This is a genomic window from Ferdinandcohnia sp. GQ5, assembly GCF_059759275.1.
Map to the genome: position 1 here is coordinate 57,672 of NZ_JCAXEW010000019.1, position 54,392 is coordinate 112,063.

57 protein-coding genes, 1 tRNA gene and 1 riboswitch (1 of these 59 only partly in view) are annotated in these 54,392 nt (G+C 34.9%); of the genes, 38 read left to right on the forward strand and 20 right to left on the reverse strand.

The window, feature by feature from the left end; all coding sequences use genetic code 11:
- Both prpE and AC6CHV_RS20615 read right to left on the reverse strand, forming a co-directional pair.
- Nucleotides 1-521 carry the 5' portion of a bis(5'-nucleosyl)-tetraphosphatase PrpE gene (gene prpE / locus AC6CHV_RS20610; protein WP_498079593.1) on the reverse strand. The gene continues 217 nt to the left of window position 1, outside the view, so 521 of the gene's 738 nt are visible here — the first part of the coding sequence; the start codon lies at nt 519-521; the stop codon falls past the left edge of the window.
- Between the two features lie 137 nt (nt 522-658).
- Entirely contained in the window at nt 659-1,834 is a 1,176-nt protein-coding gene (locus tag AC6CHV_RS20615; protein ID WP_121445377.1) for an FtsW/RodA/SpoVE family cell cycle protein, read from the reverse strand.
- Between the two features lie 251 nt (nt 1,835-2,085).
- Here AC6CHV_RS20615 and mgtE point away from each other — a divergent pair, with 251 nt between their 5' ends.
- Both mgtE and AC6CHV_RS20625 read left to right on the forward strand, forming a co-directional pair.
- A complete protein-coding gene (mgtE, locus tag AC6CHV_RS20620) occupies nt 2,086-3,465 on the forward strand; it encodes a magnesium transporter (RefSeq protein ID WP_121445376.1) in 1,380 nt (459 codons plus the stop codon).
- Nucleotides 3,466-3,492: 27 nt separating this feature from the next.
- On the forward strand, nt 3,493-5,340 hold the full coding sequence (locus AC6CHV_RS20625) for a cation:proton antiporter domain-containing protein (protein WP_498079594.1): 1,848 nt from the start codon (nt 3,493-3,495) through the stop codon (nt 5,338-5,340).
- Between the two features lie 108 nt (nt 5,341-5,448).
- Here the strand turns inward: AC6CHV_RS20625 and fabI are convergent, their stop codons facing one another.
- A complete protein-coding gene (gene fabI, locus AC6CHV_RS20630; protein ID WP_498079595.1) occupies nt 5,449-6,228 on the reverse strand; it encodes an enoyl-ACP reductase FabI in 780 nt (259 codons plus the stop codon).
- A 230-nt stretch (nt 6,229-6,458) separates the two neighbouring features.
- Here fabI and AC6CHV_RS20635 point away from each other — a divergent pair, with 230 nt between their 5' ends.
- The 4 genes from AC6CHV_RS20635 to AC6CHV_RS20650 all read left to right on the forward strand — a co-directional run bounded on the left by AC6CHV_RS20635 (nt 6,459) and on the right by AC6CHV_RS20650 (nt 10,540).
- Complete coding sequence (locus tag AC6CHV_RS20635) at nt 6,459-6,971, forward strand: DUF3231 family protein (protein ID WP_341333560.1); 513 nt, start codon at nt 6,459-6,461, stop codon at nt 6,969-6,971.
- Nucleotides 6,972-7,149: 178 nt separating this feature from the next.
- Nucleotides 7,150-7,779: a LysE family transporter gene (locus AC6CHV_RS20640; RefSeq protein WP_341332317.1), complete on the forward strand. Its 630-nt coding sequence runs from the start codon at nt 7,150-7,152 to the stop codon at nt 7,777-7,779.
- A gap of 174 nt (nt 7,780-7,953) precedes the next feature.
- Nucleotides 7,954-9,186 carry a bacillibactin exporter BcbE gene (gene bcbE, locus AC6CHV_RS20645; RefSeq protein ID WP_498079596.1) on the forward strand — a complete coding sequence of 411 codons (1,233 nt, stop codon included), beginning with the start codon at nt 7,954-7,956 and terminating at the stop codon, nt 9,184-9,186.
- 7 nt (nt 9,187-9,193) lie between these two features.
- Nucleotides 9,194-10,540: an amino acid permease gene (locus AC6CHV_RS20650; RefSeq protein WP_498079597.1), complete on the forward strand. Its 1,347-nt coding sequence runs from the start codon at nt 9,194-9,196 to the stop codon at nt 10,538-10,540.
- On the opposite strand, the gene AC6CHV_RS20655 is transcribed toward AC6CHV_RS20650, so the two are convergent.
- Complete coding sequence (locus AC6CHV_RS20655; RefSeq protein ID WP_498079598.1) at nt 10,537-11,166, reverse strand: LysE family transporter; 630 nt, start codon at nt 11,164-11,166, stop codon at nt 10,537-10,539. The two genes, AC6CHV_RS20650 and AC6CHV_RS20655, sit on opposite strands and share 4 nt — an antisense overlap.
- A gap of 89 nt (nt 11,167-11,255) precedes the next feature.
- Here AC6CHV_RS20655 and AC6CHV_RS20660 point away from each other — a divergent pair, with 89 nt between their 5' ends.
- The gene (locus tag AC6CHV_RS20660; RefSeq protein WP_341332313.1) at nt 11,256-11,504 is read left to right on the forward strand and encodes a hypothetical protein; all 249 of its coding nucleotides are present in this window, start codon (nt 11,256-11,258) and stop codon (nt 11,502-11,504) included.
- Nucleotides 11,505-12,044: 540 nt separating this feature from the next.
- Here the strand turns inward: AC6CHV_RS20660 and AC6CHV_RS20665 are convergent.
- Both AC6CHV_RS20665 and AC6CHV_RS20670 read right to left on the reverse strand, forming a co-directional pair.
- Nucleotides 12,045-12,509, reverse strand: a complete 465-nt coding sequence (locus tag AC6CHV_RS20665; RefSeq protein WP_121445367.1) for a spore coat protein — start codon at nt 12,507-12,509, stop codon at nt 12,045-12,047.
- 44 nt (nt 12,510-12,553) lie between these two features.
- Nucleotides 12,554-12,823, reverse strand: coding sequence for a DUF1216 domain-containing protein (locus AC6CHV_RS20670; protein ID WP_121445366.1), 270 nt, complete (start codon nt 12,821-12,823; stop codon nt 12,554-12,556).
- A gap of 294 nt (nt 12,824-13,117) precedes the next feature.
- Between AC6CHV_RS20670 and AC6CHV_RS20675 the strand changes: the two genes are divergently transcribed.
- From AC6CHV_RS20675 to AC6CHV_RS20710, 8 genes are all read left to right on the forward strand, one after another.
- The gene (locus AC6CHV_RS20675) at nt 13,118-13,411 is read left to right on the forward strand and encodes a hypothetical protein (RefSeq protein ID WP_498079599.1); all 294 of its coding nucleotides are present in this window, start codon (nt 13,118-13,120) and stop codon (nt 13,409-13,411) included.
- Nucleotides 13,412-13,492: 81 nt separating this feature from the next.
- Nucleotides 13,493-13,807, forward strand: coding sequence for a hypothetical protein (locus tag AC6CHV_RS20680; RefSeq protein ID WP_121445364.1), 315 nt, complete (start codon nt 13,493-13,495; stop codon nt 13,805-13,807).
- 166 nt (nt 13,808-13,973) lie between these two features.
- A complete protein-coding gene (locus AC6CHV_RS20685; protein WP_498079600.1) occupies nt 13,974-14,348 on the forward strand; it encodes a hypothetical protein in 375 nt (124 codons plus the stop codon).
- 428 nt (nt 14,349-14,776) lie between these two features.
- Nucleotides 14,777-16,135, forward strand: coding sequence for an ArsB/NhaD family transporter (locus tag AC6CHV_RS20690; RefSeq protein ID WP_498079601.1), 1,359 nt, complete (start codon nt 14,777-14,779; stop codon nt 16,133-16,135).
- Nucleotides 16,136-16,313: 178 nt separating this feature from the next.
- Entirely contained in the window at nt 16,314-16,667 is a 354-nt protein-coding gene (locus AC6CHV_RS20695) for a DUF1360 domain-containing protein (RefSeq protein ID WP_498079602.1), read from the forward strand.
- A gap of 319 nt (nt 16,668-16,986) precedes the next feature.
- A complete protein-coding gene (locus AC6CHV_RS20700) occupies nt 16,987-17,907 on the forward strand; it encodes a hypothetical protein (protein ID WP_121445360.1) in 921 nt (306 codons plus the stop codon).
- A 182-nt stretch (nt 17,908-18,089) separates the two neighbouring features.
- Nucleotides 18,090-18,770 carry a YwrJ family protein gene (locus AC6CHV_RS20705; protein WP_498079603.1) on the forward strand — a complete coding sequence of 227 codons (681 nt, stop codon included), beginning with the start codon at nt 18,090-18,092 and terminating at the stop codon, nt 18,768-18,770.
- Nucleotides 18,771-18,952: 182 nt separating this feature from the next.
- Nucleotides 18,953-19,837, forward strand: a complete 885-nt coding sequence (locus AC6CHV_RS20710; protein WP_121445358.1) for a BMQ_0737 family morphogenetic spore coat protein — start codon at nt 18,953-18,955, stop codon at nt 19,835-19,837.
- 72 nt (nt 19,838-19,909) lie between these two features.
- On the opposite strand, the gene AC6CHV_RS20715 is transcribed toward AC6CHV_RS20710, so the two are convergent.
- Together AC6CHV_RS20715 and AC6CHV_RS20720 are read right to left on the reverse strand one after the other, a co-directional pair.
- The gene (locus AC6CHV_RS20715; RefSeq protein ID WP_121445357.1) at nt 19,910-20,755 is read right to left on the reverse strand and encodes a coiled-coil domain-containing protein; all 846 of its coding nucleotides are present in this window, start codon (nt 20,753-20,755) and stop codon (nt 19,910-19,912) included.
- A 297-nt stretch (nt 20,756-21,052) separates the two neighbouring features.
- Nucleotides 21,053-21,835 carry a BMQ_0737 family morphogenetic spore coat protein gene (locus tag AC6CHV_RS20720; protein ID WP_498079604.1) on the reverse strand — a complete coding sequence of 261 codons (783 nt, stop codon included), beginning with the start codon at nt 21,833-21,835 and terminating at the stop codon, nt 21,053-21,055.
- 219 nt (nt 21,836-22,054) lie between these two features.
- Between AC6CHV_RS20720 and AC6CHV_RS20725 the strand changes: the two genes are divergently transcribed.
- Complete coding sequence (locus AC6CHV_RS20725) at nt 22,055-22,453, forward strand: hypothetical protein (protein WP_121445355.1); 399 nt, start codon at nt 22,055-22,057, stop codon at nt 22,451-22,453.
- Between the two features lie 298 nt (nt 22,454-22,751).
- On the opposite strand, the gene AC6CHV_RS20730 is transcribed toward AC6CHV_RS20725, so the two are convergent.
- Together AC6CHV_RS20730 and speD are read right to left on the reverse strand one after the other, a co-directional pair.
- Nucleotides 22,752-23,132: a hypothetical protein gene (locus tag AC6CHV_RS20730; protein WP_121445354.1), complete on the reverse strand. Its 381-nt coding sequence runs from the start codon at nt 23,130-23,132 to the stop codon at nt 22,752-22,754.
- Nucleotides 23,133-23,419: 287 nt separating this feature from the next.
- Nucleotides 23,420-23,833, reverse strand: coding sequence for an adenosylmethionine decarboxylase (gene speD, locus AC6CHV_RS20735; protein ID WP_246006339.1), 414 nt, complete (start codon nt 23,831-23,833; stop codon nt 23,420-23,422).
- Between the two features lie 219 nt (nt 23,834-24,052).
- Between speD and metK the strand changes: the two genes are divergently transcribed.
- A complete protein-coding gene (gene metK / locus AC6CHV_RS20740) occupies nt 24,053-25,261 on the forward strand; it encodes a methionine adenosyltransferase (protein ID WP_498079605.1) in 1,209 nt (402 codons plus the stop codon).
- 165 nt (nt 25,262-25,426) lie between these two features.
- Nucleotides 25,427-26,332 (forward strand): spermine/spermidine synthase domain-containing protein, encoded by a 906-nt coding sequence (locus AC6CHV_RS20745; RefSeq protein ID WP_498079606.1) that lies wholly within the window; start codon nt 25,427-25,429, stop codon nt 26,330-26,332.
- A 116-nt stretch (nt 26,333-26,448) separates the two neighbouring features.
- On the opposite strand, the gene AC6CHV_RS20750 is transcribed toward AC6CHV_RS20745, so the two are convergent.
- Nucleotides 26,449-27,447 carry a spermine/spermidine synthase domain-containing protein gene (locus tag AC6CHV_RS20750; RefSeq protein WP_341332295.1) on the reverse strand — a complete coding sequence of 333 codons (999 nt, stop codon included), beginning with the start codon at nt 27,445-27,447 and terminating at the stop codon, nt 26,449-26,451.
- A gap of 298 nt (nt 27,448-27,745) precedes the next feature.
- Complete coding sequence (locus AC6CHV_RS20755; protein WP_121445349.1) at nt 27,746-28,057, reverse strand: hypothetical protein; 312 nt, start codon at nt 28,055-28,057, stop codon at nt 27,746-27,748.
- Between the two features lie 363 nt (nt 28,058-28,420).
- Here AC6CHV_RS20755 and AC6CHV_RS20760 point away from each other — a divergent pair, with 363 nt between their 5' ends.
- The 17 genes from AC6CHV_RS20760 (at nt 28,421) to AC6CHV_RS20840 (ending at nt 44,418) form a co-directional block, all read left to right on the forward strand.
- The gene (locus AC6CHV_RS20760; protein ID WP_341332294.1) at nt 28,421-29,701 is read left to right on the forward strand and encodes a surface carbohydrate biosynthesis protein; all 1,281 of its coding nucleotides are present in this window, start codon (nt 28,421-28,423) and stop codon (nt 29,699-29,701) included.
- A 55-nt stretch (nt 29,702-29,756) separates the two neighbouring features.
- Complete coding sequence (locus AC6CHV_RS20765) at nt 29,757-30,761, forward strand: SDR family NAD(P)-dependent oxidoreductase (protein WP_341332293.1); 1,005 nt, start codon at nt 29,757-29,759, stop codon at nt 30,759-30,761.
- Nucleotides 30,762-31,173: 412 nt separating this feature from the next.
- The gene (locus AC6CHV_RS20770; RefSeq protein ID WP_341332292.1) at nt 31,174-32,118 is read left to right on the forward strand and encodes an NAD-dependent epimerase/dehydratase family protein; all 945 of its coding nucleotides are present in this window, start codon (nt 31,174-31,176) and stop codon (nt 32,116-32,118) included.
- Between the two features lie 13 nt (nt 32,119-32,131).
- On the forward strand, nt 32,132-33,325 hold the full coding sequence (pseC, locus tag AC6CHV_RS20775) for a UDP-4-amino-4,6-dideoxy-N-acetyl-beta-L-altrosamine transaminase (protein WP_341332291.1): 1,194 nt from the start codon (nt 32,132-32,134) through the stop codon (nt 33,323-33,325).
- A 46-nt stretch (nt 33,326-33,371) separates the two neighbouring features.
- Nucleotides 33,372-35,009: a CDP-glycerol glycerophosphotransferase family protein gene (locus AC6CHV_RS20780; RefSeq protein WP_341332290.1), complete on the forward strand. Its 1,638-nt coding sequence runs from the start codon at nt 33,372-33,374 to the stop codon at nt 35,007-35,009.
- A 98-nt stretch (nt 35,010-35,107) separates the two neighbouring features.
- Entirely contained in the window at nt 35,108-36,226 is a 1,119-nt protein-coding gene (locus AC6CHV_RS20785) for a polysaccharide pyruvyl transferase family protein (RefSeq protein ID WP_341332289.1), read from the forward strand.
- An 82-nt stretch (nt 36,227-36,308) separates the two neighbouring features.
- The gene (locus AC6CHV_RS20790) at nt 36,309-37,736 is read left to right on the forward strand and encodes a glycosyltransferase family protein (RefSeq protein ID WP_121445342.1); all 1,428 of its coding nucleotides are present in this window, start codon (nt 36,309-36,311) and stop codon (nt 37,734-37,736) included.
- A 28-nt stretch (nt 37,737-37,764) separates the two neighbouring features.
- Nucleotides 37,765-38,514 carry a cytidylyltransferase domain-containing protein gene (locus AC6CHV_RS20795; RefSeq protein ID WP_121445341.1) on the forward strand — a complete coding sequence of 250 codons (750 nt, stop codon included), beginning with the start codon at nt 37,765-37,767 and terminating at the stop codon, nt 38,512-38,514.
- On the forward strand, nt 38,511-39,599 hold the full coding sequence (gene pseG, locus AC6CHV_RS20800; RefSeq protein ID WP_498079607.1) for a UDP-2,4-diacetamido-2,4,6-trideoxy-beta-L-altropyranose hydrolase: 1,089 nt from the start codon (nt 38,511-38,513) through the stop codon (nt 39,597-39,599). The genes AC6CHV_RS20795 and pseG overlap by 4 nt, the downstream gene beginning before the upstream one ends.
- Nucleotides 39,600-39,603: 4 nt before the next feature.
- On the forward strand, nt 39,604-40,179 hold the full coding sequence (pseH, locus tag AC6CHV_RS20805; RefSeq protein WP_341332287.1) for a UDP-4-amino-4,6-dideoxy-N-acetyl-beta-L-altrosamine N-acetyltransferase: 576 nt from the start codon (nt 39,604-39,606) through the stop codon (nt 40,177-40,179).
- On the forward strand, nt 40,157-40,840 hold the full coding sequence (locus AC6CHV_RS20810; RefSeq protein ID WP_121445338.1) for a formyl transferase: 684 nt from the start codon (nt 40,157-40,159) through the stop codon (nt 40,838-40,840). Before pseH ends, AC6CHV_RS20810 begins: the two co-directional genes overlap by 23 nt.
- Nucleotides 40,837-41,532, forward strand: a complete 696-nt coding sequence (locus AC6CHV_RS20815) for a PIG-L deacetylase family protein (RefSeq protein WP_341332286.1) — start codon at nt 40,837-40,839, stop codon at nt 41,530-41,532. Before AC6CHV_RS20810 ends, AC6CHV_RS20815 begins: the two co-directional genes overlap by 4 nt.
- A gap of 18 nt (nt 41,533-41,550) precedes the next feature.
- Nucleotides 41,551-42,600: a pseudaminic acid synthase gene (pseI, locus tag AC6CHV_RS20820; RefSeq protein WP_341332285.1), complete on the forward strand. Its 1,050-nt coding sequence runs from the start codon at nt 41,551-41,553 to the stop codon at nt 42,598-42,600.
- A gap of 564 nt (nt 42,601-43,164) precedes the next feature.
- Nucleotides 43,165-43,392 (forward strand): protein YjzK, encoded by a 228-nt coding sequence (gene yjzK, locus AC6CHV_RS20825; RefSeq protein ID WP_121445335.1) that lies wholly within the window; start codon nt 43,165-43,167, stop codon nt 43,390-43,392.
- A gap of 101 nt (nt 43,393-43,493) precedes the next feature.
- Complete coding sequence (locus AC6CHV_RS20830; RefSeq protein ID WP_121445334.1) at nt 43,494-43,631, forward strand: YjcZ family sporulation protein; 138 nt, start codon at nt 43,494-43,496, stop codon at nt 43,629-43,631.
- 151 nt (nt 43,632-43,782) lie between these two features.
- On the forward strand, nt 43,783-44,037 hold the full coding sequence (gene spoVIF, locus AC6CHV_RS20835) for a sporulation-specific transcription regulator SpoVIF (protein ID WP_121445333.1): 255 nt from the start codon (nt 43,783-43,785) through the stop codon (nt 44,035-44,037).
- Between the two features lie 138 nt (nt 44,038-44,175).
- On the forward strand, nt 44,176-44,418 hold the full coding sequence (locus AC6CHV_RS20840) for a hypothetical protein (protein ID WP_121445332.1): 243 nt from the start codon (nt 44,176-44,178) through the stop codon (nt 44,416-44,418).
- A gap of 12 nt (nt 44,419-44,430) precedes the next feature.
- Here the strand turns inward: AC6CHV_RS20840 and AC6CHV_RS20845 are convergent, their stop codons facing one another.
- The 5 genes from AC6CHV_RS20845 to AC6CHV_RS20865 form a co-directional block, all read right to left on the reverse strand.
- The gene (locus tag AC6CHV_RS20845) at nt 44,431-45,105 is read right to left on the reverse strand and encodes a YetF domain-containing protein (RefSeq protein ID WP_498079608.1); all 675 of its coding nucleotides are present in this window, start codon (nt 45,103-45,105) and stop codon (nt 44,431-44,433) included.
- 77 nt (nt 45,106-45,182) lie between these two features.
- Nucleotides 45,183-45,605, reverse strand: a complete 423-nt coding sequence (locus tag AC6CHV_RS20850; RefSeq protein WP_341332283.1) for a GNAT family N-acetyltransferase — start codon at nt 45,603-45,605, stop codon at nt 45,183-45,185.
- A gap of 7 nt (nt 45,606-45,612) precedes the next feature.
- On the reverse strand, nt 45,613-46,128 hold the full coding sequence (locus AC6CHV_RS20855; RefSeq protein WP_121445329.1) for a 2'-5' RNA ligase family protein: 516 nt from the start codon (nt 46,126-46,128) through the stop codon (nt 45,613-45,615).
- Between the two features lie 113 nt (nt 46,129-46,241).
- A complete protein-coding gene (locus AC6CHV_RS20860; RefSeq protein WP_121445328.1) occupies nt 46,242-46,967 on the reverse strand; it encodes an alpha/beta hydrolase-fold protein in 726 nt (241 codons plus the stop codon).
- 111 nt (nt 46,968-47,078) lie between these two features.
- Nucleotides 47,079-48,308, reverse strand: a complete 1,230-nt coding sequence (locus AC6CHV_RS20865; protein WP_341332282.1) for a dicarboxylate/amino acid:cation symporter — start codon at nt 48,306-48,308, stop codon at nt 47,079-47,081.
- A 146-nt stretch (nt 48,309-48,454) separates the two neighbouring features.
- Nucleotides 48,455-48,605: riboswitch (cyclic di-AMP (ydaO/yuaA leader) on the reverse strand.
- Nucleotides 48,606-48,817: 212 nt separating this feature from the next.
- Between AC6CHV_RS20865 and AC6CHV_RS20870 the strand changes: the two genes are divergently transcribed.
- Together AC6CHV_RS20870 and AC6CHV_RS20875 are read left to right on the forward strand one after the other, a co-directional pair.
- A tRNA-Val gene (locus AC6CHV_RS20870) sits at nt 48,818-48,890 on the forward strand.
- Between the two features lie 135 nt (nt 48,891-49,025).
- On the forward strand, nt 49,026-50,036 hold the full coding sequence (locus AC6CHV_RS20875) for a DUF3231 family protein (RefSeq protein ID WP_341332281.1): 1,011 nt from the start codon (nt 49,026-49,028) through the stop codon (nt 50,034-50,036).
- Between the two features lie 70 nt (nt 50,037-50,106).
- Here AC6CHV_RS20875 and sstT read toward each other — a convergent pair whose 3' ends face one another.
- From sstT to AC6CHV_RS20890, 3 genes are all read right to left on the reverse strand, one after another.
- Nucleotides 50,107-51,342 (reverse strand): serine/threonine transporter SstT, encoded by a 1,236-nt coding sequence (gene sstT / locus AC6CHV_RS20880; RefSeq protein WP_341332280.1) that lies wholly within the window; start codon nt 51,340-51,342, stop codon nt 50,107-50,109.
- Nucleotides 51,343-51,712: 370 nt separating this feature from the next.
- On the reverse strand, nt 51,713-52,390 hold the full coding sequence (locus AC6CHV_RS20885; RefSeq protein ID WP_341332279.1) for an SOS response-associated peptidase: 678 nt from the start codon (nt 52,388-52,390) through the stop codon (nt 51,713-51,715).
- 18 nt (nt 52,391-52,408) lie between these two features.
- A complete protein-coding gene (locus AC6CHV_RS20890; RefSeq protein ID WP_341332278.1) occupies nt 52,409-53,683 on the reverse strand; it encodes an ATP-binding protein in 1,275 nt (424 codons plus the stop codon).
- 198 nt (nt 53,684-53,881) lie between these two features.
- On the opposite strand from AC6CHV_RS20890, the gene AC6CHV_RS20895 reads away from it, so the two are divergent.
- Nucleotides 53,882-54,379 carry a PTS sugar transporter subunit IIA gene (locus AC6CHV_RS20895; protein ID WP_341332277.1) on the forward strand — a complete coding sequence of 166 codons (498 nt, stop codon included), beginning with the start codon at nt 53,882-53,884 and terminating at the stop codon, nt 54,377-54,379.
- Nucleotides 54,380-54,392: the final 13 nt, after the last annotated feature.

Consider the following 54,392-nt stretch of genomic DNA (forward strand, 5'->3'; position numbering starts at 1 on the left):
TCCGGGGTTCCGTCAGGGTTGTTCTTTCCCGTAATATCTCCATATAATACAAAGGTTTTTACTTTTTTATCATTGCGGCCGATGTAATCCTCACGAATTCCGGCGTGAGCTATCACTAGCTTTCCTCCATCTAACCTCTCATACCATGGGGCTGCGTCGTATAATTCAATAAACTGATTACGGATTGACTCTTGTTCCTTTTTGGATAATGCGTCATATTCTGCAACCGTTGTTTCCAAGCCATGTGTGGTTTGAACCTTATTCCCAATAAAAAAGCGATACAGTTTATTGCAGTGGTTACCAGGCACGTAATATGCCTTCTTCTCTTGAACAACAAGCTGATACACTGTTTTTATCACTTTTAATGACTGAGGTCCACGATCTGTTAGATCACCGACAAAAGCTAATTTGCGTCTATTATGTAGTGGAATCCCGCTTTCCCAGGAATAACCTAGCTTTGTTGTTAATTCTTTAAATTCCTGAAAGCATCCATGTATGTCACCAATAACATCAATTTTCATCCTAAAACACCTTCCTATAAACGCTTCTCTGCACTTTTGGCCAGTATATATTAGATTCTAGTTATTAACATAAAAAAAATCACGCCACTCTCACTATTATAAGAAAAATGGCGTGATTTTATTTCATTAAGTTAAAGTTAATCAAACATGAATTTCTTTGTTCTAGAACGAACATTTAGAACAATCCCAATTGCAATCATATAGGTTGCAAGGGAACTCCCCCCGTAACTAATGAACGGCAACGGAAGCCCTGTGATTGGTAGAATTCCAACCGTCATTCCAATGTTTTGGAATACTTGGAAGGTGATCATTCCAATTACACCTGCACATAGATAACTGCCGAATGGGTCATGGCTTTCTAATGCTATATGAATCATTCGATAGATTAATAAGAAGAATAAAGAAATAATAATACTTGTTCCAACAAATCCGAATTGCTCTGCTACTACAGCGAAAATAAAATCGGTGTGACCTTCTGGAATCGTAACCTCAGATTCCTGGAACCCTTTGCCGTGTAATTGGCCAGAACCGATTGCAAGTAAGGAACGAACTAATTGATGTCCCTCATTACCCGCAGTATCAAAAGGAGCAAGCCAGCCATAAAATCGACTCATCTGATAGTCTTCTATAATATACTTAAAGAAAAAATCAGGAAAGTTAAAGTATAGAAAAACCCCTACAGATACTGTAAAAACAGCTGTAAATACGGCTGCGAAAATAATTCTCCATTTAATTCCAGCAACGAGTAGCATTGTAGCAATGATTGACATAAAAACCATGGTCATTCCCATGTCAGGTTGTAACACTAAAAAACCAATCGGAGGAGCAGAGGCTAATAAAATCTTTCCAATAAGTAGAAGATCGTCCTTTACTGTGTTAATCGGATAATTTTCACGATGATCTGAAATAATTTTACTTAGCACAATGATCATAAATATTTTCATTAATTCAGAGGGCTGGAAGCTTGCAAAACCAAAGTTGTACCAACTTGTTGCTCCCTTTACTTTCGAAGCAAAAGGGATATCTACAACATATTTTTCAACAAATAGACCAAATAATAGCACCATCCCGAATCCATATAAATACCAGGAAATCATTTTAAATCGATCAAAATCTATAACCATTGTTCCAATAATCGCAACAATTCCTATTACATACCATTGAAGTTGTTGTGCAGCGAAATTGATATTTTTTAGTTTTTCCGGTAAAAAGGGCTGTGCACTTTGGATGGCAATGGCACTAACGATAGCCATTAGAAATAAAATAAACAACAATGTATAATCAATTTTTTGTGGAGTATTTTCTTTATTCATGGAGAAAAAAATCCTTTCTAATCTGGCACGAGTTTTATATTATAGAAAACAGGGTATAATTCAATATCCACTTTATCATATATAGCCAATTTTATCTTAGCTTATTTTTGGTTGATTGCAAATCTTTACATAGCACATCACTAAATAAAAAATGATATACATATAGCCACAAAAAGTAAATGGTCGTATGTTACATTTCTGATAATGTATGTAAATTTTTTTTATTATTTCAGTTGTAAGGGGGGAACTACATGTTACAACAAGAGGTAAATGAAAAAGAGCAACAGCAATTAGAAAATGATCAATTGCTTACAGCTCTTGAAAATGAGAATATTGACGAGTTCCGGACCGTATTTTTAGATATACATCCATATGAAAGAGCAAAATTCTATGCGAAATTACCAAAAGATGCTAGAATGCGCGTATATCTTTTTTTGTCTCCTAAGGAAATGGCAGAGGTTTTCGAAAACCTTGAAATAGATGAGAATGAATATGAAGAACTTCTATCAGAGATGGAACCAACCTTTGTTGCAGATATGCTTTCTCAAATGTATGCGGACGATGCTGTTGACGTATTAAATGAATTAGATAAAGAACAGGTCGCAAGCTACTTAACAATAATGGATGATGAAGCAGCAGGAGAGATTAAACAGCTCCTTCATTATGAGGAATACACAGCGGGTAGTATTATGACTACCGAATTTATCGCGATACATGCCAATCAAACTGTTAAATCAGCGATGTATATTTTGAAAAAGGAAGCCCCTCGTGCTGAAACGATATATTACATTTATGTGATAGACGAGGAAAAACACCTTGTAGGTGTTATTTCAATTCGAGATTTACTTGTTACTGATGATGACACAATGATTAGTGAAATTATGAATGACCGAGTTGTCTCCGTGTCTGTTAGTGAAGATCAGGAAGAAGTTGCACGGAGGATGAAAGACTATAATTTCTTAGCTGTTCCGGTTGTTGACTTTCAAAACCATTTATTGGGGATAATTACAGTAGATGATATTATCGATGTTATGGATGAAGAAGCTTCTGATGATTACTCAAAACTTGCAGGTATTTCAGACGTTGATTCAGCAGATAAAAACATCTTAACATCAGCGAAAAAGAGATTACCGTGGCTCATTATCTTATCTTTCCTTGGAATGTTAACGGCAAGCCTAATTGGTCGATTTGAAGCCACGCTTGATCAGGTTGCTATATTAGCTGTCTTTATTCCTTTAATTGCCGGTATGGCGGGGAATACCGGAACACAAGCCCTGGCTGTTGCTGTCCGGAGAATAGCGATTGGTGAAGATGAGGAAGAAAATAAATGGCTATTGATCATGAGAGAAGCCGGTACAGGAGTAATAACTGGTGCGGTTTGTGGAACGGTAATAATGTTGGTTGTTTATTTGTGGAAAGGTGATTTCTTTCTTGGATTATTAGTTGGTTTTTCAATTTTAATTACATTAATAGTCGCGACTCTTGCAGGTGCACTTGTACCACTGCTTATGCATCGATTAAAGGTTGACCCGGCTGTTGCGTCAGGGCCTTTTATCACCACAATCAATGATATTATCAGTATTTTAATTTATTTTGGATTAGCAACTTTCTTTATGGGTTATTTAGTTTAAAACATACTATTCACAAGGGGGTAAAGTATGGAACATGGTGCTTCATTAACATCATTAGTAATCGTGATGGTGGTGGCCTTTTTGACACCACTGTTATTACATAGGTTTAAATTACGGGCAATACCTGTCGTTGTAGCTGAAATTATCATGGGGATTATCATTGGAAAAAGTGGTTTCGATGTCGTCGAACCAGATATGTGGCTTGAAACATTATCTACACTAGGATTTATTTTTTTAATGTTTTTAAGTGGAGTTGAAATTGACTTTACTGCTTTTGCAGGTGGGAAAAAGAGACAAAAGCTTCCTAATGGTAAAAAGGCTCCAAATACTTTCTTAGTTTCCGTAATAGTTTTTGCAGGAATTTTTATTTTATCACTTCTATTATCATACATATTTGTGTGGACAGGGTTTACAGATAATGCATTTTTAATGACATTAATCATTTCCACTATATCATTAGGAGTTGTAGTACCAACTCTCAAAGATGCCCAAATCATGAAAACGAATATCGGTCAGGTTATTTTATTAGTTGCAGTTGTGGCTGACCTCGTGACAATGATTCTACTTGCTGTTTTTGCTTCGATTTATGGTGGCGGAGAAAGCAATATGTGGCTATTATTAATCTTGTTCGGTGCAGGTATACTCCTATATTTTGTTGGAAAAAGGTTCCAAAATCGTTCCTTCCTAGAAACGATGTCAAAGGGAACAATCCAAATTGGAACAAGAGCCATTTTTGCGTTAATTATGATTTTAGTTGCCCTTTCAGAGACAATTGGTGCAGAAAATATTTTGGGAGCATTTTTAGCGGGTGTATTAGTATCATTGTTATCACCCAACCATGAAATGGTCCAAAAGCTTGATTCATTTGGTTATGGATTTTTAATTCCAATCTTTTTCGTAATGATTGGGGTAGAACTTGATTTATGGGCACTATTCCAAGATCCGAAGATTCTATTGCTCATTCCCTTGTTATTTCTAGCATTAGTCATTTCAAAAATGCTTCCGATTCTTTATATTAAGCGATGGTATGATTGGAGAACAACGATAGGAGCAGGTGCGTTATTAACTTCAACGTTATCCCTCGTTATTGCTGCTGCAACTGTTGGGGAGAAGATGGGAATCATTGATGACCGAATGTCAGGTGCATTAATCTTGGTTGCAGTAATTGCGAGTATAGTTTCACCTATTGGATTTAAAAAGCTTTTTCCAAAACAAGTGGACGAAGAACCAGTTATCCGTGTTGCGTTTATTGGTGCAAACCAAATGACCTTACCAGTAACGCGAGAATTGAATTCGAAACTATATGATACAACTTTATATCATACTGTGCAGGATAAAATAGATAAAAGACATTCTGATTCAGTGTTTGATATTGTTGAACTCTCCGATTATTCGATAGACACATTAAAAGATTCCGATGTATTTGATGTAGATATTCTAGTGGTAACGTCGGGTTCTGATGAAATGAATGCTGAAATTGCAAAATTCGCGAAGGAAAATGGAGTAGACCGTGTAATTGCAAGAATTGAATCAGGAGAGCTGGGTGATGAGCTAAAAGACCTTAATATAGATGTCTTCTCATTACTAATGTCTACCAATACATTACTCCGTGCGTTAATTGAGGCGCCAAGTATCATGACAATCTTGACAAACCAGGAGCAGTCCTTGTATCAGATCGAAATGAACAATAGTCTTTATGATGGTACAATGTTACGGAATTTCCCGTTTACTGGAGATGTAATCTTTGTGCGTATTTTTAGAGGTAAAGACTCAATCGTTCCACATGGTGACACAGAACTTCTGCTAGGAGATCGTTTAATCGTAACTGGTTCGAGAGAGTATGTTGATGAGTTAAGAGTAGATTTAGAATTCTAAAGGAAAGAGGGCGAACCATAATTATGGTTCGCCCTCGTTTTATTGTCTGGCTTCAGGCACTGCCGGCAAAGTCATAATCCGAAGTGCGAGCGCCTTGCGCATTTCATGTTAACCTACGATATTATATCCTGAATCCACATAAATAACCTCACCAGTTACTCCACGTGAAAGGTTACTTAGCATAGCAATGGACATATTTCCAACATCCTCTTTTGTAACGTTCCTCTTTAATGGAGCTTTTTCTTCAATCATTTTCATAATATCATTAAAGCCTGGTACTCCTTTGGCAGCCAATGTTCTAATGGGACCAGCTGAAATTGCGTTGACTCTTATCCCATCTTTTCCAAGGTCAAATGTAAGGTATCTTACACACGCTTCAAGTGCAGCTTTTGCAACTCCCATTACATTATATCCAGGCAATGCACGTACAGCACCTAAGTAGGACATCGTGATGATTGAAGCATCTTCTGATAAATATGGTCGTGCTGCTTTGGCTGCAGCGACTAAGGAATATGCACTTGTATCTTGTGCAAATGCATATCCATCACGGGATGTATCAATAAAATCACCTTTTAGGTCATCTGCGTTTGCAAACGCAACGGAGTGAACTAATCCGTGAATTGTTCCAACTTTTTCACCGATTTCATTAAACGCTTGAGTGATGCTTTCGTCACTGTTCACATCGCATCTAACAATCATTTCTGCGGGATAATTGTATTTTTCTAATAATCTTTCAAGCTTTTCGCGAGAACGATCTAGACGGTATGTATAAATTACTTTTGCTCCAGCTTTATATAGGGATTCTGCAACACCCCAAGCAATACTTCTTTCGTTGGCCACACCCATAACTACAATATTTTTACCTTCTAATTGAATTAAATCTTCCATAGTTACCTCCATAAGAACATCAAGAATGTTATTCCTTTATTTATTATACCTAGTTTTAGTATCTGATACTAATCATATCATTTTTTAGTAATTAACCCAAGAGTAGTGTTAATGCAAATTTTAAAATAGGTCATAAATAAATTATAAAGTGATGGATAACCTAAACATGTGCTTAACAAAGGAGTGCACAGTACATGGATAAAATCTCAACTATTTTAAGGAGGGCAACAATGGGAATCTTAAGTGGAAATCCAAAGGAAGAGCCTTTACATTACGGCGAGGTTTTTGATCTCTGGTCTTCAGTACTTGTTGGAAATGCGATGATTTCAGGTTATCAAACCCTGATTAATCATGCTGGGGACGATGATTTGAAAAAATTATTAGCTGAAGCGATCAATCTAGGCAAGCAGGAAACAAAACAGGTGGAGGAACTACTAAAAGAAAATGGTATTGGATTACCACCAGCTTCACCAGAGCCGCCCGAAGCTTGTTTAGAGGACATTCCAGTAGGTGCAAGAGTACCAGATCCAGCAATTGCTGCTACACTTTCAGCGGATATTGCTGCAGGTATCGTATTATGTAGTCAGGTGATTGGTAAATCAATTAGAGAAGATGTTGCGATGATGTATGGACAATTCCATAATCAAAAAGCAGCATTAGGTGCGAAAGTACTTCGATTAAATAAAGAAAAAGGCTGGTTAATTCCGCCACCTCTACACCTTCATAAACAAGGTGATTGTTAACTTTTTCAAGTCTAAAGAAAAAAATTAGCAGAGTGATTCTTATGAATAGCTCTGCTTATTTATATTTAACTAAGAAACCTCTTTTTCTAAGGTCTATTTAAATAAAATTTTTGGACATGTATTTCTACTGCTTGTCATAAAATTTACAAGTTGACCTAAGCGGATAGAGGTGATGTATTTGAGTGTTGGTATTTTAATAAGTTACATAATCTTAGGCTTTACATTAGCAGCTCCTATCGGGCCGGTAAATTCTGCACGTTTGGATAAAGGAATCAAGAATGGGTTCTGGCATGCATGGATTGTAGGTGTAGGTTCGATGATGGCAGATGGAGTTTTTATGTTAATGGTTTATTTGGGAATGGTTCAATTTTTAGATATACCTATTGTACAAATTTTTCTGTGGTTATTTGGAGGATTTATTCTTATTTATTCTGGATTTGAGAGCATTAAAAATGCAAATACGATTTCATTAACATACCAAAGGGCAAAGGATTCATTGTTTAAATGTTTTTTGACCGGGTTTATCTTATCTATTTCTAGTCCGTTATCTATCCTCTTCTGGTTGGGGATATATGGATCTGTATTGGCAAAAACGGCCCAGACAAATGGAACAGAGTTACTTTTGATATATAGCAGTATGATCTTCCTCGGGCTAACTTTCTGGGATATCCTTGTTGCGGCCCTTACCACCGGTTTTAGAAAGTTATTAAATGTAAAAACCCTAATTGCAATCTCTGTAATTTCGGGAGCATCTTTAATCCTATTTGGTGTTTATTTTAGCTATCAGGGAATTAAAGCACTGATTTAAGGTAATTTATTCTTTATAACCAGCTGTAAATGGACAAGACATAATTTAGTTAAGAAACCCACTTTTAGTGGGTTTTTTTATCCTAGCGTTTAGTATCCACCATGCATAGTAAGAGAGGTTTAAGGATAGGTTAATCTTGATATAAATATTAGAATTCCGAAGGAGATAGGAGAAATGAATAAAACGGAGAAATGGGGAGTGCTCTCACTAGCATCCATCCCATTAGTCATGACCTTAGGTAATTCTATGCTAATTCCCATTTTGCCGATTATGGAAAAAGAAATTGGTATTACATCATTTCAATCCAGTTTAATCATAACGATCTATTCGATTGTAGCTATTATCTTAATCCCAATTGCTGGTTTTCTCTCCGATCGAATCGGAAGAAAAAAAGTCATAATACCAAGTTTAATTATTGCAGGAATAGGGGGATTAATTTCTGGACTAGCATCCTGGCTATTTGAAAGTCCATATTTGTTCATCTTAATTGGCAGATTTTTACAAGGTGTTGGAGCCGCTGGTGCTTCCCCAATTGTTCTGCCTCTAGTAGGTGATATGTGCAAAAGTGAAAAAGATGTGAATACTGGACTCGGTTTAATTGAAACATCTAATACATTTGGAAAGGTACTTAGTCCCATTTTAGGTGCAATACTTGCAGCTTTGATTTGGTATATGCCTTTTTTTGCTTTTCCCATTTTTTGCTTAATTTCTATTCTGTTGATTCAATTTCTTATAAAAACTCCAAAAAATAATGAAGTGGATACATCAAGTTTTTCTTTTTTTCTTAAGAAAATCAAACGCACCCTCAAGGAAGAGGGGCGATGGTTGATTTCAATATTTATCGTGGGGGCCATTTGTTTCTATATTCTTTTTGGGATGCTCTTTTTCTTATCGTCCATTTTGGAGGATAAGTACGGGATTGGTGGAATTATTAAAGGTCTTATCCTTGCAATTCCCCTCGGTGCACTTTGCTTATCTTCATATATCACTGGAAAAAAGCTTGGTGATGATAAAAATACAATCAAATGGATTATTTTTTCGGGGATTTTGGCAGCTACTATAGCTGTTTTTGGAATTTGTTACACGGAAAACTTGTACATTTTCATAGCTGCCCTTGTCATTTGCGGAATAGGTATCGGGGTTGCACTTCCCAGTTTGGATGCACTCATTACGAATGGTACTGAGAAAGATGAAAGAGGTACAATTACCTCTATTTACAGTAGTGCGCGATTTATTGGAGTTGCTGTCGGTCCCCCCGTTTTTGCCATTTTAATGAAGCTTTCACATGATATCTTGTTTTTCTCGGTAGCTGGAATTTCGGCTGTAGCAACCGTTCTTGTTTTATTTTTTATAAAACCGCCCAAGCGGGTTCGGACAGATTCATTATTCCAGAAGGTAAAGAGGTAGAGGGGATATGGCTAAAGGAAAAAGTGAGAAAAAAATAAAATGGTGGCAACTTTCCCTTTTTGGAGTTGGCTGTACTATAGGCACAGGATTTTTTCTAGGGTCCAGCATTGCGATTCGAACAGCTGGCCCCTCTGTGTTGATTCTATTTATTATGGCTGCAATTGGTACTTATTTTGTCTATGATGGATTAGCTAAACTTACTGCAAAAAAAGCTGAAAAAGGGGCGTTTCGTACTTACGCAAAACAAGCATTCGGAAGATGGGCGGGCTTTAGTATAGGCTGGATTTACTGGAGTGCCGAAATGCTTATCATGGGAAGTCAGCTTACTGCATTGTCTATTTTTACGAAGTTTTGGTTTCCTGGAACCCCTTTATGGGTCTTTGCTGCCATCTATGGTGTGTTAGGTTTAGCTGTATTGTTGATTGGTACAAGTGGGATTAACAAATTAGAGAATGTCTTTGCTCTCATTAAAATATCGGCAATCCTAATGTTCATTGTGATTGCGGTATTGGCAGTAACGGGTGCTATCGATGGAACAAGGGATCCTCAATTGCCAGCTGAGTACTTCCCGAAAGGAATAATGGGGCTCTGGTCGGCCTTGATTTTTGCGTTTTATGCCTTCGGTGGGATTGAGGTAATGGGGTTAATGGCAACCCAGCTTAAGGACAAGAGTGAAGCACCAAAAGCTGGAAAGGTGATGCTTCTTCTTCTAACCATCATTTATTTAGCTTCCGTTGGTCTTGCTGTGATGCTCGTGTCATGGAAGGTCTTTACAGGTGAAGAAAGTACATTTGTAGTTGCATTAGATAATTACCATATTCCATTAGTCGCTGATATTTTTAATGGGGCATTGATTATCGGCGGATTCTCCACAATGGTGGCTGCTTTATATGGGGTAACGAGTATTTTAGTGAACTTGTCAGAAGATGGGGATGCCCCAAAGATCTTTTCAAAAAAAGGTAAATTAAAGGTACCATTACCTGCCTTTATTTTAACAGCATCCGGTCTACTTACTTCAATTATCTTTTCACTTTTAATGCCTGATAGTATTTACGAATATGTAACCACTGGAGCAGGGCTCATGCTCTTATACAATTGGTTATTTATTCTTTTGTCCGCAAACCGACTATTAAAGCCTGGATTTGTTGGAAAAATGAAATATTATCTTGGGGTACTATTCATTTTACTTGCTGTCAGTGGAACATTATTTAGTAAAGAAATTCGTCCAGGCTTTTTTATTAGTCTCGGGTTTATTGTGATTATCTTTATAGTTGCTTTCATCAAAAATAAAGGTAGTAAAAAGAAAGAGTCCAAGGGCATGGACACTTTATTCGAAAAACTTCAGAAAACTTAATGACTAAGTAAAAGCTTTATACCTTGGAAACCAAAATAGACACCAAAACCAACAAGGGAAAGCCCTGATAAAATGGAAATGAGGCCTAATAGACGTGAAGTTAAAATCCTTCGAAAACCACTTGATACAGATGCCATTGTTATATCCCATAGCAGTAGTCCACAAAAGATGGCTGCACTATAGAGGATTAGTTCACTACTGGTTGAAGTGGAAGCTGTTTTGGCCAATACGGAGCCATAAATCCCTAACCAGAATAAAATAGTGAGCGGGTTTGTAATTGACATGATGAACCCTGAGAGAAAGGCTTTAAAAGCAGGCTCCTGGTTTCTGGAGTTTTGGAGATTGATTTTACCGGCATTTAGCATACTTTCAAAACCTGTGTAAAGCAATACAAAGCATCCGAAAAGCCACAGAAACGTCTGAATAAATGGGGTATTGATGAAGGATACCAGACCTAAATAAACGATAAGCATATATATCCCATCAGCGAGTACTGCACCAACACCAACGAGCCAGGCGTGGAAGAAACCGTATTTAATACCTCTGTCTAATTGTGCAGCATTTACGGGACCGATGGGTGCTGCAAGGCTGAGACCTAATAGAACATAACTGAAAAGAACGCCCATAACATTTACACCTCTTAAAAAGATTTGTCTTTGAAATTGTATTCGAGTTGGAGAGCTTGTATCACTTTTTTAAAAAAGGAGAAGATGAAATGGATAATCTCTTGCAGCAATTCGTGCAGACTGTAGATGAAGCTCAACTTGCAGTAATTGAGTCACAAGGAAATGGGGACATGGAGCGGTTCCAGCATGCTCAAAACTTGGTACTACAAGCAAAGGAACAATTGCGGGAGGTAGAAGACTCAGGCGGAACAGAAGATCTGGCATACATACGTTCAAAAGCATTGCTTCGAAGGCTGGAAGAAACTCAGCGTGCAAATGAGGCAACGAATAAGTATTAACAATGCAAAATGAAACCCCACTTCGAAAAGTGGGGTAAATAGACCTGTATAATTTGGAATTCGTATCTATGTGAAAGATTGCTTGATGATTGGAAAAAATAGCTTTTTTGTCGTACACATAACTATATGTGTACTTGCATTATTTGTCTTTTTTATTATCTTTTTTCTTGTTATCTTTAGATTTTGAGTTATTCGACTTTTCAAAGTAAACCTTCCCCAATTTATATCCTCCTTAAATAAAATTTGAACATTAGTTCACTAGCTAGGTTTATAAAGGAAAGGAGAAATGGTAAGGACTTATTGCTGATTTAACTAATATATTATCAATATAAAATATAATTTTATAATGAATATTGATTTCATATTCTCCTGAGCTCTTGTGTTTTAGGAATCATGTAAACCACAAACCCACAGATATTTTCGTGGGTTTGTGTCTTTTTGTAAGTGCTGTTCCATAGTTAAATAACAAATATAAAGTTGTAAAAAGTTAGGATGCAATGGCAACACTAGGAATTTATACATATACTGTAATGAAAGTGACTAGAGAATATCTACTTCTACTAATAGTGCAATTAAAAGTTGAAGTAATAATTGAATATTGATGGCTACTTGAGTATCTGTAGTTGTAACGTTTACGTTTCTAGAATTTTCGATAACAGTCTTTTGGCGAGAGATCTGTTTGTTTCTAGTAGATTGTAAGAGTTCTTGTGTCACTCTCTCTGCTTCAGAACCATCAGCTATAGAAATACTTACAACTAAAGCAATAGCAGCTTGTAATGCAGCTTGTAAATTAAGTGCAGCTTTTGTATCAGTAGTTGTAACAGTTACATCACAAGAATCTTTAATAAAAATTAATTCTTCATTTAATTGGAAGTTTGAAGAAACTTGAGTGCCCTCCTGGACGACATCGTCGTCATTAAAACAAGGATGGTTTGAAGTAGGGTCAAGAGCTGACCATCTATTTCCTTGATTTGCGGTATTGAATCGATAAGTTTCTTGATTCATAAATAAATTTCCTCCTTTAGTATTTTTCAATTTATTGGTAAGCCTTACTTTTTCTTTTTGGCTCGGTTTGATACACTGTCAGCCAAATGAGTTTGTGGGTTCACATCGTTTTCTGTAACATTCTTCTGTACATTTTCTAAAAATTGTTGAGTTTGTTTTTGCAACTTTTGCATTGTATTACGAATTTCCTGGCGTTGCTGACTTGTTAGGGTATTTGATTTAGGTTTAATACCATGTTTCCTAAAAACATTCTTCACAAGAATTTCCATAAGCTTCTGTTGGGATTCTTGTAGATTTGATGAATCTAACCTCATTTGCTCCCCTCCTTTACTTTCTACATGATTAATTTATGTACTTGTCACATAATGTGTATAAGCAATTAGTGGAGAAAACTACCAAATTTAATAAATGTGTTTTTATACCTTCGTGATAGTATCCTAATTTTTAATAGAAACGAAAGATGCCCTTACAAACCTATATGTAAGGGTAATAATCTATTGTTTTTATTGAAAAATATACCATTGTCTATCATTTTAGTGGACCTTTGTCCAAGCATATTACTAGCTTTCGAATAAACTATTCTATCTAAAAGAGAAGGAGGGGATAACATGAGTGTATGGAGAAACCCAGATATTTTTGGCAATAGAAGTTCTAGAAATGAAGCAAACAATCGTACTGATGCAGAAATTGATGCTCGATTAGACAACGACCTTGACAATGAAAATGACGTTAGAGTAAAAGATAAAAATGTAAATATTGCAAAGATCGCACACAGTGGTAATTCACGAGTAGACGTTGATATTGATGTTGATTCTAATTCTAGAGCAAGAGCACGAACTCGTGCTGAAGCAGATTCAGATCAAGAACAAGATCAAGATCAAGATCAAAGATTTAATTTTTAGGTTGGTTTTGATCTGTGATGGATACGGGGTATATTTGTATTGCCCCGTATTTATTAAATGTTACGGTCAGGAGGACTTATTATGGAATCGTTATTTAGTGACAAAGACGTATGGGGGAAGTCTAGTAAAAATCGATTATCAAATTCGGAATCTATACAAGCATCAGTAAATAAAAGTGGTAATTCAGATGTTGATGTCAATGTAATGGTGGAAATCGATATGGTCCCAGTTGCAATTGCCTTTTTATGTCTGTCTCTTGTTAAAAAGGAAATATCAAATGAAGAGTTTGAAATTGCTACGAAGAAATTATTAGATCAAACCGACAAATATCGAGAAAATAAAAAAAGACGAAATTCAAATGTGAAATATTTTAATGATAATATATGGAGAAGATAATTATTGCTTCTCTATTACATATGTAAAAGTTAGTTAAGACTCACTTGCTAATAGATAATAATTTTGTGTTCGAATAAAAAATAGACATATATTCTAGTATAAATGCCGTTTCGAAAATAGGAAACCTTTATATAATACATTAGACTCGCAGAAAGGGGGGAATTAGATGCCTAAGAAAGACCATGGACAAAACAAAGATCATGGGCATAACAAAGATGCTTCAGAAAATGCACAATCAGCAGATCAGGGTAATGCAAAAGCTTCGGATCAAGGCAATGCAAAAGCTGCAGCTAAGGCTGATGGGAAACAAAAACATCATCACGGTCACTATACTGGTGATACTGTAAACCTTCTAGTGGATGTTGTAAATAACTTAGTGACTGAAGTTTTTACAAATTCACAAACTCAAGACACCGGTTGCGAATTTGTAAATGGTGTTACCTCTTTCACTGATGCCAATTCATGTTTGTACCAACAAGGTTTCCGTATTGTAGCAAGTTTAAATGATGATGATGGAGCCGTTTATACGTATGTTCGATAAAACCTCCGGATATTACTCATAAATAAAATACAAATACTCCTTAGCAATATACAATTCAAATCCCCATCAATATTGGTTTTTATAAAAAAGTGACTCCAGATTTTTACTGGAGTCACTTTTTATGTGCTTCGTGTTAGGTAAATGTAGGTGAGTACTATCGTTTTAAGTATTATTTACAAATTGGTTATTTATCATTCTGGTATATCTTCACTATATACATTCTAGTCATATCACCCTAAGGTACAATATTTACTAGATTTTTTATAGTTATATCTCACTGTGGTACATTTTGACCGTGATGACAAGCGTACAATTTTAATAGAATTAGACGTATATCTATCTCCATCTTTGTAAAAAAGAATATAAATATAGTGTATAAGACAAGTAAGGACAAATGTCAATGTAAGGCATTTGAAAGGGGGGGAAAAATGAATGTTCAGATATGGATCGCGATAAGTGTCTTTATACTAACAATGTCTATTATTTTTTGGAGGCCTAGAGGAATAAATGAAGCATGGCCAGCATCAGTTGGAGCTGTTCTAATCTTGATATCGGGAATTGTTACACGAGGGGATATAGCAGATATTATAAGTAAGATAGGTGGAGCGTCAATCACGATCATTTCAACTATCGTAATGGCAATAACTTTAGAAAGTTTTGGCTTTTTCCATTGGACAGCTTCGCGTTTAGTTAGCCTAGCGAGAGGGTCAGGATACCGTCTTTACTGGTACATCCAATTGTTATGCTTTCTAATGACGTTATTATTTAACAACGATGGAAGTATATTAATTACAACACCTATTCTAATAATCCTCCTAAAAAATCTACGTATTAAACCTAGACAGCAGATCCCCTATTTGTTAAGTGGAGCATTAATAGCAACAGCATCGAGTGCACCAATTGGAGTAAGTAACATTGTAAATTTAATTGCCTTGAAGATTGTAAATATGACTTTATATACACAAACTGCAATGATGTTTGTACCTGCAATGTTAGGATTACTAATCATGTCACTGATAATGTTCTTATTAGTGAAAAATAAGATTCCGAAAAAGCTTCCAATTTTACTTTCTGAAAATGAGGAATCTATTGTTGCACCGGATTTTCATCCATTAAAAATAGGTAGTCAACCACCAGAATTAAAGAAAAAACGCACAAATTTTATGTTTAAAATAATCTTATTTGTGTTACTAATCAGATGTCTTTTGTTTGTTGCCTCCTATTTTTCTATTCCCATCGAGTTTGTAGCGGTTCTTGGATCCTTAGTGCTACTGATGTTCAGGTGGTATCATTTAGGAACAAATCCAATTGATTTAGTTAAAAAGACGCCATGGCACATTTTAGTGTTTGCTTTTTCAATGTACGTCATTATTTATGGACTCCACAATGTAGGTCTAACGTCATTACTAGTTTCCGCTTTTAAACCAATAGTAGGTGGGGGGCTTTTTCAAGCCAGCCTTGTAATGGGAGGGTTAGTTTCCATTTTGTCTAATATCTTTAATAACCATCCTGCATTAATGATTGGTACCATTGCATTGACAGAAATGGAGCTCGATACGCTAACACTTCAAACCATTTATTTAGCGAATATTATTGGCAGTGATATCGGTGCATTATTACTACCAATAGGTACCCTGGCTTCATTAATATGGATGCACATCTTACGCCAAAATAGGATAAAAGTGACTTGGAAGGATTATTTAAAGATAACGATAATCGTAATTCCAATAACAACAATAGTGACCCTAGTTATTCTAAATGCTTGGATAAAATTGGTGTTCCTGTAACATTTAGTATAGCGTCTAAATCAATGATTTAGACGTCTTCCTGTATTATAGATGCTTTCACAACTTTACCATTGCCCATTTTTTCAATGCCAATGTTCCTTCCTATATCCTATGCATAAAATGGTTATATGTTTAGCTATCCTTTTCAAATCGTAAAACGGGGAGGAGGTCCAAAGACATGATTACTTGGTTTGAATTTGTCTTAATAAGCTTAGCATCGTTTAGATTAACACGATTATTAATCTATGATAAAATTACATTTTTTATCCGTCGTCCATTTCATGAGATCGTTGATGAAGAACTTCCAGATGGAACGGTTGAATCCTATCTTCATATCAAGGGAAGAGGTTTACGTAGGTGGATTGGCGAGTTATTAAGCTGTTACTGGTGTACCGGGATTTGGAGTTCCCTATTACTATATGGGGCCTATTATTTTAATCTCAGATGGGTTGAATCGTTCATCTTGATTCTGGCCATTGCTGGATTTGCAGCAATAATTGAAGCCACAATTGATAAAATAATAAATAGATAATTAATGGTGAGTAAACCTGCACTAGATTCCTGTCTAGGTGCAGGTTTTTTTAAGTAGATTTCTTAATAAACCACTTATGGGTGATGTTCCTTAAGGGTTAAATATCTAACAATGAAACCCTGTTTTTAATGGTTTTTCAATGGAATCTATTACATATTTGGGACATTTTTATTAATTGAATCCGAATCTAGGTTTTTCTCTGATGGACAAATGCTTATTTTTATAGAAATAGGCAAGAGATTAGGACCAAAACGTTGTCTACGCATATAGATACATTATAAACACCCCACAATGATATTTGATAAGGAGGCAAAAGTTGATGAATGAAAATATTAATCTAAACTACCTTGAATCATTACAAGGTAAAGCAGTCAAAGTGTTTAAAGGTGGACCTGAATCCAGAAAAGGTCAGTTAATTTCAGTTAAATCTGATTATTTAGTGTTAAGTACAAATGAAGAGGGGGTCGTCATTTATCAGACTAGTCATATTAAGAGTGTAATTGAAGATTCAACAACAAGCATGAATACAAGCAATAATGAATCTGTAATGACGACGATGTCTATGATTGAGGAAACCAATACTTTTTCAGATGTATTAACAGCAATGAAAGACCAAATGGTTCGTATCGACCGAGGCGGACCAGAGGCAAGAAATGGTAGATTGCTTGATGTGAAGGGTGATTATTTAGTTCTTTACACTGAGAAAGACGGGGTTGTTTATTATCAGTTAGAACATGTGAAGAGTTTGAGTTATGCAGTTAGTGACAATAAAAATGGATCAGGAAATAATAATAACCAAGCACAAGCACAAAATGGGAACACGATGTCTATGGTGACTTTTGTAAAACCAGAATATGTTGAAGCAGATAATTTTACTGAGTTATTAAAAAATATGAGATATAAGTGGGTTACAATTAATCGCGGTGGCCCAGAAAGCATGCAAGGTGTTCTTGCAGATAGCTCCGACGGACATTTAGTTCTAATTTGTGAGAAAGAAGTTTGTCGTATTGCAACATTCCATATTCGAAACATTAGTTATGTGTTAAAACAAGAAAATAATCAAAATGCAGAAAATAATCAAAACCAACAAGAATCTAATGAAAACAATCAAAACCAAAACCAAAATCAAAATGAAAATCAAAATAATGATTCTAACAACCAGAAGAATCAAAACAAAAATAACAGCAAAAAATCATTTAGTATTAAAATGTACAGCGGTTCTACAAAGTCCAGACTGTAACATCCTCACTATGTAAATGGTTAATTAAGTTATAGTTAACAAGAGTATCGGTTTCTTCTTCCGTTAAGAGGTGTCTCATGCGAAAGATACCGATACTTTTTCTTATCTAAGTAAGGGTTAAAAGTATTTATGTCTATAAAAGTGTACAGGTTCTGTACAAAAAGTAATATCTAAGAATTGAGGTGAGTTTATTGAAGCATCTAAGCCATTATATAGGAGAACAAGTTGTTGTTGAAATTTCTGGTCATAAACAAAAAATCGGAATCCTCATTGAGATAGGGTCTGACATAATCGTCTTATATACAAAAGAAGGAGACTTTTACTATATGCCTATTTTTCATATACAAAAAGTGAAAATTCCGAGGGTGGATGAGACTGAACAAATTACGAATCCCGGAAATACACCAATAAACACTTATACTGATGAGATCTCCTTACGAAAAATCGTGAATAATGCAAAGGGTCTATTTGTAGAACTTTGCGTTACCTCGAAAAATTCAATCCATGGGTATGTGACAAACTTAATGAATGATTATATTGTTTTTTATTCACCAGTCTTTAAAACAATGTTTATTCCATTCCAGCACTTAAAATGGTTAATTCCGTATAATCAACATCAAACACCATATGGACTTGATAAGCAGAAGTTTCCGGTTAATCCATCAACCATTACGTTGGCGAGAACGTTTGAAGAACAAGTAAAGAAACTACAAGGACAAATGGTCGTATTTGATTTAGGTGAAGATAACGATAAAATTGGTCAACTAAAAAACGTGAAAGATAATATTATTGAATTGGTTACTGCACGGGAGGAAACGGTTTTTAGCAATACTCGTCATATAAAAACTTTGCACTTTTCGTAATCGATTAGAAAACCTTCGTATCGAAGGTTTTTTTATGTTGAAAACTCCTGCTTTGTCGTGATTTTACATTCCTTATCAGTATATGTAGGTCCCTTAAAAGGGTGTTTGTCTATACACTTACAATCCGGAACAATTCCGCTATTGTCACATACTATATGTGTAGCAATGGGGGTGTATGGATATTGACTCTCAATGAACTTAATAAAATTGAAACACATTGTATTAAAGTAACAAAGTTTACTGACTGGACGTACCAACTTACTCGAACTGAATGGATAGCAGATATTTTAGAAAATGTTGATTTTAGTACAATTGTTGATGAATTTATTGTTCCTTCTGGGAAAGTCCCGAAGATTGTATGGAGCGCAGATCATCAATTTACAAAGGGACTCCCTGCTACTGTGACAATCGTATTTGAAAGTGGCTGTGAAGGGGAGATGATAATAGGGATAAATGGAAAAGTTCAAAACTCACTGAATGAAGGGGAATGTCATACATTTGAGGTTGAGCATTTAAAGACTATAGAAATAAGCTGTGATGGTGATGAAGGGGAATTTATGGGGTTATTTGAGATAGAGTTTAATCCAAATTTGTTTCTAAGTTGGCTCTATAGTTCGGATGTGAATTGCTTTCTTTCTAACCAAGAGGGGATACTACACCATTCACATAAATTACCGCCGATTACGTGTACAGAAGTTCCACAAATGTACGGAAGAGACTCATTAACTTTAACCCTACCTGATTGGAATACCGTTGAGTTACAGAAGGTTAAAGTGATGAAGGAAGGATTTGTTATTTTGCATTTTTTTTACAATAGAGATTGTATTTTCACAACAGAGCCGATTAAGTTTAAAGCTGAGGATAAAGTGTTGCTTAAAGCACCAAAACATACGGAAGTGGATTGCGAAGTTTTAGAGGCTGATTGTCAAGTAGATGAAATTAATATAGGAGACAGTGGTATTTCCTTTGAAATTAAGCTCAAAATCTCCCTATATCAAAAAATAATGTCTGTTGAAGAGGTCATTGTAGAAGTAGAAGGTCATTTTAGTAAACCAAGAATTGTTTGACTAGATTCATAAAGGTTGTGTTAAAACTTCCATAATCAACAAAGAAATTCTCCATTGATTATGGAAGAAAAACTACAGGTTTATGATAATTTTATTAAGTGATGGAATACCATTTGGAAACTCCTTGCAATAAGCAAATGCCTCTAAAATGATAGATTTATGTTCCAGTGGACTTCTAAGAGTTAATTCAAAATTGGAGAAAGTGAGCTTACTCTTTGGTTGAATAATAGATGTTTTTTGGGGTTTAATCCAATACTCCCCATTTTTTTTGATTCTTTCTTTCCAATCATCATGTACAAAATGCCATTCTTCTTGTCGTGAATTATCATCTGCTTCATCATTTAAACCTAATCGATTTGTTGCAATTTTTCCACTTACATGTCCAGCAGTGTGTGGGGTAATACGAATACAAATAATTGGCTGATGAAGGTCAGCTGTCCCGTAATTTTCAATTAGGCAGTCACCAATAATTGAAATATCATGATAACCGGTTTCCTCTTCTATTCTTTCTTCTTCAGGTGTGTATAAAAAAGAATAGTTAAAATATGATTGTAATCCTAGTAGTGGTTCTGGTTTTGCTTCTATCACTTGTTTTTCGATCTGAGTTGATTGTATGAGTTTTTCTTGAATCAATTTAACACGTTTTTTTTCCTCTTCTAGTGCAACTTCACTAGCTAAAAGTTTCATTTGGAGTGAAGAAATTTCTTTCTCATAAGACTCAAGGTTACTGTTTTGAGCCTCAAATAATTTCTCTTGCAGGTACTGATTTCGTATTTTTTCCTTTTCCAGTTCTTGCACAGTCTTTTTTAATTTATTTTGAAATGTAATGACTTCTGAACGGTAATGGATTATTTTTTGTTGGAGTTGCAACTTTGAATCTTTATTTTGGAAGTCATCATCAAATTTACCTCTACTCAAGAGATTTTTCCTCCTTTACAGTATGTGTTCAAAAAGCCGACAAATATTATTAGTAAAAAAATATATATTTTAAACACATGAGACCCTAAAAGGCGGAGTGACATTAGATTTGAAGTTTCATCATTGCATTAGTAGATGACTTTTTGAACATCTTTTTACATAGCCTTTATCATATATGTATGTAATGTAGAAGGGCTAGTAGTCATATATTTTTTAAAAAGAATTTTTAATTTCATGAATTAAGACAAAAAAAGAAAAGGCTGTTGGATGGTTCAACAGCCCTACATTTTTAAGTTTCTAATATGCTGGAAAAATTTCAGGACATTGTGGCGGGAAAATGTCTGTTGGGCAAAGTTGTGCTGGTTCCAAAATTTCATCGCGAGGATGGCAGAAAGCTGCTTCAATTTCAAGTTTTACATCTGCTTCAACTTGTATTTCAAGGCATAGAGTAAGAGATACATCTAATTGTTGGAAATCTTGGGCACAGATTAGGTTAGCATCACATTCAAAGAATGATACATGACATTCTAAATCAGTTCCATCAGGAGCACATAATAAGAAATTTTGTACAGTTGCAAATGGAATCCCTTTAGAAGAGCAAATGACTTCGCCATAGTCGTTAACGATTTGAACAGCTACAAAACCTTTAACTAATGCTTTTACTCTTTGAAGTGTTACTGTATCGCCATTTGGTAATGTAACAGTTACCGGAGTACGACCATTTGCAGGTAAGATTTCCTTACAAGTAAAATCATCGCTTTCCATACGAGGATCTATTCTACGTCCATCTTCATCACTTAGGAAACAATTTACTGTAAAATCATCTCCTGCATTTTCAAGAATTTGGCAAAGTTTTTGAATATCATTAGTACCACCACCGGATTTACCACCGCCACCGCCGCCGCCGCCGTGGCTGCCTCCACCACCGCCGCCGTGGCTGCTGTTACACTTAAACTTTGCATCAAGCTTATCGTCAGCCATATTGATGATTGGAACCTCTACTTGACGAGTAATCCAGTCATAAACTTTACGTGTTTTAATACAAACTTTTTCTGTTTCTTTATGGTTAAATCTACTCACCTTTTTTCCTCCTATTTAAAAATATTTACCCTTGAGCTGGTTCTAAATAATATTCCCTTTGGGTATCGGGGCTACTGTATAGTATGAATCTAATAGTCAAATGTTCTGTGACAAAAGCGGAATTTTCTCTGAAAATCTTAACTTAGTGGTATAAATACCTAGCTTTTTGAATTACATATATTATAGATATTTATCATATGAGGAAAGGAGTGGGGTACTTTGAAGAAAAGTATATCTGATGAGAATATCATGTTAAAACAAAAACTCATTCATTACCAATCTGAGGTATCTAAATATAAGGAACGATTGAAGAAATACGAAAAAAGTGCTCAGTTAAACCAAAACACTCAAAGTAATAACAATCATATACTGGAGGATCAGGTAGCAGAATTAAAACAAAAAATTAATGAATTAATACAACAAGTTGAAGAGTTAAAAACAGAAAATATGATCCTAAAAAGTAATGGTGGAGTAAAAAATCAGGAGATACATTTTAGCCAGGATGGAAAAAAGCAATCCCTGAATTCGTGGTTTGTAAATAACTTAGAAAATCAAAAAGCGATTAAACACCATAACAGAACGCTTAATAATAAATGGGACCAAGATAAAAAGAAATAGAAAAACCACCTACAATTATAAAAGGATGACAACAATAAATTAAAAAATTAGCCAGAGGTAGTGTCAATTTAATTTATAACTTCATAACTTGTTAGAAACATGTACTAAGGGAGGAAATCAAGATATGAACAGAAGAACGCAAAATCCCTCTGGAGTAAGAATTATTACATCTTCTAAAACTCAACCTAAAAAGAAAAAAAGCACTGGTGGATGTGGATGTGGGAAAAATAGACAATCAAAATAACAAGTATAGCAGATTCCATAGAAGGAATCTGCTACTTTTTTTGTTAGGTTGTCCTTAACTTTCTTTTTCAGATATTATTTCTGTAGAAAGAAAATTTTCACCAGAAGGATCCTCAAGTAGAGCATAGACCATTATTTTTTCAATGTCTTCTTCGTTTCCGTTTAGTACAATTGTAATGTGATCATCTATATGAAATCCTGGTATAAATAAAACAACCCTAGAGGTAACTTGGGTTTCTAAAGTAACATGTTCACTTTCAATTTGTATTATTGGATTCGTACCAATAAAAGTAGTATTGGGACTTTTTTCAGCTACCACAGTCACCCCACAAGATTCCTCGTTAAAATTATTTTGTATAGCAAGATTTTTTGCAGTATCGTTTAGTCGTTCTGTAAAGTCTGGAAAACGAGCATTTTCATAAAATCTCCGTGTCATTATCACACCTCCTCTTGGCTCGTATTATATTAAATGCAAGTATTTTGAAATAGCGTGGACAGAAGTAACAGCAAGTTTAACCATTTTTCATAGAGTATTTCCTCCATCATCTAATAGAAGTGCAGAAAAATAATAAAGGCATGACTAGTAGAAGTCATGCCGTATAAAAATAGCAGTTGGTATTCATTTTTTACTACCCTATTTTTTCATCAAATTTAGTAGGAACAAGTCAAATTCAGCGACAAGAAAGGAGTAGCTTTGGTTCAATTGTGTTTCATCTAGGCTTCTTATTCTTGTTGTAAATCAGTATCATCTAGCATAGTGTCGTTAAATCGTATGTTTTTACATTGAATAATTTGTGGATAGGAAACGCCCCGTGAAAAACTATAAACCATTGCATTTTTTGAAGATAATCCTTGTAGTAGAAATTTAACTTGTGAGTTAAGGTTATGATCTCCGCACGTATAAAAATCTAAGGAGGCGTAACCTTCTTCAGGCCAAGTGTGAATGGAAATATGTGATGTTGACAAAACTAACATGCCTGTTACCCCTTGTGGTTGAAATTGATGGAAGTAAGTATATAAGACCTCCATATCTGTGTTTAAAGCGGCTTCATTACACAATTTTTCTAAATACGTAATATCGTTTAAATATACAGCATCGCATTCGAAAGCATCTATAATAATATGCTTCCCCTCCATGTTCAAATTACATCATTCCCCTCATTTTTCCATTTCCATCATGATATGTGAATAGAAAGGAATAGATTGTACGGTTGTCCTTATTTACTTGAAAATGGTCTGCTATACCTTTGGTTCGTAGAGGTAGGAATTTATGTAAAGTAGATGGGAGTCCAAGCATGATACTTCGGTTTATCGTAGCATACTGTAGTGGTTTCAATTGGAAGGAGATGAAGTAGATTGAATAAAAAACAAAGACACTTATTTACTACAGAATCTGTTACTGAAGGACATCCAGATAAAATGTGTGATCAAATTTCTGATGCTGTTTTAGATGCCATTTTTCAAAAAGATTCTAACGCTCGTGTAGCTTGTGAGACCATGGTTAGTTCGGATTTTGTTGTTCTATCCGGTGAAATTACAACAAGCTGCTCGATTGATTTTTTAAAAGTCGTAAGAGATGTGATTCGGAGCATTGGTTATACAAATCCTGAATATGGTTTTGATGCGGATTCTTGTAAAATTTTAGTAGCGTTAAATAAGCAATCTCCTGATATAGCAATGGGGGTTGACCAAGCATTAGAAATACGCGAAGGATTGCTGAATGAAAATGATATTGAAGCGATCGGTGCTGGTGATCAAGGAATCATGTTTGGGTTTGCTTGTAATGAAACGCCAGAGTTAATGCCATTAGCAACCTCTTTATCTAATAGTCTTGTAAGACGTTTATCTGAAGTAAGGAAGAATGGGACGATTGGGTATTTACGTCCAGATGGAAAAGCACAAGTAACAGTGGAGTACGAAGGTTATAAGCCTATTCGTATTGATACAATCGTTATTTCAACGCAACATGATCCTGGAGTATCAATGGAACAGATTAAAAAAGATCTGCACCATCATGTCATTCCACATGTAGTTCCGAAACATTTAATAGACAATGAGACAAAGTATTTCATAAATCCAACAGGTCGTTTTGTAATTGGGGGACCTATGGGGGATGCAGGAGTAACTGGCCGTAAAATCATCGTTGACACGTATGGTGGTTTTGCAAGGCATGGAGGTGGAGCATTTTCAGGTAAAGACCCAACCAAAGTAGATCGTTCTGCAGCATATGCAGCACGTTATGTTGCTAAAAATATTGTTGCAGCGGGTATTGCAGACAGATGTGAGGTACAGCTTGCTTATTCTATAGGTGTGGCTTCACCAGTTTCTATAGCAGTAGAAACTTATGGAACTAGCAAAATAGAAGATAACCAAATAGTTGAATTAATTCGCCAACACTTTGATCTTCGCCCTGCAGGTATTATAAATATGTTACACCTAAGAAGTCCAATCTATTTACAAACTGCTTGTTATGGACACTTTGGAAGAATTGATCTTTCTTTACCTTGGGAAAAAACAGATAAGATAAAAGTTTTAAAAGAAGGGACTAGAAGTATAGGAAATTAGAAACGCGAATACACAATAAAAGAAGTATAAAATCGATTTTTATTATTTTCGGGTGTAACAAATTGATTTGTCTCTATTATTGATACAAGAGCGGATATTACGAACATCCACATTATCCAATGAATAGCATTTAAAAAAGACAAATAATAACAAGGAGTTGTGGTTATGAGTAATTATAAGGATTCTGATTCTATTAGAGACTACATTAGTTTGGAAGAAGAACCTGATGGTGATTATGTAGTTTTACGAACTTATAAGACGCCGACACAAAAAATAGCACTTGTAGAAGAAGATGGTGAACTATTGATCTATAGTAATGGGCATATGATGTTTGGTACAACATCTGATGAGCGTAGATTTGCGGAAGCAATTGTACATGCTCCGATGCTTGCTGCTCGAAGCCGGAAAAAGGTTTTGAACATTGGAGGTGGAGGTGGGATAACGACCCGAGAAGTTCTGCTTTATACTGATGTAGAGAAAGTGGTTACATTAGACATTGATAAAGAGATGGTTTATTTCGGGAAAAAATTAAAGGGGATGGTTCAATTTAATAACGGGTCGTTGAACCATCCAAAAGTACAAACAATTATTAAAGATGGCAGAAAATTTTTAGAAAATAATACAACAAAATGGGACGTAATAATTGTAGATCTCCCAGAGCCCACGGATAAAAACCCTTCTCTTTCTCGTCTTTTTAGTTTAGAGTTTTACAGTCTAATAAAAAGTCGTTTAGAAACAGGAGGAGCCATTAGTGTAGGGTGTTCTACTGCGGATACAACCCCTGAGTATTTATGGAGTATCTATAATACTCTCTTTAAAGCTGGCTTTAACGTTTTTCCATACCATTACTTTGAACCAGAAGATGGAGAGGATTGGTTATTTTGTCTTGCTACGACAAGCAATGTTCGAGTCGAAAATTTATCTATGATAACTAAAGCTGATTATTTAACAACTAGTCGATTAAGGGAAATGTTCCGACTGCCATATTATCTTAAAGTTAATAAAAACACAGGAAAGGTACAAACAGATCAAAATACCGTTTTAATTGATATTACGAATAGAGTATTTTAATTCTAAATATTTACCTAATTTCGATTTGAAATAAGCTTTAATGAAATATGAATGATGGTACATTATTCATAATTAACTAAAAAAGCTACCGAGGGTAGCTTTTTTTCAATTTGTTTTTAATATACTTTAATAATTTCCTCTTGGAATATTTTATCTAATTGAGGTTTACTTTCACGATTAACAATTGCCTCTGCTCGATAAGATAACAACTGACTTTTAAAATGAAACAGCTTACCTAGGTTTGGAGGTAGTGTTCGATATGGAACATTAATTTCTCTTAGTTGAGTGGCTAAAGGGGTTTTAGATCCTAATTGAAATCCCCAATCTCCAAATGAGGGAATGATGGTATGGTAGCCCTGAGTATAAAATCCTGCTTTTTCCATAGTTAGACCAATGCTCCAATACACGATAGGAGTATCCTCGGGAGAATTTGACTGGCATACAATCATACCGTTACTTGTTAAACAATCACCTAATGATTGAAACATCTCTAATGAATATAAGCTTGCCAGAACGGGATCCGTTGGATCAGGAAAATCAACGATTATTAAATCATACTTCCTTTTGTCGGTCTGTAAAAAGGTTCGAGCATCTTCAGCATAGGCAGTCACACGTTTATCATAAAATGCTTGTTCATTAAGCGAAACAATTTCAGGTACCTCTCTGGCTATACGTAAAATTTCTGGATCAATGTCAACAAGATCAACATGTTTTACATCAGGGTATTTCAGTACCTCCCTTAATGCGAGACCGTCACCGCCTCCTAAGATTAAGATACGTTCATGTGACTTCGTGAGTGACATCGGTATATGAACAAATGCTTCATGATAAATCCGCTCATCCAGAGAACTAAATTGTAATTGTCCATCTAAAAACATTCGAATTTCTTTTGCTTCCAAAACATGGATGTTTTGAAAACGGCTTTGACCTTCATATAGCTTTTTATGAGGACATTTTAACAATTCGGTAAGATTTATTTGATCCCACTCATCACCCCTCGAATGCTTTTTTTTTGTAGTTGGATTTGTTGTATGATTGTATCTTTGCTGTTCCGGTATATTGGATTGAGGAATTCTTGTGACCGCTTCCGATAGCCATATTTTAGGATTATGCATTTCTATTCCCACCAATCAATGAAATTTATAGACAAACGTCATATCATGATATTATTCTATATAATTCCCCTAGGAATAGCCTGTATGGATGCCTATACAAAAGTAAATTGATGAAAAAGCCTAGATTTTTCTGAGGTTCATTGAGTAAGAGGAAACATTTTATTATATATGTATTTAGTCAGTAACTAAAGGGTTTGAGTAAATGGTTGTCCATAAAAAAGGTAAATCCGTAATGTTTTGAAACTTAAATTAAGAAACCAAGAATTTTGTTTCTTGGTTTCTCATTATGATTAAATGTTTAGTTCACTCCTCTTACTAAAGTGTACAGTACAATACGTTCTGCATCACTTACGTCATCATTCGTTACAACAACTGTACCAGGTTGAAGTTGATATCCTTGTGCGTATAAACAAGCAAGGGCTTCAAGAATGGAATCGCCAGGTCCTAGGAGTGGGCAACCTGTGTCATAGCAATTTGGGCTTTTGAAAACTTCAATAACTTGTTGAGTATCAAAATTCCAGTAAATAAATACTACACCGATTCCTCCATTCCCATTCCCATTCCCATTCCCATGATTATGATCATGATCGTGATGATGATGTTTAGGCATATCAATTTTCCTCCTTTCATCTCAATACTAAATTATATAAACTGACCCTCAATATTGAGACGGCAAATCTACTATGAAAAAAGCACATTTTATTCATATATCGGTTATTTAAGAGATTATGTATCCGGTTTTTATTTTGTCATGTTCTTTCATTCATGATTGCAATCATTAAGTCTCTCTTAATCCCGTATTTTACCGAATGTAAATACTCATTCACGATTTATTTCTTAAAGATATAAAAGACTAGTTTTAAAATGGACATTGATTTCTAGCACCTTTTCCATACCTAACTTCATAATTTAACAATATGTGAAATCTATACTTCTAATTTCTTGGTACTTGTCAGTGAATGGGGGAAAAGGAGTGGAACAAAACCAGCGTGTTCAAAAATGGCTGTATTTGCCTGTAGAAACAAGGGTAAGAGAATTAGATGCAAAACTACTATTAGCCTATTACGCAGTTAAGCAGAACTATAGAGTTATTATTGGGGAGCACACGAAAGTGGAGAGAGCATCGTTCGTGTTTCCAAATGGGATATTTTTTTCTAAAGGATATCCTAATCGCTATCGAAAACGAGTAGTAGGAAATGCGAAAAAGTATGGGCATATGATTGTTGAATTGGATGAAGAGGGTTTGATTATCCATGATACTACTAAATATGTAAAAGGTAGAATGTGTGATGAACTGCTAACGGATGTTACACATGAATATTGTTGGGGGAAATTTCAGGAAGAAACCATCATTAATTCCTATCCTCAATTCCGTGAAAAGTGTTATATAGTAGGCAATCCGAGGTTTGATTTATTGAAAGAAAAGTTTAACTCACTATATAAAGATAGTTCTGATAAAATCCAAGAAAATTACGGTGATTTCATACTCATAAATACCAGATTTTCTCTTTACAATGATTTTACAGGATTAAGAAATAACAAATTGAATCCAAGAATTCAAGACATGAAGAACTTGCTTGAGAGTTTCTTAATAATGATAACAGAATTAGCCAAAGAATTCCCGGCCCTGAATATTGTGATACGACCACATCCTGGGGAGAATTTCTCAACATATGAACAACAGTTCTCAAACTATAGAAATATTCACGTTATACACGAGGGGAATGTGATTAATTGGATATTAGCTTCTCGGATCGTCATTCATAATGGATGCACTACAGGTATTGAAGCCTTTCTACTTCGAAAACCAGTTATTGCTTACCTACCTTTTTCCAGTGGGTTTTATGATGTAGATTTACCGAACAATTTAAGTGTAAAGGCTTTTAGTATTAGAGAAATAATAAACTATGTACAATTAATAACCACAAGCAGTGGTACGTACACACCTCATAATCCTACTGCCAACACTTATTTATCAAAGTTTTATGGAGCTATGGATGATCAATTTTCATATGAGAAGATTATCCAACTATTAAATCAACTTACCATTCATAATGAACCTTTGAATAGAATAGGAAGTTATCAACCTGATTCCAATTATCTTAAACAATCCTATAAATTCACTACTTTAACAATGGAACAAATCAGGAGCTTTTTTAAAAAAATCGACGTAATTGAACATGCAAATAATAATGTGATTATTTATAAAATCGACGAAAACTTATTCGATATAAGTCTTTCAACTGAAGAGTAGGGAAGAATTTTCACAAAAAAGTAACATTGGGAAGAACGAAAGAAGGGGGATAGAGATGTTCTTTAAAGGAAAAAGAATTTTAGTCATTGGTGGAACTGGAACTATTGGCAAAAGCCTTGTTAAGTCCATTCTTAAAGAGGAGCCAAGTGTTGTAAGAATTTTTAGTCGTGATGAATTTAAACAGTTCCATTTTCAAAACGAATTAGGTATGAGGGACAATGTTCGATTTTTAATTGGGGATGTACGTGATTATGAACGCGTATATACTGCTATGGAAGATATTGATTATGTTCTACATCTAGCTGCGATGAAGCATGTATCGTCTTGTGAATATAATCCCTTTGAAGCAGTCTTAACAAATGTACAAGGTACCTATAATGTGATTAAAGCTGCTAATTCACAGGGTGTGAAAAAGGTGATATTTACTAGCTCAGATAAAGCAATTTCACCTACTAATACCTATGGCGCAACGAAGCTTACAGCAGAAAGATTAATTTCATCAGCTGAATATAGTAAAGGCAAAAGAAATACAATTTTTGCAAGTGTCCGCTTTGGAAATGTTATGGGATCCAGAGGATCAGTGATTCCATTGTTTAAAGAGCAAATTTTAGAAAATAAAAAAATTACTGTTACCGATCGTAAAATGACACGATTTATGATGACACTAAGTGAGGCAACTGAACTCACATTAAAAGCTCTTCAAGAAGCAAAAGGGGGCGAAGTTTTTGTATTAAAAATGCCCGTTATTCAATTAGGGAATTTGGCAGATGTTGTAGTCAAGGAAACATGTGAAAAATATGGCTTAGAAGTTAATGAAATAACTATAGAAGAAATTGGATTAAGACCGGGAGAAAAAATGTACGAGGAATTGATGACATATGATGAATCCAAAAATGCACTAGAACTCCCACATATGTATGTGATTCCAGGACTCTATCAGAAAGAATTAAATTATAAAGATGTAAAGATGGCCAAATACGGTACCTATAGTTCAATGAATCAAAATCCTCTCTCGATTGAGGAATTACGGCAGTTACTAATAAATGAACAATTAATCTAAAAAATGAAGGGCAATTTTTCTAATAGATTGTTGCTTTTTGATAATAAAGTACAAACATAGTTGATTTGATTATAAAGTGGCGACTCCTCGAAATGTATACACAATCTCTTCGTGTGCGGTTTCTTTCAAAAAAGCAACTTCAAAGTCCAGCGGAAAAACATGTGACTTGAGATACCGCATGAACAGCAGCGACTTGTCGCTCGAGAAATTTCAACTCCTCCTTCAGAGGCCAAATACGCTTCTTTGTCGTAGTGGCCAAGTTTCTCGTTTCTGTGCAAGTCGCCTCCGCATTTCGTTGAGAAGACTTTAAGCCATAACCGAAAGAAATAGTATAAGCTAATCATGTTTACGAAAACAGTTAAATGAGAAGATGAGCTTTTTTACACATTTTATTTAGAAAGGATGAAACGATTTGAATGTTCTAGTTACAGGTGGAGCGGGTTTTATTGGGAGATGGGTTGTAAAGAAGCTTTTGAATGATGGTCATAATGTCTGGGTTTTAGATGATCTGTCTAACGGACGAGAAAAAAACCTTGAAGAATTTATGAGTGATAAAAACTTTAAGGACTTTATTAAAGGGAACATAAATGATGTGGTTTTACTTGAGAAATTATTTAAGAATGAATTTGATATTTGTTATCACTTAGGGGCAAGTATTAATGTTCAAGATAGTATAGATGATCCCAAGACTACCTTTGAAAATGATACGATTGGTACATTCAATATACTAGAAAAATGCAAACAATATAATGTAAAGCTAGTATTTATGAGTACTTGCATGGTCTATGATCGAGCTACGAATCTTGATGGTATTAAGGAGACAGACCCTATTAAACCAGCTTCTCCTTATGCAGGCTCCAAAATTGCTGCAGAGAATATGGTGTTGTCATATTATTATGCATACGGTCTCCCTGCTGTAGTAATCCGACCGTTTAACACATATGGGCCTTTCCAAAAAACTGGCGGTGAAGGAGGAGTTGTTGCCATCTTCATTAAAAATAAACTTCAAGGAATGCCTCTATCTATTTATGGAGAAGGAACACAAACTCGGGACTTACTTTATGTAGAAGATTGCGCCAGATTCGTAGTATTAGCAGGTTATTCAAATAAGGTGAATGGTGAAATTGTAAATGCAGGTTTAGGTCGAGATATCAGTATTAATGACTTAGCTAAATTAATTTCGGGGGACTCTTCGCAAATCAAACATGTTGAACATATTCATCCTCAAAGTGAGATTCCCAAATTATTGTGCAACTATGAAAAAGCTAAAAAGCTATTGGGGTGGAATCCTGAAATTAGTTTAGTAGAAGGGATTAAGCGCACAGAGGAATGGATAAAAAATACTAAACTAGTTTAGGAGGTGACGAAAAATGGTAGAAAAACTGGCGATACACGGCGGGAAGCCTGTCCGAGAATCTTATTTACCCTATAGTAGACAATTCATAGACAATGAGGATATAGAAGCTGTATCAAATGTATTAAAGAGTGATTTCTTAACAACAGGTCCACTTATTTCTAAGTTTGAAAAAGAGATTGCTGATAATGTTGGAGCAAAATATGCAGTAGCATTTTCTAATGGAACAGCTGCTTTACATGCTGCCTGTTATGCAGCTGGTATTAAAGATGGTGATGAAGTTATAACTACATCAATGACCTTTGCTGCCAGTGCAAACTGTGTCCGCTACTTAGGAGGAATACCAGTCTTTGCAGATATTGACCCTAACACATACAATATATCTCCTGAAGCAATAAAACCACTTATCACACAAAATACAAAAGCCATTATACCAGTTGATTTCACAGGGCAGCCAGCTGAACTTGATCAAATTATGTCACTTGCAAAAGAGCATGGCCTACTTGTAATTGAAGATGCTGCACATGCATTAGGAGCAACTTATAAGGGAAGAAAAATTGGTTCAATTAGTGATATGACAATGTTCAGCTTTCATCCAGTAAAACATATTACAACCGGGGAAGGTGGAATCATTACAACTAATATAAAAGATTATTATGAAAAACTAATTCAATTTAGAAGTCATGGGATTACACGAGAAACTACTAAATTAAATGAATATCACGGATCTTGGTATTATGAAATGCAGTTTCTTGGTTTTAATTACAGAATGACAGACATTCAGGCATCATTAGGGATATCCCAATTGAAAAAATTAGAACCATTTATCCAAAAACGTAAGCAATATGTCCAAATGTATAACAAAGCATTTGAGAATAAAAATGAGGTAAAAATACCTATCTTACCAAATGGGATTGACAGTAGTTGGCATCTCTATATCATTCGACTAGATTTAGAAAACTTGGGTACTAGTCGAAGGGAAATTTTTGATGCCTTACAAAAGGAAAACATAGGCGTAAATGTTCATTATCTACCCGTTTATTTACATCCGTATTACCAAAAACTGGGGTACAAGAAAGGCCTATGTCCAAATGCTGAGAAGTTATATGAAGAGATTATTAGTCTTCCATTATTTCCTACAATGTCTAAAACAGATGTAAATGATGTTATTGAAGGAGTTAATAAGGTTCTTTCTTATTATTCTAATTAAATCCACTTTATGTTAGAAAGAATACTAATTATTGGAGTGACGCAAATTGAATTCGATCTATTACCGTAACTATTGGGGATTATTTGCAGATTTTGTTGAGGCCTTCGAAAATTTGACTTATCGAAATATTCCTTTGGCACTGGTGGGGAACTTTCAAAGTTATCTTACAAATAAAGCCATTCGAGAAGTCATGAAAAGCGAAACGCTTACCCCATATATAAAAAATCAGTTCCAACATTCGGATGAAATTCAACCTTTTTTCGATCGCTATTTAAAGTTGCCGACATATAGGAACAAGGGAAACAATAAGGGAAAGACCTTGATATTACAAGGAAAAAGTGATCATTTACGCTTCCCGATTGAAACATTCTTAGAATATTTTCATCCAACAAAATGTATATTCCTGCATCCACAAAAGGAAATAACCAATAATTTTATTCGTCAGAACATAGGACATGTTCATTATTTAGACGATTACAAAAGTAGTGATATTACTAGTGCCAAAATAATAGAAAAAGCAAATGGTATTTTGGAAAAATTCAAAAAACATCCTGTCTTTAGTCATGAAATTTTTAAGGGTAGATTTCTAGATACGATCCCTAAAATAATTGAACTGATTATTGCCTTTGAAGAGTATTTGAAAAAAGTTCCTGTTTCTTGTTTAATCGTCGGAAACACAAATGGGGTGTATACCAGGACGCTGACCCAGGTTGCAGCTTTGAAAGGAATTCCGAGTATTTGTACCCAACACGGAATCATTGCGAATGAAATAGGTTTCTTACCTATTTTTGCTACAAAGCATGCTGTTTTTGGCGAGTACGAAAAAGATTGGTATATAACTAGAGGAGTTAAAGAGGATAGGATTGAAATTACAGGTCATCCACGTTTTGATAGGATCTTCACCCATCATCCCATTTCTAGAAGCAATTTTCTGAGTAAATTTAATATTTATCCAAATAAAAAGATTGTCTTAATTGCAACTAATGCCATTCAAAATAAAGCAGTACTTCAATTGCTTGTAGAAAAACTAATGCTTAATCCAAATATCGAAATCATTCTAAAACCCCATCCAAAGGAAATTTTAAGGAACAAAATAAAACAATATCAACAAATAGCCTCGATTTCTAAATCTGTTCATTTAAGTACCAAAATGGAATTAAATGATTTACTAGAAAATGTTGATGTAGTTGTTCAACAGTTATCGACTGTTGCAATAGAAGCTATGTTGTTTAACAAACCAGTATTCTTTATGAAAGATCGCACGAATTACAATATGGATGATCAGTATTACTTTGAGAAAATTGGTGAATCTGCTTATGAAAATCCTGAAGATTTAGCAGAAAAGATAAACGAATATTTTCGGTCAGAATTATACAGAAAAATATATATACAAAAGCTTCGAGAGTTTAAAAATTACTCCTATCCGGAAATGTTTGCTGGCAAGAATATCGCAAACACCGTTTATAAACTAACTGGAACTTTCCCATATCAAGCACCTGAGTCAAATTTTGAAGGGAAGTTAATAAAAGATTCGAATAACAGAATCTATTTAATCGAAAATGGAATGAAACGATCCATACATTCTAATGTATTAAATTCAATTACAAAACCGCAAGAAATCTTGTTGGTCAAAGAAAGCAAAATCTCAAGGATACCGCATGGATTGAAAATCCAATCGTTATAAGTCCAATCAATTTTATAAGTAGAAGAATAGGATGGTTAAGAAATATCTTAATCGTTAAGGGAGTCTATGAATATTTTCACAATTAAGGAGGGAATGAATTGTCGTATTTAATTCTTTCAACTTATCCTGGTACAGGTTCAAAGAATTCAGGAGATGATTTGATAGGTAAAAGCCTTGTAAATTTATTAGCAAAAATAAAAGGAAACGATATTGATTACGATATTGTGAGTTTACCTGATCAAGGAGTTGAAGCAATAAAAGACTTTTCAAAATATAAAGCCGTGCTTGCACCAGGATTAAGACCAACATTAAACGGGAGTAAAGTTGCACCAAAGAATCGAACACAATTTCTAGAAAATGCCCCAAAAATGGGTATTCCCATATATGCAATAGGAGCTGGCTGGAGTACTTATCCAGGTACTATCAAACAGTCCACCCATCTTAAACTTGATGAAGAGGAGAAGAGACATTTAATACAATATTTTGGTGCAACAAATGAAGCGAATAATGCAGGTTTGATTTCATGTAGAGATATAACGACTGAAAATCTACTACGAAATAATGGGATAAACTGTTATGGAACCACTGGGGACTGTGCATTATTTGATTATGATTTAATTGGGACGAAACCAGTCCTTCCAAAGAAGATAAAAAAAGTAGCCATCTCTATGCCACATATTAAAAGTCATTGGCAAATGGCGTATTCGTTAGCGCTTAAAATAAAGAGAGAGTTTTCTTGTGAGGTATATCTTACATTTCATGGTTATCGTGGTAGATTTGAAAAACTTATAAATCCAAGTTGGAATAGAGAATTGGTGAATATCGTAGATTTATCAGGCGGGGCTGAGAAGTTAGCATTTTACGATGAAATCGATATTCACATTGGATTTAGACTCCATGCACATATCTGGTTTCTTAGAACTAGAAAACCAAGCTTATTAATTGCTGAAGACGGCAGGGGATATGGTCATTTGGCTACAGTAAATGGTTTGGGATATTCAGCTGCTTCAAAAATGGCTATACAACAAGCAGACCAAATGATAACAGTAGATCATGAAATGGTGAAAGAAATGAGAAAAACAAATCCATCTTATAGAGCAATTAAGATGTTTAAAGAAGAAATAAAAAATGGCTATCCAATAACTAAAAATACCTTGACTGCAGTTGATAATCTTTGGACAACAAAATTCAGGCCATTGTTAGAGCTACTTCCATAGCTATTGTTCAATAAAGTGTTTAGCATAGTATGAAGGTTAGTTACTTTCATATTGGAATATTAAAATATAAAGGGGGGTAATAATGGACACCTATAAACGAAACTATTGGTCTTTATACCTTGATTTTATTGATAGTTTCAAAGGATTAACGTATAAAGGAATCTCACTACCTTATTTATTTCATTTTCGAAGTCTCATTAGAAAAAATAAAGAACTGGTAAATGCGTTACACGAAGAGTCTTTTGGCAAGTATTTAAAGAACACTGTTCAAAGCACGGGAGAGGTTCAATCTATATTCGATTCATTTATTAACTTGCATAAAAGAGAGAATACAATGAGTAGAAAAGGTGGAAAAGTCGTATTACATGATGTTGCAAATTTATTACGTTTTCCGAAGCAAACCATAAATCAGCATTTTAATCCTTCCAATACGATTATGCTAAAGGATAGAAAAATGATAACAACAAGCACAAATGATAATAATGAATCTTATGGTCTGCCTGTCTATTATTTGAATCAATTCCTCGAAAAGAGTGGAGTACAAACAGAAATTGTTAAAAATACTCAATATGCAAAAAAAATAATCAACACATATAATAAACATCCACTATTTAGTGATACGGGGTTTCAACAGGTATTATTCAATCAAATTGAGAAAACCATAAAACTTATCAATGGATCAAGAAAGTTTTTGAACAGTGTTCCTACAACCTGTATCATATTTGCTTCAACTCATTATCCAGAAAGTCGAACATTAGCACTTGTTGCAGCAGAGAAGGGAATTCCAACAATCTGTATGCAGCATGGTATTATTTCAAGTGAATTTGGGTATTTTCCTCAAATAGCAACAGTTAATGCTGTTTATGGGAATTTTGAAGTTGAGTGGTATAGGCAAATGGGGGTAAATGATCAGTCCGTTGAAATTATTGGGCATCCCCGATTTGATTTGATTTTCCGATCTCCTTCGATTTCTAAGAATCAGTTTCAGGAAAGTATAGGTCTAGATCCAGAAAAGAAAACGATATTAATGATTGTTAGAGGTGAGAAAGGTATTGATAGGTGGAGGGATTTTATTCAATACCTCTTGAGAAAAACGGATGTAAATATTATTATCAAGGACTATCCTAGTACAAAACCCTATAAACTAACGAAAGAGTCTTCTTCTGTTTTTCCATCAATGAATATCGAACTTTATGATATTCTCCAATATGTTGACGTGGTAGTCACGTATCATTCAACTGTAGGGTTAGAAGCTATGTTAGCTGATCGCCCCGCTTTTGTTCTTAACAATGAGTTTTCTGCACCTTCAGGTTACTTTAATGCATTAGAGAAATTGATCCAAGAAGATCCCGTATTACTTGCAAAGCAGGTTATAAATTATTTAAATGGCAAACTTGTAAATTATGAACAAAGGAAAAGAATGGAGTTTTTATCGTATGCCTATTCTCTGGATACGACGTCGGGAGAGCGATTAAAACATTTAGTGAATAAATTAACGAATAATGAATAATTAATTATGAATTTCAAAGGTGATTTTAATGAAAATAGTAGCTATTATTCAGGCTAGGATGGGATCCACGAGGCTACCAGGAAAAGTTTTAAAAAAAGTATTAGGAAAAACATTATTAGAATATCAAATTGAACGAGTAAAAAAGTCGAAAATAATCGACAACATTGTAGTGGCCACAACGACAAAGAAAAGCGACCAGGCAATTATTGATTTGTGTGAGCAGTTATCAATCGATTATATCCGTGGGTCTGAAGAAGATGTGTTATCACGTTATTATGATGCAGCATTGGAATCGAAGGCCGATATTATCATAAGGATAACTTCAGATTGTCCATTGATTAGTCCAAGTATAATAGATCAAATCATCACTACATTTCTACAAAACTCTCCAAGGTATGATTATGTTTCAAATACGATTGAAAGAACGTATCCTAGAGGATTTGATACCGAGGTTTTTTCCTTTAATGCGCTCGAACAGTCGTATAGGCAAGGCATCGAACATCTATATCGGGAGCATGTCACCACTTATATTCTCAGAAACCCTACCCAGTTTCAAATAAAAAATGTTAAATACAAGAGTGATTTAAGTAAATACCGTCTTACAGTTGATACGGAAGAGGACTATGAGTTAATAAGAAACATTATAGAAATTCTTTATCCTAAGAATCCTAATTTTGATCTAGAAGATATAACCCGTTTATTAGAAAAAAGAAATGATTTATTTCTTCTTAATGCTCATATCCAACAAAAAAGTGATGGAGAGAAAAAACCAGAATGAATGTATTTATTCGTGTAGACGCTTCGTTTGAAATAGGGACAGGGCATGTGATGAGGTGCTTAACTCTAGCAGAGCAATTAAATGAACATGGTGCAAAAATTACATTTATTTGTCGGAAACATGAAGGAAATCTTTGTGACTATATACAAAGTAAGGGGTTCCCAGTAATTGTTTTGCCAAGAAAAGATGCAAAATACATTCGAGGGCATGTCTTACATGCCGATTGGCTAAAAGTATCTCAAAAAGAAGATGCAGCCGAAACAATTTGCTTTATCAAAGATAAACGTGTTGATCTATTAGTAATTGATCATTATGCACTTGATATTGAATGGGAAAAAGAGTTAATACCTTATGTAAAGCGTATTATGGTAATTGATGATTTAGCGGATCGAAAACATAAATGTCACTTTCTATTAGATCAGAATTTCTACGAGGATATGGATACGAGATACAATGCGTTAGTACCAGACAATTGTGAAACATTTTTAGGGCCAGAATTTGCAATATTGCGAAAAGAGTTTTTGGATAGGAAAGACTGTTTAAGAGAAAGAAATGGTCAGATCCGCCGTATTCTAATTTTCTTTGGAGGTATTGACCCTACAAACGAAACATTGAAGGCGATAAACGCTATTATGGCATTATCTCGAGAGGATATTATGGTTGATGTTGTAGTAGGTAGTAATAACGAAAACAAAGAAAATCTAAAGGCTATTTGCAATAAAAGTAAAAATATTATATTTCATCTTCAGGTGAATAATATGGCTGAATTGATGAATCAAGCTGATTTGTGTATTGGAGCAGGGGGAACAGCAACTTGGGAAAGATGTGTAATGGGATTACCTACAATTTTAATCTCGATTGCAAAGAATCAAGAATTAATCGCGTCTACATTAAGCAAACGTAAGATCGTTTGCTATTTAGGTTCAAAAGAGCAGGTTACTGAAAAATTTATTACTTCAACACTTGAATCTTTATTAGTTACCCCAGATCAATTAATACAAATGGAAAAGTTATCTAAAGACCTACTGAAGAATGAAAATGATAATTTCCACTCTCTTATTCATGCAATTTGTGAAAGGAATTAAAAGGATGAAGTACAAATTACAATTTCTAACTTCCGAATATTTAGATACCATATTGTCATGGCGTAATCAAGATCGAATTAGAAAAAATATGTACAATGAAAAAATCATTACGATGGAAGAACATCAACAATGGATTCAACATATCCTTCAATCCAAAAACGATGTTTATTTATTATTTTTTATGGATGATATTCCAACGGGATTGGTTTACTTTAATAGAATTAACTATAAGCATGAGCATTGCTATTGGGGGTTTTATCTTGGTAGGGATGATGCGGCTAAAGGGTCGGGGACGATAATGGCAACCTTAGCTTTTGACTACGCCTATAAAAAACTGAAGATGAACAAAATTTATGGGGAGATACTAGCATACAATCTTGCCAGTGTGAAGTTCCATGAAAAATTAGGTTTCAAACAAGAAGGTTTATTTAAGGGTCACATAAAAAAGGATGATAAATTTATAGATGTATATACGTATGGTCTCTTAAATAAAGATTGGTATGAATTCCAACGACCTTTTATTTTGAATGATTTAGTACGTAAAGGGATTGATGTATGTGAAGATAGCTGTAGTTGCTAATCACGAACGATATCACTCGGTTTTTCAAGAATTAACTAATGAGTTAGAACATGAAGTTTATTGGATAGATAAGAAGGAAGACTTGCAAAAGGAAAGATTACTCGAAATGAATCCAAGATATGTCTTCTTTCTTCATTGGTCTTATATCATTCCCTCCGAAATATACAATCACTTTGAAAGTGTTATTTTCCACATGACAGACGTTCCATTTGGAAGAGGAGGGAGCCCATTACAAAATTTGATTAGTCGAGGTATTTATGAAACAAAAATTACTGCATTGAAGTGTGAAAAGGATTTAGATGCTGGGCCAGTATATATGAAGAAACCATTATCGTTATTTGGCAATGCGGAAGAGATATACGTGCGTGCGGCCAAAACGATAAAAGATATGATTATTAATATCATTGAACATCAGCCTACCCCTATAAAGCAGGAAGGAGAGCCGGTCTTATTTCAAAGAAGAAAGCCTAAAGATGGGGATATTAGCCAATTAAAAACAATAGAACAAGTTTTTGATTATATAAGGATGCTAGATGCAGATGGCTATCCAAAAGCTTTTATAGAAATAGGGGAATTTCGATTAGAGTTTGAAAGATGTTCTTTAAAACCTGATCATATACATGCAGATGTAAAAATAAGAAAAAGGAAGGATGTTACATGAACAAGAAAGTATTAGTGATTGCAGCACACCCTGATGACGAGGTATTGGGGTGTGGGGGAACTATCGCAAGGCATGTTAAGGAGGGTGATAAAGTTCATACTGTTATTCTCGCCGAAGGTATTACAAGTAGAGATAAATCAAGAGATCGAAACGCGCATAAAGAAGAATTATCTGAATTAGGTTCTGCAGCAAAAAGGGCGAATGAAATTCTAGGTGTACACTCCCTGAAATTAATAGACTTACCGGATAATCGTTTAGATTCACTAAATCGTTTAGATCTTATCAAAATAGTTGAAGAGCTAATAGATGAGATTAAACCCAATATTATATATACGCACCATATAGGCGATGTTAATATTGATCACCGCCGCATTCATGAAGCTGTAATTACAGCCTGCCGGCCTTTTCCTCAAAATCACTTTGTCGAAGAACTTTTATTTTTTGAAACAGCCTCCAGCACGGAGTGGATGACAGCAGGTTCAGCACCTCCATTTGTACCTAATTGGTATGTAGATATTACAGATACTTTGTCTCTAAAACTAAAATCCTTGGAGGCTTATGATTATGAAATGAGAGAATGGCCACATGCTCGTTCTATAAAAGCATTAGAATACCAAGCCTATTGGCGAGGTGCGAATATAGGTAAACAAGCGGCTGAAGCTTTCCTATTAGGACGAAAAATTCAATCTTAACAGAAAGGGAAGGTCTTTATGAAGGAGATAAATTTAGGAGGGAGATTAGTTGGGTCCACGCATTCTCCGTTCATTATTGCAGAAATGTCTGGAAACCATAATCAATCATTAGAGCGAGCATTAAAGATTGTTGAGGCAGCTGCAAAGTCTGGCGTACATGCTTTGAAAATTCAAACGTATACTGCAGACACAATGACACTTAATGTTGAAAACAGTGATTTTTATATAAATGATTCAGACAGCATTTGGAACGGAAATTCATTATACAGTCTGTATCAACAGGCATATACCCCCTGGGAGTGGCATAAGCCAATTTTTGAAAAGTGTAAAGAGTTGGGTATTATTCCGTTTAGTACTCCGTTCGATGAAACTGCAGTGGACTTTTTGGAAGGATTAGGTGTCCCATTTTATAAAATCGCATCGTTTGAAATCAGTGATATACCGCTGATAAAAAAGGTAGCTTCAACAGGTAAACCTATGATCGTCTCAACAGGTTTAGCAACTGTAGCAGAAATTGAAGAGGCAGTGAGAGTAGCAAGAGAAGCGGGATGTGAAGATATTATTTTGTTAAAATGCACAAGTTCGTATCCAGCATCACCTAAAAATACAAATATAAATACGATACCTCATTTAAAAGAATTATTTCAATGTCAGGTAGGACTGTCAGATCATACCTTGGGAATTGGTGTAGCTGTTGCAAGTGTTGCATTAGGTGCTACGGTTATTGAAAAACATTTCACATTGAATCGAAGCGATGGTGGGGTAGATTCTGTATTTTCAATTGAACCAGAGGAGATGGAGTTACTTGTCATTGAGACAGCAAGAGCTTGGCAGTCACTAGGAGAAATAACGTATGGACCAACGAATCATGAAATACCCTCAAAAAAATATCGTCGTTCACTATATATTACAAAAGATATGAAAACTGGTGATGTCTTCACTTCTGAAAACCTAAAATCGATTAGACCTGGTTTTGGATTACATCCAAGGTACTATGAGAATTTATTAGGGAAAAAAATTTCAAAAGACACAAAACGTGGGACACCATTAACATGGGAACTTTTATAAAAACAGATATTGATAGACAAGAAAAAACAGGCTGATTAGTCTGTTTTTTTATATAAAGAAACATTAAATTAATTAGTAATACAAATCTATTAAAAATCTATGAATACTAGAAAATTGGGGGTCGTAATTGGACAAACACCGCTTAAAAAACTATCTCAACTTTTCTTACATTAATTTATAGTAATTAAGGTGGTTAGTAAAATGTTTGGATTTTCAATGGTTCAATTTATAAGGAATTATGGTTCCAAAATGGTCAAAAGCCCCAGAAAAAACCAATAAATTTAAATCGCCCATTTACATGGACACCCTGTTTTTTGCACAAAACACTCGAAAAGTTATCAATGAAACCTAAGAAAATATAAAAAGAAACAGAATAAAAAATATATTCCGGAAGATATAAAAAAGATTTACTAAAAGGTGAGATAAATGGAAAGGTATTGATTTTAAATACCTATGGTGCAGGTTGTATTAACGCACATAACGCAATTAAGTAAATCGAACGATAAAAACAGGCTCAGGTAGCCTGTTTTTAGCATTTTATATAGTACTTGGAGGTGTAGCGTTATGAGCAAATTTGAAAAAGAGATCGAACGTTTTGTTGCGGATTACTACAAAGACCATGATGAAGCGAAGGCAAAATTAGATAAATGGGCTTCAGAAAACGAAAAGGGGTTAAGGAAGTTAGATACTGAGGCTAGTAAATTTGAAAAACAGTTTGAATCAAGAATGGAAAAACTTGATCAATGGTTTTCTAAAAAACAACAAGAGTTAGAGAAAAACATAGAGGGATAAGGACCCTGAAATTCCGCGTTTGCCCTGTGTTCCTGTCCTCACCAAAACACACTTAGTAACATATTTTATAATGTACTCTTTTTAAGAGGAGGTGCAAAAATATGGGCTACGGATTCGGTGGTTGCGGCTTTGGCGGCTACGGTTATGGCGGTGGCGGATATGGCTACGGTAGTACATTTGTATTAATCGTAGTATTATTCATCCTATTAATTATTGTAGGTGCTTCTTTCTATAACTAATATCAACATTCCCCCAAATTGAGGTACGAGTCAAACGACTCGTACTTTCTCCATTTATTACCCGAAATAATGAATTTAGGTTTTACCCCGCGACATGCACCACTTTTAGGCGGGGGTCATACGATATAACACAAAGTAAGGAGGCTTCAAAATGGACAATAACTTTTTTAAGAATATCGAAAAGAAAACAGGCGTAAATATGCAGGATGTATTCCAGTTAGCAAACTCTTTGCAAAATGCGAATTTTAAGGATGAAAACACAGTTCGCTCTGTAATTAGAAAGGTTTCACAAATTGCAAATAAGCCGGTAAACAAACAGCTTGAAGACAAAATTGTTAATAGCATTGTAAATGGCGACCAAAAAATGGACTTTAACACTATTTCAAAAATGATTAATAAAAAGTAAGCGTGTGGTCTGGCGAAATTGCCAGGCCTTTTCTGATACGACCCTTATAAATACAGGAGATACTTCGAAAATTTTAATATATAACATAATGTAAATGCTCGATACATAAAACTAATGAAAAAGGATGGAGGGCAAAACATGGGATATATATTACCAATTAATAATGAACAATATACTCAATATGTACATCGGACTACAATCTATAAAACAAACCAAATTAAGTTAAATCCAGTAAATCCAATGTCATTAAATATGAATCAGCAAATGCATGGCTTAAACCATGTTGAACGTAAAGCAATGACAAAAAAACAAAGCCAATATATTGAAAATATTCGTTCTCAATATACTGGCAAAGGGCTGCTTTACAATGAGTCTATATAAAAAATAGGAAGGTTAAAATTCTTGAACGTACAGGCCTTCCTCTTCATGCCATTCTGCAATAAGCAAATCCTTATACGTGGCTACCCCCTGGTTTTTCAATTCCGAATGTAGCCATGCCTCAGTAAATCCACTTTCCTCTAGGTTTTCTTGAATTAATATGCCATCACTTACTAATGTAATAGGGAGACGAACCTTCTGTTCCGCCATATTATAATCTTGGCGTGTGGGTGGGTCATATTTAGACTTTTTTAGGACGCTAATGGAGCCATCTGTTTCTAAAATTGCATACTCTACTTCTCTAATTGAAAAAACATCCTTCGCCCGAAGAAGATGCTGTAATTGGTTGATATCAAGTTTGTTTTTCTTTAAATGTTCTTTAATTATCTTTCCTTGATGAATAATAATTGTTGGCTTTCCCTCAAGAAAAGGCCTAGTCCTTCGAACTTTCTGAGTTATTAATTCAATTACATAAATTAATACTCCCCATACAATAATGGAAAATAGTATTTGTAATACGCCAATTTTTTGATCATAAACCGCATTTCCAACTAATTCACCAAGTACTAAGGCAGAGATAAAATCAAAAGGTGTAATTTGTGTAATTTGTGTTTTACCTAATATTTTTGTAAGAACCAGTAATCCTAACAGACCAACTACTAAATCAAATGCAATTCTAAAAAATTCCAACTCATTCACCTCTCTATGGTAGAATGAGCAGGTTTACCCTTTTTTATCCATGAAAAAAAGGATGTCATTCGACATCCTTATATTTCCTTAACCATTGTGACATGAGGAATTCCAGCATCCATAAAAAGACCAGATACGGTTTCATAACCAAGCTTTTTATAGAAGTTTTCTGCATGCGTTTGAGCATTGAGCTTTAATTTTGAAATGCCTTGCTCTCTAGCGATGTCCTCCATCTTATGCATAATCAAATTCCCTGCACCTTTTTTTCGATGTGAAGCAAGAACACAGATACGTTCCACTTTGCCGTACTCGTCAACAACGCGGAAACGGCCAGCTCCTACAGGCTCATTATGATCATAAAGGACAACGTGTGTTGCCTCATCTTCAAATTGGTCAATCTCTTCTTCAAGAGGTACTTTTTGTTCATCAACGAAAACTACTTTTCTTATTGTGTAGGCATCGTCTTTTTCATTGTTGTTCGTTACAATTCTTGCTTCCATAATGTCATTAATTTTCCTTTCCTAAACGAAATGTTTCGTAAACGGTCCAAGAACCATTTTCTAACTGATAGAGGAGGTGGAAACGGTCAATTTGCTCTTCGTGATCCATTTTTAACATACGTAACTGACCATACACATCTGAATGTTCATCGCTAGATAGTTTTTGCCCAATTGTAATATGTGGCACAAATGCATATTCAGGTTCTCCAGCAAAATAGCCAGAGTGTAAGGCATTATGTAATGTCTGTAATTCTTCATTTGGATCTACTTTTAAATAAATTACATTGTTTACAGGAGAAAACGAACTCACCTTTAACACATTTAATTTAAATGAATCTACCTGTTTAGCTACCGCTGCTAATTCCCTTGTAATATCCACAATCTCATGATCGGATGCTTCGAATGTGTTTTTTAGTGTGATATGCGGTGGGATTAATGCATAATGCGGGTCATACCGTTTACGATATGAATTCGCGATGTCTTGAAGTTTTTTGGATGGGAAGATAACAATGCCGTATTTCATTTTATTGCCCTCCTATAGTTTTAAATTTCAAAAAGTGAAGTACCAAATGTTGTAAACGAAAAATAATAATATAATTATATCAAATATTTGAAAATGATAGAATAAAAAAACGGCTATTTGAGCATTTTTGAAAGTGCCCTTGGTAAGTCAGGCTGCCAGTATTTCCACGTGTGATTACCGTTAAATTCTTCATAGAAATAGGAAAAACCTTTGCTCACAATGAGCTTATGTAATTTTCGGTTTGGCGTTAAAAAATCCTCAATATTACCCTTTGTTGTTTTCACCTCGGTTTCACCTGTCCCGATTATATGATATAAGTCAAGGAGATATGGGTCTGCAAAACTTTCAACCTGTAACAGAACATGATCATTTACAAGGGGAGATTGCATGATCACCTTTCCAAAAGTATGTGGGTATTCAAGTGCTGTTAGTAGTGAAATCGTCGCCGCCAGAGAATCCCCGATTAATGCACGTCCTTGTCCCATTTGATAGGTCGGGAACTCTTGATCAAGAAATGGGACAAGTTCTTCCCCTAAGAAACGCTTATACAAATCATGCTGCTCACCATCTGGGTGATATTTCTTACGGCGGTCTGCAACGCTTTTATAAGGAACTCCAACAATTATGGTATTGCTTATTTCACTTGTTTCAATTAGCTTATCCGCAACTCTCGCAACCCTGCCTAGATTAAAGTAATCGCGCCCATCCTGAGCAATGAGTACATTATATTTATATAGAGGGGAGAAGGTAGCAGGCAAATAAACGATAAGCTCAAGTTCTTCATTTAAAATCTTACTATGTATAGTCATTTCCCTAACAGTACCTTTATTAATCGTCATCTTTTTAAACCTCCAAACATTCGATCAATTATGTTGCATCACTATTATAACGCTTGAAAAATAGGAAAGCGACAGGAAAAACTCCCTGTCGCTTTCGGTACAAATTAAAAATTAAGCTGCTGCTTCATCCATATGTTTCTTTTCAGATTCTGCAACATATACAGCACACGCAGCATCACCTGTGATATTGATGGCTGTACGTGTCATATCAAGTAAACGATCAATACCAATAATTAAACCGATACCTTCTGGTGGTAAACCAACTTGATTTAGAACCATTGCTAGCATGATTAAACCAACACCAGGAACACCAGCAGTACCTACACTAGCAAGTACAGCCGTTAAGATAACCATAATAATTTGAGTAAAAGTTAGGTCAAATCCGTATACCTGTGCAATGAAAATGGTGGCTACACCTTGCATAATAGCTGTACCATCCATATTGATAGTCGCACCTAATGGTTGAACAAAGCTACTAATTGGTTCAGGAACCTTAAGATTTTTCTGTGCAGTTTCCATTGATATAGGGAGTGTAGCATTACTACTTGACGTACTAAAAGCAACTGTCATCGCAGGCGCAAAACCTTTGAAAAACTCAATAGGGTTTCGTTTTGCTAATAATGCAATCGTGCCACCATAAGTAATGGCTGCGTGAATAAGTAGAGTGGCAAGTACAATTAGGAAGTATGCAAGCATTGCTTTTATTGCAGCATACCCTTGGCCACCAATAGCTGTTGCAATTAATCCGAATGTACCATAAGGAGCCGTCTTCATAACAAGATTAACAAGATACATTAATACTTCATTTGCTTGTTCGAATAAATTTACAATACCTTTCGTTTTTTCGCCTAACACGGTAAGAGCAAAACCTATAAAAATTGCAAATGCAATAATTTGAAGCATATTACCATCTGTCATTGACGTGAATGGATTTGTCGGGATAATTCCAATTAAGGTTTCCATGAATGGAGGAGCTTCAGTAGCCCCATCATAAGTAGCCCCTTGCGTATCAAAAGCTCCACCAGCACCAGGTTTGAAAATGGAAGCAAGAGCGATGGCAATTGTAATCGCTATCGTTGTAGTTGCTAAAAAATATGTTATCGTTTTGGCACCAATTCTTCCAAGCTTCTTTGGATCACCAAGGCCAGTAACTCCTAGAGTAATAGATACCAAGACTATTGGAACAACAAGCATTTTAATTAAATTCAAGAAAATTTGACCCAATGGAACGAATACCCACGTATTTGCATATTCAAAAACAGTAGGTGATGTTAAATTCAAAATAAGACCTACAATCGCACCAAGACCTAAACCTAATAAAATCTTCTTAGTTAATGACATAAAAAACCTCCTCTAAGTTGTATTGAAAGTGTTTTCTTTTTTTGGCAAAACAAATGGGAATGCGCATGTCGAAGAACAGCATTCTTTTCGTAAGACACAAAAAACCACGAGAGTGTGGCTCGTGGCTTATCGATAAAATTGCGCAACAATGCTCTCTCCAAATGCTTACGAGGTTAGCTGTCGGATTCGGATGAAGAGTATCTCCTACCTTTATAAAAAAGGATTCACCCCGTGTGCTCTTTTGCACGTTTATGGTTCCCCCGTTTCCCAAAAATGGGAATTCAGCGACTATTAAATTGTACTTTGCCTTGATATTATATTTATACAAATAAAATGAATATATGTCAATAATAACATATATTTATGGTTTTTACGATGTTAATATTTTCATAGGAAAATAGTGAACGACAAATAGCAAAAACCACAAAATTATGTATTCACGATAAAATGACTAGAATTTAATTGACAAACACTCAAAACGGATGTATATTATGAATTATTCATATAGTGATTCCGTAGCTCAGCTGGGAGAGCACTACCTTGACAGGGTAGGGGTCGGAGGTTCGAGCCCTCTCGGAATCATCATGAGATCACTTGAGTTTTCTCAAGTGATTTTTTTGCGTTTATTTTTAGACTTTGGATAATAATTATAATAATTTTATCCGTTTTTGGAGAAATTATCCTTGTTAGGACTAGACTGGGAGGTTGGTCGTTCACATGGAGGATAAAAACAAGATTCGTCTAACAGCTGCGGAGATGTCGAGCTTATGGACACAATACATAAACGATACGTTAGCTGAATGTGTTAATTTGTATTTTTTAGATAAAGTTGAAGATGAGGAAGTACGTCCAATTATTGAATATACACTGGAAGCATCTAAAGAAAACCAAAAAATTGTACGTGAAATTTTTGAAAAAGAAGAATTTCCTATCCCATTAGGATTTACAGAACAGGATGTAGATTTTAAAGCGCCTAGACTATTTTCTGATACTTTCGTATTAATGTACCTAAGGCAAATGTCTATTCTCGGAATGGCAGGTAGTAGTGGAGCACTGGGCCTTGCGACACGGCCCGATGTAATTGCTTTTCATAAGCGGGTATTAAATTTAGGTGTTGAATTGCAGGACCAAACACGTGAATTAATGTTAAAACAAGGAATATATGTAAGACCTCCGTATATATCTATTCCCGACAAGGTTGATTTTGTAGAGAAACAGCATTTTTTAGCTGGTTTCATGGGGAAGAAAAGAGCACTAACCTCTATTGAAATTAGTCATTTATTTTTAAATATACAGACCAATGCGATTGGTAAGGTACTGATGACAGGATTTGCACAAACTGCAAAAGGTGATGATGTAAAAAAATTCTTAGTAAGAGGAAAGAAACTTTCGCAAAAATATATAGAACTTTTTAGCGACTTTTTAATCAAAGAGGATCTTCCTGCTCCAATGAGTTGGGATTCAGCTGTTACAGATAGTAATGCGAGTGTTTTCTCTGATAAACTTATTATGTTTCATGTGTCAGCAATGATTGCAGCGGGTATTGGGAATTTCGGAATGGCCATGGCGGCTAGTCCAAGGAGAGATATAGGATTTAGATATGCATCATTAATTCCAGAAATTTCGATGTACGCTGAGGATGGGGCAAATATTATGATTAAACATGGGTGGTTGGAGGAGCCTCCACAAACAGATAACAGAGAAAAAATTATTAAAAAACAATCTTGATAAAAAAAGACAAAGAGAACGTATCAGTCCCTTTGTCTTATTGTGTTTATTAATATGTTTAAATAAAGGATTAAGCCGACTTAACCGTAACATTCTTCTTTTCTTTACGTTTCTTAGCATATTCAGCAGTTGCAGTGAAAAGTACGTCCGATGATGAGTTAAGAGCAGTTTCACAAGAGTCTTGTAGGACACCGATGATGAAACCAACTGCAACGACTTGCATGGCAACATCGTTCGGAATTCCGAATAAGCTTGACGCTAAAGGAATAAGTAAAAGTGACCCACCGGCAACACCAGATGCACCTGCTGCTGAAATTGCTGATAAGACGCTAAGAATTAGAGCTGTTGCAAAATCAACTTGAATGCCGAGTGTATGAACAGCTGCAAGAGTAAGAACAGAAATCGTTACTGCCGCACCAGCCATATTTACAGTTCCGCCTAATGGGATTGAAATAGAATAAGTATCTTTATTTAATCCTAGTTTTTCACAAAGGTTCATATTAACCGGAATGTTTGCTGCTGAGCTTCGAGTAAAGAAGGCTGTTAGCCCACTTTCTCTTAGACATCTAAATACAAGTGGATATGGGTTTTGACGAATGTAGAAATAGACAATTAAAGGATTCACAATAAGTGCAATAAAGAACATACAGCCAAGCAAAAGGCCTAGGATTTTTCCATATTCCATTAATGCAGATAGTCCATTTGTTACAAATGCGTCGAACACTAGACCCATGATTCCGATAGGAGCTAGGCTGATTACCCATTTTACGACTGTTGCGATTGCATCAGATACGTTGGTAATTAATGTCTTAGTTGTGTCGTTTGCATTTTTTAATGCAATTCCAAGAACAACTGCCCAAGCTAGAATTCCGATGTAGTTTGCATTCATTAGGGCATTAATCGGATTGTCTACAATATTAAATAGTAATGTTTGAAGGACCTCTAAAATACCACTTGGAGGTGAAAGGTCTTCTGCACCAGAAACAAGTGACAGATTTACTGGAAAGATAAAACTTGCCAAAACGGCTACGAATCCAGCTAAGAATGTACTTATTGCGTATAAGCCGATAATCGATTTGATATTTGTTTGGGTTCCACTTCTGTGTTTAGAGATGGCGTCAATAACTAAGAATAAGACCAATACAGGTGCAACAGCTTTTAGTGCACCTACAAATAATGAACCAAAAATACTAACCCATTTTGCTCCTTCTGGTACGACTAATGCTAATAGGATACCAACGATAATACCACCAAATATACGTTTAACTAGGCTAATCTGATTCCATTTGTAAAAGATTTCTTTCATATTCTTTCCCCCTTTTTCATGGTTGTCCATCTTATTATCTTATGAAATTAATATTATATGAATAATATAATATTTGTTAGTTTAACACGAAAATTGTCAATTGTGTATAAAATTTAAGAGTTGGAAATGAAATTTTAAGGTGAAAAATTTGGTATTTAAAAAACATAGAACTCTTTGACATAAAGGAAAGTTATGAAAGTATAGGCATTATTGATCATAGAAATCAAGTTTTTCAAACCTATACATAAGTAAAAATGACTACCTTATAGTCACAAGAGTTTCGGTATACTAAAATAATAGTTTTGAGATAATTAGCTTTTAAAAAAATAAAAAACAACTAATCCGTGATAGAAATTAGTCGTTTTCTTCATTAACATATTTTTTGAATTAAATTTGGTGAGTTATTGCTAGGCGAGTTTACTAAAGACGAAACCTCATATGCCTCCATGTTGTCAGCAGTCAGTGGTTTGAGTAGATGTGAAACCCTCGATACATCCTTTAGAGATGGATTAAGCCATGCTTGTTCGTCCTCTTTATTTAATATAACTGGCATACGATCGTGAATATCCCTCATTAGTTCGTTTGGGGTTGTGGTAATGATTGAACAAGAATATAAGGTATGCCCATCCGGAGATTTCCAACGTTCCCAGATTCCCGCCATTGCGAATATATCATTCGATTTTAATTTAATTCGTATCGGTGTTTTTGTTTTGTTAGGCCCTTTTTTCCATTCATAAAAGCTATCCGCAATAATCAGACAGCGTCTATGTTTAAAGGCATGTCTGAAGCTTGGTTTTTCAGCCAATGATTCAGCGCGTGCATTGATCATTTTATATCCGACTTTCTCATCCTTTGCCCATGAAGGTACAAAGCCCCAACGTAAATAACCTAAGCGATTTTGTGTACCGTCATTTATAACTGAAAGGACCGAATGTGAAGGGGCAATGTTATAGCTTGGTTGATATAAATCTTGTTCAATTGCCGCTTTAATATCAAAACGGTTAAGTATATCTTCGTACTCTGCAAAAAGAGTAAATCGACCACACATTATGCATCACCTCATGTTTTAATATATTGGAGGATTTTTGGATATTGGTAACTTGATAAGAAAAGAGGTTCCTATCCCAACTGTACTTTCTACATCGATTGAACCTTTTAATTGCTCAATAATTTGAAAACAAATGGTCAGCCCTACGCCAGTTCCTTTATCTTTTGTTGAATAAAAAGGGGTACCTATTTTGGAAAGTTGTTCTTTTGTCATTCCAGGACCATTGTCAGTGATTTTAACAATAATGTCTTGGTCTGTTGCAAAAGCATTTATTTGCAATAAGCCGTCATTTCCAATTGCTTCTATTGCGTTTTTAATAATATTTATCAAGACTTGTTTGATTTCATCCTTATTCCCGTTAATGTATAGCGAGTCTTCAATGAAGGTTTCAACCTCAATGCTTTGAATATTTGTATAAGATGTCATGAGTTCAACCGTTTTTGATAGTTCTTCGCTGATGTTTACCAATTCAGTATTACTATTATTTGGCTTAGCAAGAGATAAATAATCATTTATGATCGATTGTGCACGATTTAATTCAGAAAGGGTAATAACGATATAATTTCGCTGTTTATCAGTAATGTTATCATCTCGAATAATTAACTGAAGAAATCCATTTACTGTAGTTAGCGGATTGCGTACCTCATGGGCAACTGATGCTGCTAGTTGGCTAACTACGTTCAATTTTTCAGAACGTCTTAATTCCCTTTGTAAGAGAATTTGTTGCTTTAAGTTCTCAATAAGTAGAACTACTAATAAGATGGTAATCCACGTAATAAACGAAAAAAGGATCATAATTAGAATTTGATCAACTTGGTTATATTTTACTAAGGTAATTGCTCTTGTTATAACAATGAAACTGTAAATACATGTAAGTGTGATTAGCTTTTTATTTAATAGAAGAGAATGGTACCTTTTTAAGAGAAAATAAAAAATGAATACAATAATTGCGTAATTCATAATAGACAGGAGAACGTTAGTATATCCAAGCAGTAATAAATAACCTAGCATAATTAATATAACAACAATTCCTTGGATAAATCCTATATAGAGGAATGCGATAAATATCGGGATTATCCGAAAATCATAAGCGAATCCATTCGCGTATGTTACTGGGAAAGTGACAGTTAAAAGAAGCATAATGATAATCATTCCAAGAAGTTTATTTCGGTGAAGCTTTGGAGAAGAATGATTATCTTGGATAGTCAATAAATAATATATAAGAATAGGAAAAATAACGATTAATACATGGTAAAGAACATGTCCAATATGCTCTAACAACTTTTGCTCCATCTCCCTCTTATTTCTAAAATTTTTGAATACTGCTTTTTGTTAGAAATTCGACATATTCACCGATAATCCTTCTATATTACTTGCATACTCGACAATATTTTGACAAAATGAGATATGCTATTCAACCCAATCATAATTCTTTTTTTCTTAATATGGGTATGATACAACTAAACATATCTATAATATTGGAGGCTTATTATGTTTAAAAAATTATTTGGAAGTAAAGATAAAAAAATTGAGGAAGTGTTAGTGGCTCCTGCAAATGGAAAAATCCTTGCCCTAGAAGAGGTTCCAGATCCTGTCTTTTCTCAAAAAATGATGGGCGATGGCCTTGCGATCGATCCGTCAGAAGGGAAAGTCGTTTCTCCTGTGAAAGGTGAAATAATTCAGGTCTTCCCGACTAAACATGCTATTGGTATAAAAACTGAAATAGGTTTAGAACTTCTTATACATATAGGTCTTGATACAGTGAACATGAAGGGTGAAGGCTTCACTACACATGTAAAAGAAGGGGATAAAGTTGAGGTTGGAACCGATCTCGTAACCTTTGATTTAGATTTAATTAGAGAGAAGGCAGCGAGTACAATTACACCAATTATCATCACTAATTTTGATGCAGTTGAAACGTTTGAGATAATTGGAAGTGGCCAAGCAACAGCGGGTTCAACAGAGCTTGCAAAAGTGAAGAAAAAATAAGCTTACGGTCCTA

Excerpts from the sequence above, each read along its gene's own strand:
- AC6CHV_RS20660 (WP_341332313.1), top strand. The coding sequence starts at position 11,256 with ATGGATAATCTCTTGCAGCAATTCGTGCAGACTGTAGATGAAGCTCAA.
- AC6CHV_RS20730 (WP_121445354.1), bottom strand. The coding sequence starts at position 23,132 with ATGACACGGAGATTTTATGAAAATGCTCGTTTTCCAGACTTTACAGAA.
- speD (WP_246006339.1), bottom strand. The coding sequence starts at position 23,833 with ATGGAGGGGAAGCATATTATTATAGATGCTTTCGAATGCGATGCTGTA.
- AC6CHV_RS20700 (WP_121445360.1), top strand. The coding sequence starts at position 16,987 with ATGAATGAAAATATTAATCTAAACTACCTTGAATCATTACAAGGTAAA.
- AC6CHV_RS20745 (WP_498079606.1), top strand. The coding sequence starts at position 25,427 with ATGAGTAATTATAAGGATTCTGATTCTATTAGAGACTACATTAGTTTG.
- AC6CHV_RS20840 (WP_121445332.1), top strand. The coding sequence starts at position 44,176 with ATGGGATATATATTACCAATTAATAATGAACAATATACTCAATATGTA.
- AC6CHV_RS20890 (WP_341332278.1), bottom strand. The coding sequence starts at position 53,683 with ATGGAGCAAAAGTTGTTAGAGCATATTGGACATGTTCTTTACCATGTA.
- AC6CHV_RS20635 (WP_341333560.1), top strand. The coding sequence starts at position 6,459 with ATGGGAATCTTAAGTGGAAATCCAAAGGAAGAGCCTTTACATTACGGC.
- pseI (WP_341332285.1), top strand. The coding sequence starts at position 41,551 with ATGAAGGAGATAAATTTAGGAGGGAGATTAGTTGGGTCCACGCATTCT.
- AC6CHV_RS20695 (WP_498079602.1), top strand. The coding sequence starts at position 16,314 with ATGATTACTTGGTTTGAATTTGTCTTAATAAGCTTAGCATCGTTTAGA.
- AC6CHV_RS20815 (WP_341332286.1), top strand. The coding sequence starts at position 40,837 with ATGAACAAGAAAGTATTAGTGATTGCAGCACACCCTGATGACGAGGTA.
- AC6CHV_RS20850 (WP_341332283.1), bottom strand. The coding sequence starts at position 45,605 with ATGGAAGCAAGAATTGTAACGAACAACAATGAAAAAGACGATGCCTAC.
- sstT (WP_341332280.1), bottom strand. The coding sequence starts at position 51,342 with ATGAAAGAAATCTTTTACAAATGGAATCAGATTAGCCTAGTTAAACGT.
- AC6CHV_RS20790 (WP_121445342.1), top strand. The coding sequence starts at position 36,309 with ATGGACACCTATAAACGAAACTATTGGTCTTTATACCTTGATTTTATT.
- AC6CHV_RS20795 (WP_121445341.1), top strand. The coding sequence starts at position 37,765 with ATGAAAATAGTAGCTATTATTCAGGCTAGGATGGGATCCACGAGGCTA.
- AC6CHV_RS20875 (WP_341332281.1), top strand. The coding sequence starts at position 49,026 with ATGGAGGATAAAAACAAGATTCGTCTAACAGCTGCGGAGATGTCGAGC.
- AC6CHV_RS20625 (WP_498079594.1), top strand. The coding sequence starts at position 3,493 with ATGGAACATGGTGCTTCATTAACATCATTAGTAATCGTGATGGTGGTG.
- AC6CHV_RS20655 (WP_498079598.1), bottom strand. The coding sequence starts at position 11,166 with ATGGGCGTTCTTTTCAGTTATGTTCTATTAGGTCTCAGCCTTGCAGCA.
- AC6CHV_RS20650 (WP_498079597.1), top strand. The coding sequence starts at position 9,194 with ATGGCTAAAGGAAAAAGTGAGAAAAAAATAAAATGGTGGCAACTTTCC.
- mgtE (WP_121445376.1), top strand. The coding sequence starts at position 2,086 with ATGTTACAACAAGAGGTAAATGAAAAAGAGCAACAGCAATTAGAAAAT.
- AC6CHV_RS20895 (WP_341332277.1), top strand. The coding sequence starts at position 53,882 with ATGTTTAAAAAATTATTTGGAAGTAAAGATAAAAAAATTGAGGAAGTG.
- AC6CHV_RS20690 (WP_498079601.1), top strand. The coding sequence starts at position 14,777 with ATGAATGTTCAGATATGGATCGCGATAAGTGTCTTTATACTAACAATG.
- AC6CHV_RS20885 (WP_341332279.1), bottom strand. The coding sequence starts at position 52,390 with ATGTGTGGTCGATTTACTCTTTTTGCAGAGTACGAAGATATACTTAAC.
- AC6CHV_RS20860 (WP_121445328.1), bottom strand. The coding sequence starts at position 46,967 with ATGACGATTAATAAAGGTACTGTTAGGGAAATGACTATACATAGTAAG.
- yjzK (WP_121445335.1), top strand. The coding sequence starts at position 43,165 with ATGAGCAAATTTGAAAAAGAGATCGAACGTTTTGTTGCGGATTACTAC.
- AC6CHV_RS20675 (WP_498079599.1), top strand. The coding sequence starts at position 13,118 with ATGAGTGTATGGAGAAACCCAGATATTTTTGGCAATAGAAGTTCTAGA.
- AC6CHV_RS20750 (WP_341332295.1), bottom strand. The coding sequence starts at position 27,447 with ATGCATAATCCTAAAATATGGCTATCGGAAGCGGTCACAAGAATTCCT.
- AC6CHV_RS20665 (WP_121445367.1), bottom strand. The coding sequence starts at position 12,509 with ATGAATCAAGAAACTTATCGATTCAATACCGCAAATCAAGGAAATAGA.
- spoVIF (WP_121445333.1), top strand. The coding sequence starts at position 43,783 with ATGGACAATAACTTTTTTAAGAATATCGAAAAGAAAACAGGCGTAAAT.
- fabI (WP_498079595.1), bottom strand. The coding sequence starts at position 6,228 with ATGGAAGATTTAATTCAATTAGAAGGTAAAAATATTGTAGTTATGGGT.
- AC6CHV_RS20855 (WP_121445329.1), bottom strand. The coding sequence starts at position 46,128 with ATGAAATACGGCATTGTTATCTTCCCATCCAAAAAACTTCAAGACATC.
- AC6CHV_RS20615 (WP_121445377.1), bottom strand. The coding sequence starts at position 1,834 with ATGAATAAAGAAAATACTCCACAAAAAATTGATTATACATTGTTGTTT.
- AC6CHV_RS20755 (WP_121445349.1), bottom strand. The coding sequence starts at position 28,057 with ATGCCTAAACATCATCATCACGATCATGATCATAATCATGGGAATGGG.
- AC6CHV_RS20865 (WP_341332282.1), bottom strand. The coding sequence starts at position 48,308 with ATGTCATTAACTAAGAAGATTTTATTAGGTTTAGGTCTTGGTGCGATT.
- AC6CHV_RS20830 (WP_121445334.1), top strand. The coding sequence starts at position 43,494 with ATGGGCTACGGATTCGGTGGTTGCGGCTTTGGCGGCTACGGTTATGGC.
- pseC (WP_341332291.1), top strand. The coding sequence starts at position 32,132 with ATGGTAGAAAAACTGGCGATACACGGCGGGAAGCCTGTCCGAGAATCT.
- pseH (WP_341332287.1), top strand. The coding sequence starts at position 39,604 with ATGAAGTACAAATTACAATTTCTAACTTCCGAATATTTAGATACCATA.
- AC6CHV_RS20670 (WP_121445366.1), bottom strand. The coding sequence starts at position 12,823 with ATGAGGTTAGATTCATCAAATCTACAAGAATCCCAACAGAAGCTTATG.
- AC6CHV_RS20680 (WP_121445364.1), top strand. The coding sequence starts at position 13,493 with ATGGAATCGTTATTTAGTGACAAAGACGTATGGGGGAAGTCTAGTAAA.
- AC6CHV_RS20685 (WP_498079600.1), top strand. The coding sequence starts at position 13,974 with ATGCCTAAGAAAGACCATGGACAAAACAAAGATCATGGGCATAACAAA.
- pseG (WP_498079607.1), top strand. The coding sequence starts at position 38,511 with ATGAATGTATTTATTCGTGTAGACGCTTCGTTTGAAATAGGGACAGGG.
- bcbE (WP_498079596.1), top strand. The coding sequence starts at position 7,954 with ATGAATAAAACGGAGAAATGGGGAGTGCTCTCACTAGCATCCATCCCA.
- AC6CHV_RS20765 (WP_341332293.1), top strand. The coding sequence starts at position 29,757 with ATGTTCTTTAAAGGAAAAAGAATTTTAGTCATTGGTGGAACTGGAACT.